This window comes from Pseudomonas sp. TZ252, from assembly GCF_056110345.1.
In genome coordinates, this window is record NZ_CM148566.1 from 3,013,795 (window position 1) to 3,067,797 (window position 54,003).

Here is a 54,003-nt window from a genome sequence, read left to right on the forward strand (position 1 = left end):
TGCCGGTATCGTCGCGGTTGAACTGGCCGAGGAAGGTCAGCCTGGTGTTGTCGTCGATGTTCCAGGTCAGGTTCGGGGCGATGTTGTAGCGCTTGTCGTCGATATGGTCGACCTGGGTGTTGCTGTCGCGCACCACGCCGGAGACGCGGTAGAGAAAGCGTCCCTCGTCGTCGAGCGGGCCGGTGCTGTCGAAGCTGACCTGCTTGTGGTTGTAGTTGCCGACCTCGGCCTTCACCTCGTGACTGGCGACGTTCTGCGGACGCAGGCTGACCATGTCGAGCATGCCGCCCGGCGGGGTCTGGCCGTAGACCGAGGAGGCCGGGCCGCGCAACAGGGCGACACGCTCCAGGTTCCAGGTTTCCAGCTTCGGGTTGTTGTAGACGCCGACCGCCATCGGCAGGCCGTCGAGGAACTGGGTCGGCTTGAAGCCGCGCACCTTCAACCAGTCGGAGCGGGTGTCGCTGCCGAAGCTGCTGGCGACGACGCCGGGCATGTAGCGCACCGCGTCGTCGAGGTTGTGCACGGCGCGGTCGGTCATCTGCTGGCGGGTCGCCACCGAGATCGAGCGCGGGGTCTCGAGGATCGGCGTATCGGTCTTGGTGCCGGTCATGCTGCGCTTGGCCACGTAGCCGCTGGTCGGCCCCAGTGGGTCTTCCTCGGCGCCGCTGACCGTCATCGCCTGCAGCGACAGGGTGTCTTCCGGCACCTTGCGCAGGCTGTAGGTGCCGCCGGCATTTTCCACCAGTTCCAGGCCGCTGCCCTTGAGCGCTTCGCGCAATGCGCCGGGCGCGTCGAAGCGACCTTGCACGGCGTGGGCGCTGCGTCCTTCGGCGAGCGCCGGGTCCAGGGTGAGGACCAGGCCGGCCTGGGCCGCGATGCGGTTCAGGGTGCCTGCCAGCGGCCCGGCGGCGATGCGGTAGTCGCGCACGCTGGCCTGTTCGGCCGGGGCGGCGTGGAGGAAGGGTGCGGGAACGGCGAGGGCGATGGCTAGGGCGAGCAGGCCGGGACGGAACGTCGGGCGGGGCATGTGCGGGGCTCCTGGATGGAAACGAGTCTCAATGCCTCCTTGCCGGACGAATCGGAAAAAGTGATAGGGACGGCGGGAAAAATTTTTCGCCGGCCCGTTCGGTTCAGCGTGGCACCACTTCGAACCACCAGGCGTTGTGCCTTACGCTGCGCACCGGCAGGCTCGGCTCCAAAGCCTGAAGGGCGAGGCGGGTGTCCTTCAGCGGGAAACTGCCGGTGACGCGCAGGTCGGCGATGCTCGGGTCGACCCGCAGCAGCGCCGGCGAATAGCGCCCCAGTTCCGCCACCAGGTCGGCCAGCCGGGCGTTCTCTACCACCAGCATGCCTTGTGCCCAGGCGCCGGCCAGGGCCGGGGCCGCTTCGCTGGCCTGCAGGCCTTGCGGCAGGATCAGCACCTGCTGGCCTTCCTTGATCACACGCTCTTCGCTGAGCGTTTCCGCGCGCGCGGCCACCGCCGACTGCAACACGGTGAGGCGCGTGCCGGGTTCCTCGCGGCGCACCAGGAAGCGCGTGCCGAGGGCGCGCATGTCGCCATCGGCGCTGCTGACCACGAAGGGGCGCGGGTCGCCATGGGCGGTTTCCACCAGGATCTCGCCGGCCAGTAGCACGACCTGGCGGCGTTCGCCGTCGAAGCGGACGTCGATGGCGCTGCGGCTGTTCAGGCGCACATGGGTGGCATCCGGGAGGGTCAGCTCGCGCTGCTCGCCGGTGGCGCTGTAGGCATCGGCCAGCAGGTAGCGGACCGGGACGTAGCGGTTGGCCACGCCGAGCCCGACGCCCAGCGCCAGCACTAGCCCCAGGGCGCTGCCGCCGAGCCGGCGCAGGCGGCGCTTGAAGCGTGCGTTGCCGGACAGCAGGGCGTTGCGTGCCGGCCCGTTGGCGGCTCTCGCCAGGTGCCGGTCGAGGCCGCCGAGCTGTTCCCAGGCGCGTTCGTGTTCGGGATGCGCCGCGTACCAGCGGTGGAAGGCGCGGTGATCGTCGGGATGGGCTTCGCCGGAGTCGAGCAGCAATTGCCAGGCGATGGCTTCGTCGAGCACCCGCGCGCGTACCGGCGAATGACGATCGTCGGCGCTCACCGGGGCTCTCCGTAGAGGGCGATGTAGCACTGGCGCAGACCCTGGGCCAGGTATTGGCGCACGCGCGGCACCGAGACTCCGAGACGCTCGGCGATCTCCGCGTGGGGCATGCCGTCCAGGCGGCTATAGAGAAACGCGCTACGCGCCTTCAGCGACAGCGTGCCAAGCAGGCGATCGATCTCGCGGAGGTCCTCGAGAATCAGGTACTGCTCTTCGGCCGAAGGCTGCTCCGCTTCCGGAATCAGCGCCAGTTCGGCGAGATAGGCCTGCTCAAGGGCGGCGCGGCGGAAGTGGTCGATCATCAGACCGCGCGCCACCTTCGCCAGGAACGCGCGCGGTTCGCGCAGGCCGGGCAGCTCCGGGCGGCCGAGGAGGCGAACGAAGGTGTCCTGGCTGAGGTCTTCGGCGCGCTGGCGGCAGCCGAGGTTGCGGTTCAGCCAGGCAAGCAGCCAGCCGCGGTGGTCCCGGTACAGGCTACCCACGAATTCGCTGTTGCTGACGTCACCCGCCGACACGACCGCTCCCCATCCCGAAACGGGATTGAATGGAAAAACGAGAATTATTCGCAAATGATCGCAAAGTGCGACTATCCCTGCAATTGGCGTCCGTCGGGAAGCCACTTGAGTCGTCCCGCTGGTTTGCCGGAGGATCGGTGTTCCCATAACAAGAACAGGAGTCTCGCCGTGGCCGAACCTTTGCTGATCATCGGTTCCTATCTGTCCCCCTATGTGCGCAAGGTGCTGGTGCTGCTGGAACTGAAAGGCATCGCCTACCGCATCGACCCCATCGTGCCGTTCTTCGGCGACGAGGCCTTCGAGCGCCTCAGTCCGTTGCGCCAGATTCCGGTGCTGGTGGACGGTGACTTCGTCCTCAACGATTCCAGCGTGATCTGCCAGTACCTGGAGGAGCGCTACCCGCAGCCGAGCCTGTATCCCGCCGACATCGGCCAGCGCGCCCAGGCCCGCTGGCTGGAGGAGTACGCCGATTCGCGGCTGGGCCAGGTGATCATCTGGCAGTTGTTCCACCAGTTGGTGATCAACCGCGGCATCTGGCAGCGCGAACCCGACCAGGCGATCCTGCAACGCACCTACGACGAAGACCTGCCGTCGATCTGCAATTACCTGGAAGGGCGGATCCCGCCGAGCGGCTGGCTGTGCGGCGAGCTGTCCATCGCCGATGTCGCCGTCGCCTGCCTGTTCCGCAATGCCCAGTTGGCGCGCTACCAGGTCGACGGCGAGCGCTGGCCGCGCCTGGCGCGCCTGTTGGCTGACGCTTTCGCCCTGCCGGCCTTCCAGCATCTGGCGCGTTTCGAGAAGGCCACCGCGCAGACCCCGGTCGCCGAACAGCGCCAGGCGCTGCGCGAGGCCGGCGCGCCGCTCAGCGCGACCAGCCACGCCCGCGAGCGGCCGGTGCGCGGTCCGATGAGCCGCTGAGAGGGAGTGCGGGCGGCGCCCAGGGCGCCGTCCTGATGAAGCGCCATTCAGCGCCTCGATAAGACCTTCGCGGCGCTGGTGGATTCAGCGTCCGGGCATATTTTATATAGACCAGTCTATATAAAACGGAGGCCGCACCGTGATGAACGTCCCCGAAGGGTTCCAGCCGCTGTTCCGCAGCAGTCCGTTGCTCGACCTGCTCGGTCCTTTCTTCTGCCGGCAGGACGCCCAGCGCCAGTTGGTGGTGGCGCTGCGCATCGACGAAAAGCACTGCAACCACGGTGGCACCGCCCACGGCGGCCTGCTCTCGACCCTGGCCGACGTTGGCCTCGGCTACGCCATGGCGTTCTCCCGCGAACCGCCGCAGCCGATGGTCACCGTCGGCCTGCGCCTGGACTTCTGCGGGGTCGCGCGGGTCGGCGACTGGCTGGAGGTGCATACCCGGGTCGACAAGCTCGGCCAGCGCATGGCCTTCGCCTCGGCCCGGCTGCACAGCGGCGAGCGCCTGGTGGCCAGCGCCAGCGGCGTGTTTCATCTGCCCTGAGGCTCGGGCATGCTTGCCCGGTCGTCTGCCGTGAGTTGGGGAGTCAGGTTTGCCGAAGAAGTCCAATGCCGCCGAACGGATCGTCCATGCCACCGCCTCGCTGCTGGCCAGCCGCGGGTATTTCGGCACCGGGCTGAGCGACATCATCGCTCGCGCCGAGGCGCCGAAAGGCTCGCTCTATCACTATTTCCCCGAGGGCAAGCCGCAGATCGCCAGCGCCGCGATCGGCTTCGTCGCCGACGAGGTGGCGTCCTTCCTCGACCGCGCCGGGACCCAGGCCCCCCATGCGCGCAACGTCCTCCGCCAGTTCACCGCGACCCTGCGTGGCTGGCTGGAGCATTCGCGTTTCGAAGAGGCCTGCCCGGTGCTTTCCACCAGCCTGAGCATCGACGCCGAGCTGGCCCCGGTGCACGCTGAATGCCGCCGGGCGCTCCGCGCCTGGCACGCCAGCATCGAGCGTGCGTTGCGCGCCGACGGACTGGCGGAAAAGCTCGCCGCCTCGCGTGCCTGGCTGATCCTCGCGGCGCTGGAGGGGGCGGTCGCGGTGGCCCGCGTCGAGCGGTCGTTCCAGGCGCTGGATGCGATCGAGGAAGAATTGCAGGCGCTACTGCCGGCCTAGGCGGGTGTCGCGCCCAGGCCGGCCAGGTATCCGTCAGTGCTGCACGCTGTCCACCGCGATCGCTTCGCCGGAAACTTCGCGGTAGGCCGTGCGGCGCTTGGCCAGGGCGTAGTGGATCAGGCCGGCCAGGCCGGCGCCGAAGAACCAGGAGAACGGCGATAGCTCGGCGAATGCCGGCAACAATGCCAGCAGGGTGGAGATGATCGCCGCCGGGACGAACGCGGCGATGGCCCGCGGGTTCACCCCTCGCGCGTAGTGATAGGCGCCGGCGCGGCTTTCGGTGTACAGCTCCGGCAGGTTCACTCGGCCTTTCCGCACCAGGTAGTAGTCGACCATGATGATCCCGTACAGCGGGCCGAGCAGCGCGCCGAGGCCGCCGAGGAAGTAGAGGATCACCCCGGGGCTGTTGTACAGGTGCCAGGGCAGGATCAGCACCGCGATGGTCGCGCTGATCAGCCCGGCGCGGCGGAAGTTCAGCAGGTTCGGCGCCAGGTTGGTGAGTACGTAGGCCGGGGCGACGAAGTTGGCCATGATGTTCACCGCCACGGTGACGATCAGCAGCGCCAGGCTGGCCAGCACCAGGAAGAGGGTGTCGGGGATCGCGGCGACGATGTCGGTGGGGCTCTGGATGAGCTGGCCGTCGATCCTGAACTGGGCGCCGGCGAGGACCACCGCGAACAGGCCGAACAGCAGGATGTTCACCGGCAGCCCCCAGAAGTTGCCGACGCTGATGGTGCGGCGGTCCGGGCAGCCGCGGGCGAAGTCGCAGAAGTTCAGGATCATGGTGCCGTACAGGGTCACCCAGAACGCCGCACCGCCGAAGATCTTCAACCACATCTGCGAACCGCTCATGGGTTCGCCGCTGGACCAGGCGATGGAGGCGCCGGCGCGCAGGTACATCCAGGCGGCGAGGGCGGCGACGGTGAGCAGGATCACCGGTCCGGCGAAGGATTCGTAGCGACGCACCATCTCCATGCCGTAGGCGAAGATCAGCAGTTGCACGCACCAGATGGCGACGAAGGTCGCCCAGCCCAGGCTCGACAGGCCGAGGATGGCGTCCTGGTCGTAGGCTGCGAGCCCCGGCCAGATCGCCGTCAGCAGCACGCGCAGGACGATGGAGGCGAGATAGGTCTGGATGCCGAACCAGGCGATGGCGATCACCGCGCGGATCAGCGCGGGGAGTTGCGCGCCGTGGATGCCGAAGGCGATGCGGCACATCACCGGGTAGGGCAGCCCGGTCTTCTGGCCCATGTAGCCGGACAGGTTCATCAGTCCGTAGACCATTAGCGCGCCCAGGGCCAGCGCGGCGAGGATCTGCGCACCGCTCATGCCGAGGGCGAAGAGGCCGATGGCGAAGGAGTAGTTGGCGATGTTGTGCACGTCGTTGGTCCACAGCGCGAACAGGCTGTAGCGTCCCCAGCGGCGCCCTTCGGCCTTGGTCGGGGCGAGATCGGCGCTGTACAGGCGCGGGCTCAGCGGCGGCAGTTCGGGGCCGGCGTGATGGCTGGCGCGTGGCAGGCAGTCGAGACTGGCCGGAGTGCCCAGGTCGAGCAGTGAGGCGGAGAACTCCGCGCTCCGCTGACCGGCGCGCGGCAGGCTGTCGAGGCTTTCCAGGGTGCCGAGGTCGAGCAGCGAGGGAGAAAACTCGCGGGGCGAGGCGGGCGGCTTCGGGGTGCTGGACATGGCGGTCTCCTCCGGCAGTCGGAAGAACTCGGCGCGAGGTCGGGTTCGTCTGTTGTTTTTGTATACAAGAATTTCGAAGATTTAAGCCAGTTATGTGCCAACCGATCCTCGACCGAATTTTCCGCGCTCTGCGGAAACCGGCCTTTCGGCGGCAAGCCCCTGAAACCGCTTGGGAAAAAGCTGTCGCTTCGATCAGGTAAGAATTTCGAACCGATTCATAGGCTTATGCGGACGGACGAGGGAGAGGGGAAAAAAGCGGGACGCCAGGAGGCCGCATTGGGAAAATTGTGCACAATAATTGTGCCCAGTGTTACCGCCGCGCCCGTCGACGGTGCGCGGCGCGAAGCTCAGCCCGTCCGGGAAATATCCAGGCCCTTCAACTGCCCGATCATCCACGTATGGGCGTCACGCCCGACATGCTGGACGTGGCTGTAGAGCCGCAGCACGTAGGGCGGAATGTCGAACGGCGCGGGATACAGGGCGAGGCCGGCGGCTTCCGCCAGGGCCCGTGCGGCATGTCGCGGAGCGGTGAGCAGGAAATCGGTGGAGCCTGCCAGGAACAGCGCCGCCAGCACCGTCGGCAGTTGCACCGCCACTTCGCGACGCAGGCCGGAGCGGGCCAGCAGCCGGTCGATCACCCCGCTGTCCTCGTTCCACGGCGTCACCACCGCATGCCGTTCGGCCAGGTAGCCCTCCAGCGTCGGCGCCCCGGCGAGGCGCGGGTGGTCGCGCCGCGCTACCACCACGTAGCGGTCGGCGAACCAGTCATGGGCCTGGATGCCTTCGGGCAGGCGCTCGTGTTCCTCGTCGTAGCCGAGGGCGAAATCGATCCGCCCGCTGGCCAGGGCCTCCACCGACAGCTTGCGTTCCGCATTGACCAGGCGCAGGCGCACTCCGGGCGCGCTGTGCTGCAGGCGGTTCATCAGCGGCGGAAGCAGGGCGAAGGCGGTGTAGTCGGTGGCGGCGAAGACGAAGGTGCGCTGGCTCTGTCCCGGTACGAACGGCCGCCACTCTTCCAGCCCCTCGCTGAGGGCGCGCAGAGCGGCGGCCACCGCAGCGGCCAGGTGCTCGGCACGCTGGGTCGGCTGCATGCGGTTGCCCTGGCGCAGGAACAGCTCGTCGTCCAGCCCCTGGCGCAGGCGCCCCAGCGCATGGCTGAAGGCCGAGGCGCTGATCGCCAGTTCGCTGGCTGCGGTGCCGACGTTGCGGTGGCGATACAGGGCGTCGAAGACAAGCAGGAGGTTGAGATCGAGGCGGCGCAGCAGGGGATGCATGTTATTCAGTTGCCGATGAGAAGAATGCACTTCATGCATCTTAGCAGTCGCACTAGGATGGCCGGATCCCCCACCGGAAGGTTGCCCATGACTCTCGAAATCCGTCCCGCCGTACCGGCCGACGCCGAACAGATCCTTGCCTTCATCATCGAACTGGCCGACTACGAGCGCGCCCGCCACGAGGTGGTCACCGATGTCGAAGGCATCCGCCGCAGCCTGTTCGCCGAAGGCTCGCCGACCCGCGCGCTGATGTGCCTGAGCGAGGGCCGGCCGATCGGCTATGCGGTGTATTTCTACAGCTACTCGACCTGGCTGGGGCGCAACGGCATCTACCTCGAAGACCTCTACGTCACCCCGGAATACCGTGGCGTCGGCGCCGGTCGCCGGCTGCTCCGCGAGTTGGCCCGCGAGGCCGTGGCCAACGACTGCGGACGCCTGGAGTGGAGCGTGCTGGACTGGAACCAGCCGGCCATCGACTTCTACCGCTCCATCGGCGCGCTGCCGCAGGACGAGTGGGTGCGCTATCGCCTGGATGGCGAGGCGTTGCGCAAGATGGCGGAGTAGCTGGCGGCAAGCCGACGTTGATGCCGGGGGAGTGTGTGGGGGTAGGGCGAATAGCGCCTGGCGATATCCGCCAGTTTCTCACCGAGGACGCCTGGCGCCTGCCGAGTCATCGCCACCGGTATCCATGCCGCTCTCCCGTAGCGCTGTAGCGTTGTCCCGCAGGAACGCCCACAGGCGTTCCGCTACCGGGCCCTGCGCGCGATCGCGCCGGCGCGCCGCCACCACCTCTTCGCTGCGTCCTGGCAGATGCGGCCCGGCCAGTGCGAGCAGGCGGCCGTCGGCCAGTTCCTCGTCTACCAGGAAGTCCGGCAGGTGCCCCCAGCCGAGGCCCTGGAGGATCACCTCTTTCTTCGTTCGCTGGTCCGGCACGCTGCACTGTCGCGCGCCGGCGAGCATGAAATAGTCCGTCGGCGGAGAATGGCGGGCGCTGTCGCGCATCACACACTGGGCGAAGGGGCGCAGTTGCTCCGGGCGCACCGGTCGCGGCGGAGGATCGCCGAGCAGGCCCGGCGCGATGACCGGGACCAGCCCGACCCTGCACAGGTCGAGCCATTCCAGGCGTGGGTCGGACTTGTCCACGCGATGCAGGATCAGGTCGGCCTCGCCGTCCAGCAGGCGCTCCAGCGGGCCGCTGACGGTTTCGAACAGCAATTGCAGGCGGGTCTGCGGCTGGCTGCCGAAGAACCCTGCGAGCAGCGCCAGGGCCGGGCGCGGCGGGCAGAGGTCGCCCAGTACCACGCGCAGCTCGCTTTCCTCGCCCTGGGCCAGGTGCGCGGCGTGGCCACGCAGCCCTTCCAGTTCGTAGAGCAGGGCCTGGGCACGCTGGTGGAAGGAGCGACCGGCGGCGGTCAGGCCGACCCGGTAGCCGCCCCGTTCCAGCAGCACCAGGCCGAGCTGGCGCTCCAGCCGGGCAACGGCGGCGAACACCGCCGGATGGGAGCGGTGCAGGCGCTGTGCGGCGGCCTGGAAGCCGCCGGCGTCGACCACCGCGTCGAAGCATTGGAGGTCGTGGAGGGTGAAGTCGTGCATGTCAGCTTCCCTGACAGAGTCGTTCCATTCTTTGTAGTTTTTCCCAGGGACCGTCGCAACTAGCCTGGCGTGCATGGCAATCACCCTGACCCCGGAGGCTCCCATGGGCAACCTGTCTTTTCTCGCTACCAGCGACGGCGCCAGCCTCGCCTATCGCCTGGATGGTGCGGCAGAGAAACCGCTGCTGGCGCTCTCCAACTCCATCGGCACCACCCTGCACATGTGGGATGCGCAACTCCCGGCACTGACCCGGCACTTCCGCGTCCTGCGCTACGACGCCCGCGGCCATGGCGCCTCCAGCGTGCCGCCGGGGCCCTACACCCTGGCCCGGCTGGGCGAGGACGTACTGGAGCTGCTCGACGCGCTGGAGGTACGGCGCGCGCATTTCCTCGGCCTGTCCCTGGGCGGGATCGTCGGCCAGTGGCTGGCGCTGCATGCGCCGCAGCGGATCGAGCGGCTGGTGCTGGCCAACACCTCGGCCTGGCTCGGCCCGGCGGCGCAGTGGGACGAGCGCATCGCCGCGGTGCTGCAGGCCGAGGACATGAGCGAGACCGCCGCGGGCTTCCTCGGCAACTGGTTTCCGCCGGCGCTGCTGGAGCGCGCCGAGCCCGTCGTCGAGCGCTTCCGGGCGATGCTCATGGCCACCAACCGGCACGGCCTGGCCGGCTCCTTCGCGGCGGTGCGCGATACCGACCTGCGCGCGCAACTGGCGCGGATCGAGCGGCCGACCCTGGTGATCGCAGGGGCGTACGACACGGTCACCGCCGCCAGCCACGGCGAGCTGATCGCCGCGTCGATTGCCGGGGCCAGGCTGGTTACGCTGCCGGCGGTGCATCTGTCGAACGTCGAGTTCCCGCAGGCGTTCGAAGGCGCGGTGCTGAGCTTTCTCGGCGCAGACTGATTACGCTATCGTCGCGCCTTTTCCCTCGGCGCAGGAGCCGACATGAACGAGCCGGGCAGTTTCATCTGGACGTGGTACGGGCAGGATGAGCATCGATGGGTCCTGCTCAGCGCAGAGGCGTTCCTGGCGCTCGATTTCCTGGCCCTTGACGGTGCCATGCAGAGAGAGACCATCGGCAGTTGCCCGGGCTGCTCTACCTGGTCGGAGAAGGTCGTGCCGTTGCACGAGTGGCTCGAAGGCTGTCCGGGTCGCCAGGCCGGGAGTTTTCGCGATGCCTTGAGGCGTGTCTGGGCGCTGTGCAACGAGCTGCCCGAGGAAGCGCTGGGCTGCTTCGACTTCGACATCTATGCCCACCCCGGATGGCAGGCGGTACGTCGAGAGGCCCGGGAGGCGCTGCGGCAGAACGGTTGGGACAGCATCCGTAGCCACGCCGAGGAGCTGCGCGACGACTGTTGGGAGCGTGTGCATGGCTACCCGAAGAAATGAAAAAGCCGCCCCTCGGGGCGGCTTTTCGTTGCGCTGCGGCGAACGGCCTATAGCCCGTTCTTCGCCTTGAACTCACGGCGGCGGCGATGCAGGACCGGCTCGGTATAGCCGTTCGGCTGCCGGGTGCCTTCCACCACCAGCTCCAGGGCGGCCTGGAACGCGACGTTGTCGTCGAAGTTCGGCGCCATCGGCCGGTAGGACGGGTCGCTGGCGTTCTGCCGGTCGACCACCACGGCCATGCGCTTGAGGCTCTCGACCACCTGCTCCTGGCTGATCACGCCGTGGCGCAGCCAGTTGGCCAGCAGTTGGCTGGAGATGCGCAGGGTGGCGCGGTCTTCCATCAGACCGACGTCGTTGATGTCCGGCACCTTGGAGCAGCCGACGCCCTGGTCGATCCAGCGGACGACATAGCCGAGGATGCCCTGGGCGTTGTTGTCCACCTCGTTCTTGATCTCTTCCGCGGTCCAGTTGGTGTTCGGCGCCAGCGGAATGGTCAGGATGTCGTCCACCGAGGCCGGGGTGCGCTTGGCCAGCTCGGCCTGGCGGGCGAACACGTCGACCTTGTGGTAATGCAGGGCGTGCAGGGTCGCGGCGGTCGGCGACGGGACCCAGGCGGTGTTGGCGCCGGCCAGCGGATGGCCGATCTTCTGCTCGAGCATGGCGGCCATCAGGTCGGGCATGGCCCACATGCCCTTGCCGATCTGCGCCTTGCCTTGCAGGCCGGTGGCCAGGCCGACGTCGACGTTGTTGTTCTCGTAGGCGCCGATCCACTTCTCCGACTTCATGGCGCCCTTGCGCACCACGGCGCCGGCTTCCATGGAGGTGTGGATCTCGTCGCCGGTGCGGTCGAGGAAGCCGGTGTTGATGAACACCACGCGATCCTTGGCCGCCTTGATGCAGGCCTTCAGGTTCACGGTGGTGCGGCGCTCCTCGTCCATGATGCCGACCTTCAGGGTGTTGCGCGGCAGGCCGAGGACGTCCTCGACGCGGCCGAACAGCTCGTTGGTGAAGGCGGCTTCTTCCGGACCGTGCATCTTCGGCTTGACGATATACACGCTGCCGGTGCGGCTGTTCTTGCGGCTGGTGTTGCCGTTCAGGTCATGAATGGCGATCAGGCTGGTGAACAGACCGTCCTGGATGCCTTCCGGCACTTCGTTGCCGTCCTTGTCGAGGATCGCATCGTTGGTCATCAGGTGGCCGACGTTGCGCACGAACAGCAGCGAGCGGCCGTGCAGGGTCAGTTCGGAACCGTCGGCCCTGGTGTAGACGCGGTCCGGGTTCATGGTGCGGGTGAAGGTGCTGCCGCCCTTGCTGACTTCCTCGGCCAGGTCGCCTTTCATCAGGCCCAGCCAGTTGCGGTAGATCACTACCTTGTCGTCGGCGTCGACCGCGGCGACCGAGTCCTCGCAGTCCATGATGGTGGTGAGGGCGGCTTCCATCAGCACGTCCTTCACGCCTGCGGCATCGGTCTGGCCGACCGGGCTGCTCGGGTCGATCTGGATTTCGAAGTGCAGGCCGTTGTGCTTGAGCAGTACCGCTTGCGGCTTGGCGGCGTCGCCCTGGAAGGCAAGGAACTGGCCAGCATTCTTCAGGCCGGTTTCGCTGCCGTTCTTCAGCGCGACGACCAGCGCGCCGTTCTTCACGCTGTAGGAAGTGGCGTCGACATGGGAGCCGGACTCCAGCGGCGCGGCCTCGTCGAGGAAGGCGCGAGCGAAGGCGATGACCTTGTCGCCGCGAACCTTGTTGTAGCCCTTGCCTTTCTCGGCGCCGCCTTCTTCGCTGATCACGTCGGTGCCGTAGAGTGCGTCGTACAGCGAGCCCCAGCGGGCGTTGGAGGCGTTGAGGGCGAAGCGCGCATTCATCACCGGCACCACCAGCTGCGGGCCGGCCATGCGGGCGATCTCGTCGTCGACGTTCTGGGTGCCGGCCTGGAAGTCTTCCGCCTCGGGCAGCAGGTAGCCGATTTCCTCGAGGAAGGCCTTGTAGGCAGCTGCGTCGTGGGCCTGGCCGGCGCGAGCCTGGTGCCAGCCGTCGATCTTGGCCTGGAGTTCGTCGCGCTTGGCGAGCAGGGCTTTATTCTTCGGCGCCAGGTCGTTGATCACGGCCTCCGCACCGGTCCAGAACGTGTCGGCAGAGACGCCGGTTCCGGGGATGGCTTCGTTGTTCACGAAGTCGAACAGGACTTTGGCGACCTGCAGGCCACCGACTTGAACGCGTTCAGTCATTGTTTGCCTCACTCTGCTCTAGACCAGCTCTGGACCCGGGCCGCACGGCCTTGTAGTCCGAGCCGCGGCATACTACATGATGCCGCGGGAAAAATCAGTGGTTACGCGTCGCGTTACGACTGGATGACGCTTCACGGTCACGTTGGCCAGGCTCAATGTTCGCAAAAAAACTGTACTTTGTTCCAGATAAATCTAAAAACAGTACACGATTTATCGCGAGCCCAACTGCGGCGCGGCGTCGCAGGATGTTTCACTGCGCTGCGAGCGCCTTGCCTATACTCCCGGAATCGCCCCAGGAGCCTCGCCATGCCCGTCCATGCCGCATCCCTCGCCGATCTCGCCGACCTGGTTCCGCTGTTTTCCGCCTACCTCGACTTCTACGAAGTGCCGGCGCCGGAAGAGCAGGTCCGCGCATTCCTCGCCGAGCGCCTGCGCCAGGGCGATTCGACCCTGTTCCTGGCCAGGGATGCCGAGGCGCGGGCGCTGGGCTTCGTCCAACTCTATCCGCTGTTCGCCTCCCTTGCGCTACGACCTTCGTGGCTGCTCAGCGATCTCTACGTCCGTCCGGAGGCGCGCCGCCAGGGCGTCGGCGAGGCCCTGATGAACCAGGCCCGGGGTTTCGCCGAAAGCATGGGCGCCTGCGGCCTGCAACTGGAGACGGCGAAGACCAACCACGCCGGGCAGTCGCTCTACGAGCGCCTCGGCTATGTCCGTAACGAACAGTTCTACACTTACTGGCTGCAGCTCTGAACTCCCATTCGTCCCAGCAGGAGGCAAGCTCATGGATCACCTGGTCCTGACCGTGATCGCCACCGACCATCCCGGCCTGGTCGAGCGCATCGCCCAATGCATCGCCTCCCACGGCGGCAACTGGCTGGAAAGCCGCATGTCGCGGATGGCCGGGCAGTTCGCCGGGATACTGCGGGTGGCCGTGCCGGCGGAAGGCTACGACGAACTGGTGGAAGGGCTACAGGGCCTGTCCAGCCACGGTATCCGCGTGCTCCTGGCGGAAAGCGGGATCGAGCCGGTATGCAACTGGAAGCCTATCCACCTCGACCTGGTGGGCAACGACCGCCCCGGTATCGTGCGTGACATCACCCGGCTGCTGGCCGAGCACGGGGTGAACCTGGAGAGCCTGTCCACCGAAGTGCGCCCGGCGCCGATGAGCAGCGAACCGCTGTTCCATGCCGATGCGCTGCTGGCGGTGCCGCTGACCCTGTCGCTGGACACCCTGCGCGAGCGACTGGAAGACCTGGCCGACGACCTGATGGTGGAGTTGGTGCTGGACGCGTCCTGAAGTTGTTCAGGAAAGCCGGGGACGGGCCTGTGGAAAAGCCTTGGGTGAAACCCTGAAGCCCAGGCGCCGCGAGGCTTGGAGGTCGTAGCGCGTTTTTTGACCAGCTGCGTTGCGGTTATTCCCAAACCAGGTGGACCAGCCTGTGGGTATTCTGTGTGGATAACCTTGCAGGCCTTTATCCATGGGCGATACAAGGGTTTGATCGTTTTCTGAGCAGCCTCTCTTGCGCTTTTGCTTGTGGATTAACCTTCGCCGCTATCGTTGCCCCTGTGCACAAATAACGTGGAGCAGTCTGTGGGTAAGCCGGGGAAAAATCCATGCAGGCCTTTATTCATCGGTATTACAGGTATCCGTACGTTTTTTGATCGATGGCTTTTCCGGTTCATCCACAGTTGCTCACAAAAGCCTTGGGCAGATTTGTGGATAAGCCTTGTGTATATCGTTGTAACCCTTGGTAAGCCTTGCATGCAGCGGTATGCTCAAAGACTGATCAGGCGCTTTGCAGGGCCTCTTCCGAAGAGTTATCCACGTGCCTGCGGAGAGGAGAAGGCAGGTATATGCACAAAGTGCGTGCATGATCCTGTGGAAAAGCCTGGGGTGGATCGCTGAGCGTCAGTATTGGCGGGGGATAGGAAGGAGTGCGTGTTTTTTCGCCAGGCTTGCGGAGTTCCGCAAGCCTGGGGATAACGTCAGCCCGGCTGGGGAAGGCGGCGCAGGCTGCGCCAGGCGTCGAAGCTGTAGACGGCCAGGGCGAGCCAGATGAAAGCGAAGGCGGTCAGGCGGCTGGAGTCCAGATGCTCGCCGAACAGCAGGATCGCCTGTAGCAGGACCAGCGTCGGCGCCAGGTATTGCAGGAAGCCCAGGGTGGCGTAGGGCAGGTGCCTTGCCGCAGCGTTGAAGCAGACCAGCGGAACCAGCGTCACCGGGCCCGCGGCGACCACCCACAGGGCTTCCGGGGTGCTCCAGAAAGCCGTTTCGCTGGTCGGCCCGTCGGCGAAAAACAGCAACCAGACCAGCGCCAGCGGCAGCAGCAGCCAGGTTTCCACCACCAGTCCGGGCAGCGCGGCGACCGGCGCCTTTTTGCGGATCAGGCCGTAGAAGCCGAAGGTCAGGGCCAGCACCAGCGACACCCAGGGCAGGCTGCCGAGTTGCCAGACCTGCTGCGCCACGCCCAGCGAAGCCAGGGCCACCGCCAGCCATTGCAGGGGACGCAGGCGTTCCTTGAGCAGCAACATGCCGAGCATCACGTTGATCAGCGGATTGATGTAGTAGCCCAGGCTGGCTTCCAGCATGTGGCCGTTGTTCACCGCCCAGACATAGGTCATCCAGTTGCTGGCGATCAGCAGTCCGCTGGCGGCCAGCACGACGAAGCGCTGCGGATTCTGGCGCAGCTCGCGCCACCAGCCCGGGTGCTTCCAGAACAGCAGCAGGACGGCGCCGAACAGGGCCGACCAGACCGCGCGCTGGACGATGATTTCCACCGCGGGAATGCGTTCGAGCAGTTTGAAGTAGAGCGGGAACAGTCCCCAGATCACATAAGCCGTCAGGCCGAGGACATAGCCCCGACGGAGGTTGGCGGTCGCCATGGAGAATCCTTGAAACGTCAGGCAGGTAAGAATGGCCGTGCACGGTATGCACGCGCGGATGACCTGTGAATTCTAGTAGGGGGGTGGCGAGCTTGTCTGCGCACAGTTCCCGCGGAAAAGCACCGGCACACTTGCCGTTCCCTCGCCTGCCACGCGGCGGGACGGATAGCGCCGCGCGCCATTCGCCCCGTCCGCAGGAGGCTCAGAACAGCCGCAGCGGTTCCTCGTCCAGCGCCGCCAGTTGTTCGCGCAGCACCAGCACCTGCTCGCCCCAGTAACGTTCGCTGCCGAACCAGGGGAAGCTCGGCGGGAACGCCGGGTCGTCCCAGCGCCGCGCGAGCCAGGCGCTGTAGTGCATCAGGCGGAGGCTGCGCAGGCCTTCGAGCAGCGGTAGCTGGCGCGGGTCGAAGTCGTGGAACTCGTTGTAGCCGTCGACCAGTTCGGCAATCTGCGCCAGGCGTTCGTGGCGCTCGCCGGCGAGCATCATCCACAGGTCCTGGAGGGCCGGGCCCATGCGGCAGTCGTCGAGATCGACCATGTGGTAGACCTCGTCGCGGCACAGCAGGTTGCCCGGATGGCAGTCGCCGTGCAGGCGGATCGGCTGGTAGGGCACCTCGGCGAACAGGGCGTCGAGGCGTTTCAGCAGGTCGCGGGCGACCGACTCATAGGCCGGCAGCAGGCTCCTGGGGATGAAATTGCCTTCCAGCAGGGTGGCCAGCGAGGCGTGGCCGAAGTTATCCACAGCGAGCGCCTCGCGGTGCTCGAACGGCCGCGTGGCGCCGACCGCGTGCAGGCGGCCGAGCAACTGGCCGAGGCGGTAGAGCTGGTCAAGATTGCCCGGCTCGGGCGCGCGCCCGCCGCGCCGCGGGAACAGGGCGAAGCGGAAGCCGGAGAATGCGAACAGGCTTTCGCCGTCGCGCGACAGCGGCGCCACCACCGGCACCTCGCATTCCGCCAGCTCGGCGGAGAAGGCGTGCTCCTCGCGGATCGCCGCGTCGCTCCAGCGGTCCGGTCGGTAGAACTTGGCGATCAGCGGCTCGCCGTCCTCGATGCCGACCTGGTACACGCGGTTTTCGTAGCTGTTGAGCGCCAGCACCCGTGCGTCGCTGAGATAGCCGAGGCTTTCCACGGCATCCAGGACGAGGTCGGGGGTCAGTTGGTCGAAGGGATGGGACATGACGGGGCATCCAAGGCTCGAAAGACCCCTAGTGTACGCAAGCCGGCGCGGGCCGGCAGGTTCACAGCGGCGTGCCGAGCAGGACCTGGGCTGGATCGAAGGAGGCGATCACCTTCTGGCCCTTCTTCAGCCCCAGGCTGGCCAGGCGTTCGCCGGACAGCAGCGCGCAGAGGGTAAGACCGCTGCCCAGGGCGATGCGCACCTCGCTGGGACCGGCCTTGGCCGCGAGGATTTCCTCCAGGGTGCCGTGCAACTGGTTCGGCTGGTCCTCGCGCGGTTCCAGCCCGACGTCCAGCCAGCCGGCCTTGATCAGCGCCAGTACCGGGCGGCCGCGACCGAGTTCGAGTTGCTCGGTGCTGGCGCGGGTGATCAGCGCCTCGATGCGTTGCTGGCCTGGCAGCTCGATGGCGATGCGGTCGTGGAAGCCTTCGCCATGGATCGACAGGACCCGCCCGTGCAATTGGTTGCGTGCGCTGGTGCGGAGCATCAGGCGGCCGATCAGGTTAAGGTCCTCGGCGTCTTCCGCGGCCTGCAACACCTGCGCTTGCAAGGCTTCCAGGCGCCGGTAGAGAGCCAGCAGGCGTTCGCCCTCGGCGGTCAGCCGGGCGCCGCCGCCGCCCTTGCCGCCGACGCTACGCTCGACCAGCGGACGCTCGGCCAGGTTGTTCAGTTCGTCGATGGCGTCCCAGGCGCCCTTGTAGCTGATGCCCACGGCCTTCGCCGCACGGGTGATGGAGCCCAGTTCGGCGATCTGCGCGAGCAGGGCGATGCGTTGCGGGCGACGGGTGACGTGCTGGGCGAGAGTGGAGAGTGCGGACATGGAGGCTTCGCTATGAGCGGACGTATACGGCGAAGGCTCCAACAGCCATGGGCAAAACGCAAGGGCGTCACTCGGCGGCCTGGTAGAGACCGTAGCCGGCGGCGGCGCCGGCCAGGTCCCAGGCGAGGTCCTTCCAGCTCCAGCCGCTGCCGGCGGAACGGCTGTCGTAGAACTCCTTGCCGACGCCGAAGGCGAGCGAGAAGCTCAGGCCGAAGCGTGCCTGGCGAGCGCCGCGCAGGCCGCGGTCGTGGGCCATCTGCATGCCCGCCGCGGCAAGGGCCGCGGAACTGGCGAAATGCAGGGCCTTGTCTTCGCCCAGCCAGTCGTCTTCGGCGAAATGGCTGCAACCGCCGAGCAACAGGCAGGCCGCGACCAGCAGTGCGCGCATGGATCCTCTCCCGTATCGGTTGCGAGGCAGTTTAGCCCAGCTCAGCCGGGCTTCGGCGTGCGCGCCAGGCAGTAGACGTCGACCCGCGCGGCGCCCGCCCGGCGCAACAGGCGGGAAAGGTGCTCGGTGGTGGCCCCGGTGGTGAGCACGTCGTCCACCAGTGCCAGGTGCAGCCCGCGAACATCGCTGGCGGGCGCCAGGGCGAAGGCGTGGCGCAGGTTGCGCCGCCGCACCGTCGCGTCCAGCCCCTGCTGGGCCGGAGTATCCAGCACTCGCCGCAGGCTGTGCGGATCGCAGTGCAGGTCCAGCTCGCCAGCCAGTCGCTCGGCGAGCTGTTGCGCCTGGTTGAAGCCGCGACGACGTTCGCGCCGAGGCGCCAGCGGGACCGGCAGCAGGCGTGCCGGGCGCGGCAGGCCTTCGGCGTAGCGTTGCCGCAGGTGTTCCGCCAGCAACTCGCCGAGCAGCCGCCCCAGCGGCCAGGCCGCCTGGTGCTTGAAGCGGTTGATCAGGCTGTCGAGCGGAAAGGCGTAGCGCCAGGGCGCGATCGCCTGTTCATAGGCCGGCGGGCGGCGCAGGCACTCGCCGCACACCTGGCCGTCCAGCGGCAGGGGCAGGGCGCAGCGCCGGCACTGCTGGCGCGACCAGGGCAGGTCGGCGGCACAGGCGCGGCACAGCGGGCGGGGCGGCTGGTCGCTGCGGGCGGCGCAGAGCAGGCAGGCCGGCGGCGGCAAAAGCCAGCGCGTGAGAGGACGAAGCGGGAACGACATGGCGGGACTTCCTGGCGGATGTCGCACCATGCAACCGCAGGCGCGCGCCGCCGACCAGCCGTTGCCAGCGGGTTCGGAACTCGCCTGTGGATAACCGAAACCTTCCTTCGCTCCTTGCGGAAACGGCCGACACGTGGATCAGTGGATGAGCCAGCTCATGACGATCAGGCCGAGCACCGTCCAGATCACCCCGCCGACTATCGAGCGGCGCATGAAGGCGCGTATACCGCTGTAGAGCAGCAACAGGCCGAGCACCAGGAAGACGAAGCTGAACAGCGATGCGTCCATGCCGATGGCCCTGGCCAGGCCGTGGAGGAAGTCGTCCATGGCGCCCCAGATGCCGCCCAGCAGGCCGGAGAGCAGGTCCACCACGAAGCGGATCGCCCTGCCCAGCATCTCGCCCAGTCCGTCGAAAAAGCCTTCTGTACCCATGAGTGTCCTGTCCTGAGTGTTCCCAGCGTTGGATCAGAGATTAGCCGCCGGGTTCAGCGCCGGCTGCTGCTTTGCTGCGGAGCGAGGAACGACTGGCGGAAGTATTCGCGGAACGCGCGCATCCCGGCGCTCGCTTCGGTGTCGCGGCGCCAGGCCAGGCCGACGCTCATCGACGGCACCGGGTCGACCAGCGATAGCGTCTCGATGCGTTTGCCTTCCAGCGACCAGGGCCGGTACACCAGGTCGGAGAGGATGGCCACGCCGGAGCCGTTGGCGACCATGCTGCGCACCGCTTCCACCGAACTGGTATGGAGGATCACCTGTGGCCGGTGGCCGCTCTGTTGCCAGTAGCGCAGCGCGCTCTGCCCGGCCTCGTCGACGGTGAGCATGATGTAGGGCTCGCCGGCCACGTCGGCAAGGCCCAGGTCGGCCTTCTCGCCCAGCGGATGGCGGCTGGGCAGCCACAACCGGCGCTCGGAGTTGAACAGGGTTTCGGCGGCGATCCCGGGCTCGGTGAGATTGCCGGTGAGCAGCACGGCGATGTCGTAGCGACCGTCGAGGAGGCCGCGCTCGATGCTGGCGCGCTCGTCCTCGAACAGTTGCAGCTCCAGTTCCGGGTACCACTGCGCCAGGCGTTGCAGGTGGTGGGGGAGGAAATAGCCCATCACGGTATAGCTGGCGGCGACCTTCAGGGTGCCTTCGACCCGGGTGTCCGGTTGCGGGCTGTTGAGCGCGTCGTCGACGCTGCGCTGGATCGAATAGGCGTGGTTGAGGAAGTGCCGGCCGCTGTCGGTCAGGTTCATGCCCTGGGCCGTGCGGGTGAACAGGGCGACGCCGAGCATGCCCTCCAGTTCCTGGATCGCGCTGGTCACCGCCGACTGCGAGATGTTCAGGTGGATGGCGGCCTGGGATATCTGGCCGAACTCGGCGGTGGCGATGAAGTAGCGAACCTGGCGGAGGGTCAGGGCCATGGGGAGCATCCGGAGGAGGTATCTGTTTTTCAGAAACCAGTCTATCGAATAATAAATCTACCCAATACCTTTTCCGGCTTTTACCGTGGCTCCATCCAACAACAAGACAGATGAGGCCTGCGGGCAATGACTGAAGTCGACCTCAATTCCGACATGGGCGAAGGCTTCGGCCCATGGACCATCGGCGATGGCGTGGACGCGGCGATCATGCCGCTGATCAGCAGCGCCAACATCGCCACCGGTTTCCATGCCGGCGACCCGAGCAGCATGCGCCGCACCGTGGAGATGGCCGCCGAGCATGGCGTGGCCATCGGCGCCCATCCGGGCTTCCGCGACCTGGTCGGCTTCGGGCGTCGGCACATCGCCGCGCCGGCCATCGAGCTGGTCAACGACATGCTCTACCAGCTTGGCGCACTGCGCGAATTCGCCCGGCTGCAGGGCCTGTCGCTGCAACACGTCAAGCCCCACGGCGCGCTCTACATGCACCTGGCGCGGGACGAGGTCGCCGCGCGCCTGTTCGTCGAGACCCTGCAACGCCTGGAACCGGAACTGCTGCTCTATTGCATGCCCGGTTCGGCCACCTGGCGCATCGGCCGGGAACTGGGCCAGCCGCTGGTGCGCGAGTTCTACGCCGACCGCGACTACGACCGCAGCGGCTCCATCGTCTTCACCCGGCGGGTCGCCGCCCTCGATCCGCAGCAGGTCGCCGACAAGGTCCTGCGCGCCTGCCGCGAGGGCAAGGTGCGCACCGTCGAGGGCGAGGACCTCGACATCGCCTTCGACTCGGTGTGCATCCACAGCGATACCCCCGGTGCCCTGGAGCTGGTCGCCAGCACCCGTGCGCGCCTGGAGGGCGCCGGCATCCGCATCAAGGCGCCGCGTTGAGCGCCGCTCGCCTCGGCGAGCCTCGCGACAAGCTTTTCTGCCATTTCCTACAACGTTCGAATAATGAGGATTCGTCATGGCCGAACATAACGTGCAGTCCCCCTTGCCCGGCACCTTCTATCGCAAGGCCAGCCCCGACGCGCCGCCCTACGCGGAGGTCGGGCAGGCGGTCGAGGCCGGCAGCGTGATCGGGCTGATCGAGGTGATGAAGCAGTTTTCCGAAGTGCAGGCCGGGCAGGCCGGCATACTCCAGGCGTTCCACGTGGAAGATGGCGAGGCCATCGAGCCGGGCCAGGTGCTGGCGGTGATCGCCAGCGCTATCTGAGGAGGATGCCATGCACAAGCGACTGAACAAGCTGCTGGTGGCCAATCGCGGCGAGATCGCCGTGCGCATCATCCGCGCCGCGCAGGCACTGGGCATTCCCACGGTAGCGGTGTGCAGCGAGGCGGATCGCGATTCGCTGGCCGCGCGGCTGGCCGATGAGGTACGCCTGATCGGCCCTGCGCGGGCCGACCGGAGCTACCTGGATATCGAGGCGATTCTCATGGCGGCGCGGGAAACCGGTGCCGACTCGATCCATCCCGGCTACGGTTTCCTCTCCGAGAACCCCGCCTTCGCCGAAGCGGTGCAGGCGGCCGGCCTGGTCTTCGTCGGTCCGGAGGCGCAGACCATCCGCCGCATGGGCGACAAGGCCGAGGCGCGGCGTACCGCGATGGCCGCCGGGGTGCCGGTGGTGCCGGGCTCGCCCGGCGAGCTGGGCGACCTCGACGCGGCGCTGGCTTGCGCCGAAGAGGTCGGCTATCCGCTGCTGGTCAAGGCCTCCGCCGGCGGCGGCGGGCGTGGCATCCGTATCGCCCACGACGCCGACGAACTGCGTCGGGAATTCCCCATCGCCCAGCGCGAGGCGCAGGCCGCCTTCGGTTCGCCGGCGGTGTACCTGGAGCGCTTCATCCGCCAGGCACGGCACATCGAAGTGCAGATCCTCGGCGATGGCGAGCGCGCGGTGCATCTGTTCGAACGCGAATGCTCGCTGCAGCGGCGGCGCCAGAAGGTCTTCGAGGAGGCACCTTCGGCGGCGCTGGACGGCGCGCAGCGCCAGGCCCTCTGCGAGAGCGCGGTGCGCCTGGCGCAGAGTCTCGGCTATCGTGGCGCGGGCACCCTGGAATACCTGTTCGACGCGCACAGCGGCGAGTTCTTCTTCATCGAGATGAACACCCGTATCCAGGTCGAGCATCCGGTCAGCGAGATGGTCACCGGCATCGACCTGGTCCAGGCCATGCTGCGCATCGCCGCCGGCGAGGCGCTGCCCTGGCGCCAGGAGGACATTCGCCTGAACGGCGCGGCGCTGGAGATGCGGATCAACGCCGAAGACCCGGCGCGCAATTTCTTCCCCAGCCCCGGCACCGTGGAGCGCCTGGAATGGCCGCAGGGCGAGGGCGTGCGAGTGGACAGCCACCTGTATCCCGGCTACCGGGTGCCGCCGTACTACGATTCGTTGCTGGCCAAGCTGATCGTCCATGGTCGCGACCGCGACGAAGCGTTCGCCCGCGCGCGCCAGGCGCTGGAGCGCACCGTGCTGGCCGGCATGGCCACTACCCTGCCGCTGCACCGCTGGCTGCTCGCCGATGCGCGGGTACAGGCCGCGCAGTTCGATACCGCTACCCTGGAAACCTGGCTCGCCGAGCGGACCGCCGCCGCGCAGGAGGTTTGAGATGCATGCCAACATCCGCTACAGCTTCGGCGGAGACGAGCACCTGTTCGCCGAGGTCGCCGAGTCCATGTCGCTGGAAGCCTTCTTCCGCGGCATGGCGATCACCCGCGCCATCGAGACCCTGCAATTGCCCGGGGTGCTCGACGTATGCCTGGCCAACGCCTCGTTCCAGGTCCGCTTCGACCCCGACCGGCTGGCCCCGCAGGCGCTGCTGGAGACCGTACGCGGCCTGGAGGTCGAGGCGGTCGCCGCGCGCAGCATCGAGACGCGTATCGTCGAAGTGCCGGTGTTGTACAACGATCCCTGGACCCACGAGACCCTGATGCGCTTCCGCGACCGGCACCAGGACCCGGACTCCACCGACCTCGAGTACGCCGCGCGGATCAACGGCTACGCCGACGTGCAGGCGTTCATCCAGGCGCACAGCGGCACGCCGTGGTTCGTCTCGATGGTCGGTTTCGTCGCCGGCCTGCCGTTCATGTACCAGATGGTCGAGCGCGAACGGCAGTTGCAGGTGCCCAAGTACCTGCGTCCGCGCATCGACACGCCGAAGCTGACCCTCGGCCACGGCGGTTGCTTCGGCTGCATCTATTCGGTGCGCGGTGCCGGCGGCTATCAGATGTTCGGCGTGACTCCGGCGCCGATCTTCGATCCCCGCCAGGGCCTGCCCTATCTCGAGGAATCGATGGTGTTCTTCCGCGCTGGCGACATCGTCCAGTTCCGCCCCATCGAGCGGACCGAATACGAGCGCATGGCGGCCGAAGTCGAAGCGGGCACATTCGACCTGCGCATCCGCCCGGTGAGTTTCGATCTCGACGCGTTCCTCGCCGATCCGCGAGGCTGCACGCAACATCTGCAGGAGGTGCTGTATGTCGATTAAGGTGCTCAAGCCCGGCCTCGCCACCTCGGTGCAGGACGCCGGCCGCGAAGGCCACTATCACCTGGGCATCCCGCCGTCCGGCGCGCTCGACCAGTATGCCCTGCGCGCTGCCAACCTGCTGGTGGGCAACGCACCGACCGCCGCCGTGCTGGAGTGCGCGCTGCTGGGGCCGCAGCTGGAGTTCCAGCGCGACGCCCTGGTGGCCGTGTGCGGGGCGCGCATGACGCCTCGCCTGGAGGGCGCGGAGATGCCGCTGGATACTTCCTTCCGGGTTCGCGCCGGCCAGGTCCTGGGGTTCGATTTCATCCGTGCCGGCGCCCGTGGCTATCTCGCCATCGACGGCGGCATCGCGGTACCCGAGGTGCTGGGCAGTCGTTCGACCTACGGTCTGGGGGCGATCGGTGGCTTGCAGGGACGACGGCTGGCGGAGGGCGACCTGCTGCCCCTGGGGCCTGCCTCGCCCTCTGCCGTGGAGGGCTTGGCGCTGCCGCGTTCGCTGCAGGTGGAGGTCGGCGGCGAGGTGAGCTTGCGGGTGGTTCCCGGACTCTACGTCCATCGCCTGACCCCCGACGCGGTCGAGCGTTTCTTCGCCGAGACCTGGACCGTCGGCTCGGAGGCGGACCGCACCGGCTACCGCTTCAAGGGCGGCACGGCGCTCCGGTTCGAGCCGCGCGAACAGCCATTCGGCGCAGGCTCGGACCCGTCCAACATCGTCGACGCCTGCTATCCCATCGGCTCGATCCAGGTACCGGGCGGGCTCGAACCCATCGTCCTGCATCGCGATGCGGTGTCCGGTGGGGGATATGCCACGCTGGGCACGGTGATCAGCCCCGACCTGAACCGGCTGGCGCAGATGCAACCGAACCAGAAGGCGCGTTTCGTCGCCGTCAGCCTGGAGGAAGGTCTCGAGGCGCGTCGCCGTTACAACTGGCAAGTGCAACGACTCCAGCACTTCTTCCTGCGCTGAGTCGTCGATACCGGGCCGCTTCGGTCTGCGAAGCGGCCCCGGGCGGTCACTTGTAGTAGACCTCTATCGCGGCGGTGGCGTTGAAGGGGCCTGGCGTTGGAGTGCCCGTCATCCACCTCACCTGGGCGAGGAAGTTTCTTATGACCACCAATTGGTTCTGGCTATTGGGCACCAGTACGAACTCCTTGCCGATATCGATGATGCTGCGGTCTTCCTGCTTGAGAAGTCGGATTCCCACGGACTTGTTGTTGTTATCCAAAAGAGTGTCCGAACCCCACAGGGAGGTGCTGCCGGAGGGGAGGAACATCGCGTTCAGGCCATAGGCGCTGCTGCAGTTCTTATTGGCGGTGACGCTGAACGGAAGTTCCTTGAGGATCTGGTCCCGGCTGGCGAAATAGGCCTGCAGGCTTTGGAAGTCGACGGTTTTCGGAGAAAGGCTGATTGTGGACGCGCAGGCGACGTAGCGAAGGTTATTCAAGCCGTGGAGGGTCATGCGGAAGTTGTACCCCCCTATGTTATTGATAGCGCTCTCGCCATCGAACTGGAAAATCGGGTAGGCGTTTACCCCTGTGATAGGACCTTCCTTACCGGTACTGGGACCTGCCCGCTTGGAGAGAAAGAAGTTGAAGTTGACGGTCATCTTCTTCGCCCTGCCTTCGCAACCTCGTCCCGTCCAGCAACCATCGAAGTGCATGCCGATCTCCTTTCGGCACTTGTCGAGTGTCGAGCAGCGCAGGTCTTCGCCGTTCAGGTTGATGCCCACCTCCAGGTCCGAACCCAGCGCGCCCTGACCGGTTGGACTCAGGTAGAAATAGACCTGCTCTGGCCCCCAGTCGCGATCCTGGAAGCAAGTGATCGATATGGAGTAGTTCGGAGACCGCCAGAGTACGGTGTCCTTGGGGAGGACCGATGGAACAGCGATGCTCGTATCGATGTAGACATAATCTTCGGTTTGCTTGTTGTCCGATTTCCAGCACATCAAGGCGAAGCTTTTCTGCGACAGGACGAGCAGCATTGCGACAAGCATGTAACGGATGAAGGCATTCATGGGGTTCTTCTGCAGGTTGTTAATCGATTCTTGTTTTTGCAGAGCATGCCGCGCCTGTTGCAGGTGCGGCCTAGCGGTCACTTGTAATAGACCTCTATCGCGGCGGTGGCGTTGAACGGGCCTAGAATGGGTCTGCTCGTCATCCACCTCAGTTGGGCGAGAAAGTTCTTCGTCACCGTCGTCTGGGTTGGGGCGTAGGGAATGAACTCGAACTCCTTACCGATACTGATGACGCTGCGATCCTCATTGAGGAGCCTGATGCCCACTGTTGGATTGTCCTTGGCCAGCAACGTATCCGTGCTCGACAGGGTGGTATTGCTGGCGGGAATGAACATAGCGTTCAGGCCATAGGCGCTGTTGCAGCTCTTATTGGCGGTGATGCTGAAGGGAAGTTCTTTGATGACCAGATTCTGTGCGGCAAATTGCGATTGCAGTATCTGGAAGTTGAGGGTTTTTGGAGAAATGCTTAGCGTGGAGGTGCAGGCGACGTAGCGGAGGTTGTTCATGCCAAGGGCATACATACGTAGGTTCCGGCCCCCCAGGTTGTTGATGCCTCCCACTCCATCGAACTGGAACAGTGCGTAGGAGTTTACGCCCGTGATGGGACCTTCCTTGCCGGGAGTGGGGGCGGCGAGTTTGGAGAGGAAGATCTGGAAACGGACCTGCTTGGTCTGAGCCATGCCTTCGCATCCCCCCCGTCCTCCTGTCCAGCAACCATCGAAATGCATGCCTATCTTCTGCCGGCAGCCGGGGAGCGAGGAACAACGGAGGTCCTCGCCGTTCAGGTTGATGCCCACCTCCAGGTCCGAGCCCAATGCGCCCTGGCCGTCCGGACTGAGATAGAAATAGACGTCCTCAGGTCCGGTGTTTTCGCGCTCCTGGTAACACCTGACGGAGAAATCGTAGGTTGGAGAGCGCCAGAGCACGGTGTCCTTGGGCAGAGCCGAAGGCACGGCGATGCTCGTGTCGATGTTGACATAGTCGATCGTTGCCTTGTTGTCCGCTCTTTCGCAGGTCAGCGCATAACCTTTCTGCGCCAACGCAACCAGCATTCCCACAAGTAGTGTTCGGGTAATTGCATTCATGGTGTATTCCGGGCCTCATGGGTGTTTGGCGTTGGTCTCTACGCCTGATTTCAATGCGCCGTGATAAGGGTGGAGGTTCCCTCCGTCGCTGACGATCGCGTAACGCACTTTGTCGGGATGGCAGGCGGCGATGTCGAACTGGTGATTGGAGAAGGGCGCCAGCATCAGGTGTTCGATGGCTTCGCCGCAGCTCCGCTCCGATGCGTCGAGGAACTCCAACTGGCTGAAAGTGATGTGGTAGGGCGAAGGATTGTGTGCCTTCGGATTGCCGCTGGTGCCGAGCGTCCACGTCACGCCCTCGTTCGCCTGCTCGACGGTGGCTTCCAGGGGCGGCCGATAGAACAGCTTGAAGCGATGGCGTAGGGCGATCTGCAGGGTCTCGGGAGTACTGGGCGCGTGCGGCACGTCCAGCACGCTCAACAGCAGGTAGGTCTCGCGGTCGGTGGGCAGGCCCTGGCCCTGGTAGAGCACCTCCACCTTGGCCCGCTGGCCGGCGCCCAGGCGGAGCAGCGGCCTGGACACGGCGAAGGGCAGCGCCTGCCCCTTGCCGTCGGTACCCCAATCCAGGGAGATTTCCGCCAGGGCCGGCTCCTTGCCCTCGTTGACCAGCGTGATCGGCAGGCGCTTGCCTTTCATCACGAAACGGTTCTGGCCGTCGAACGAGAGATCGGCATGGGCGGACATGCACAGCCAGGCGAATATCGATGCAAGAACCATCCGAAGCCAACTTCGGACCTGGAAGAGGCGCTTTCCATTCATATTCCTGAATGTGCCCGAATGAAACCCGTATCGTGTTTTGGAAAGTGGTTGGTCGGAAGGGTCGAATATATTTTTCGTTATACTTCCGCTGCGCTTTGAATGGCTATATTTAGGGTGGTTGGTTGCGTTCATGGTTCAAGTCTGGATAACTTGTTTTCGTTGCGCACCGCTAGGGTGGCAAGAGATTCAATGTTTCTCCATGTTAGAAACCTGCCAGGGAATATATAAATAAGATATTTCCTATTTCTTGTAGGAAATATCCTAAGCATTACTTGTAGTTTTCCGAGGTAGTTGCGCCGTTTCTTCTAGGGAGCCGAATGCCACATAGAGGACGAGGCCGATTGGAGCAGTCGATGACTACTGGCTTCTACATGAATGATCAAATATTGATCAGATGTAGTCCTGTGTCCTGGGTTGGGTTGACAGCGTCATACAGCCACTTATGATGCCCTTGAGCCTGACCCCCGGCGTGCCGGGGCTCCCCGACAAAAGGCGCCATACAAGCGTCGAAGGAATCTTCCCCATGAGTGCAACCGCTTCCGTCGCCACCCGTCACGACTGGTCCCTCGCCGAAGTCCGTGCCCTGTTCGAGCAACCGTTCAACGACCTGCTGTTCCAGGCGCAGACGGTGCATCGCGCGCACTTCGACCCGAACCGCGTGCAGGTCTCGACGCTGCTGTCGATCAAGACCGGCGCCTGCCCCGAGGACTGCAAGTACTGCCCGCAGTCCGGCCACTACAACACCGGCCTGGACAAGGAGAAGCTGATGGAGGTGCAGAAGGTCCTCGAGGCGGCGGCCGAGGCCAAGGCCATCGGTTCGACCCGCTTCTGCATGGGCGCTGCCTGGAAGCACCCGTCGGCCAAGGACATGCCCTACGTCCTGGAGATGGTCAAGGGCGTGAAGAAGCTCGGCCTGGAGACCTGCATGACCCTCGGTCGCCTGACCCAGGAACAGACCCAGGCGCTGGCGGACGCCGGCCTCGACTACTACAACCACAACCTGGATACCTCGCCGGAGTTCTACGGCAACATCATCACCACCCGCACCTACAGCGAGCGCCTGCAGACCCTGGCCTACGTGCGCGAGGCGGGGATGAAGATCTGCTCCGGCGGCATCCTCGGCATGGGCGAGTCGGTGGACGACCGCGCCGGCCTGCTGATCCAACTGGCGAACCTGCCGGAGCACCCGGAGTCGGTGCCGATCAACATGCTGGTGAAGGTCAAGGGCACGCCCCTGGCGGAAGAGAAGGACGTCGATCCCTTCGACTTCATCCGCACCCTGGCGGTGGCCCGGATCATGATGCCGAAGTCCCACGTGCGCCTGTCCGCCGGCCGCGAGCAGATGAACGAGCAGATGCAGGCGCTGGCCTTCATGGCCGGGGCCAACTCGATCTTCTACGGCGAAAAGCTGCTGACCACGAAGAACCCGCAGGCCGAAAAGGACATGCAGTTGTTCGCCCGTCTCGGCATCAAGCCGGAAGAGCGCGAAGAGCACGCCGACGAAGTGCACCAGGCCGCCATCGAGCAGGCGTTGGTGGAACAACGCGAATCGAAGCTGTTCTATAACGCCGCTTCCGCCTGACCATACTGGAAGGGAGGGCGCCGCCGTCCCTTCGTTGCAGCCGCTGATGTCGGCCCTGCGTGGACGGGTGCGCCTGCGTCCGTCCAGCAACACGAGCGACCTGCCATGTCCTTCGATCTCGCTTCCCGCCTCGCCAGCCGGCGCGCGGAAGACCTCTACCGCCAGCGGCCGCTGCTGGAGTCGGCCCAGGGCCCGGACGTCGTGGTCGACGGCCAGCCGCTGCTGGCCTTCTGTTCCAACGACTACCTCGGCCTGGCCAACCATCCCGAGGTGATCGCCGCGCTGCGCGCCGGCGCCGAGCGCTGGGGCGTGGGCGGTGGCGCCTCGCACCTGGTGGTCGGCCACAGCGGCCCGCACCACGAACTGGAGCTGGCCCTCGCCGAATTCACCGGGCGGCCGCGCGCGCTGCTGTTCTCCACCGGCTACATGGCCAATCTCGGCGCGGTGACCGCGCTGGTCGGCAAGGGCGACACGGTGCTGGAGGACCGCCTCAACCACGCTTCGCTGCTGGATGCCGGATTGCTCTCCGGCGCGCGTTTCTCGCGCTACCTGCACAACGACCCGGCAAGCCTCGCCGCGCGCCTGGACAAGGCCGAGGGCAATACCCTGGTGGTCACCGACGGGGTCTTCAGCATGGACGGCAATCTCGCCGACCTGCCGGCCCTGGCCGCCGTCGCGCAGGCCCGCGGCGCCTGGCTGATGGTCGACGACGCGCATGGCTTCGGCCCGCTGGGCGCCAGCGGCGGCGGGATCGTCGAACACTTCGGCCTCGGCCAGGAGCAGGTGCCGGTGCTGATCGGCACCCTCGGCAAGGGTTTCGGTACCGCCGGCGCCTTCGTAGCGGGCAGCGAGGAACTGATCGAGACCCTGATCCAGTACGCCCGGCCCTACATCTACACCACCAGCCAGCCGCCAGCGGTGGCCTGCGCCACCCTGAAGAGCCTGGAGCTGCTGCGCCGCGAAAGCTGGCGGCGGCAACACCTGGCGGCGCTGATCGCCCGTTTCCGCCATGGCGCCGAGGCGCTTGGCCTGACCCTGATGGACAGCTTCACGCCGATCCAGCCGATCCTGGTCGGCGGCAGCCGCCAGGCCGTGGCCCTGGCCGGCATGCTTCGAGCCCGTGGCATCATGGTCGGCGCGATCCGCCCGCCAACCGTGCCGGCCAACAGCGCGCGGCTGCGCGTCACGCTGTCCGCCGCGCACAGCGAAGCGCAGGTCGACCGCTTGCTCGAAGCCCTCGGCGAAAGCTGGCGACAGCTGTCGTCTAGCCTTCTGGCAGAGATCGAAGCCGAGGAGGGAGACGATGCGTGACCACTTGATCCTGTTGCCGGGCTGGGGCCTGGGTAGCGCACCGCTGGAGCCGCTGCGCGACGCGCTGCACGAGCGCGAGCCGCACCTGAACGTGTTGATCGAGCCGCTGCCGTCGCTGGACGACGCCGCCGACTGGCTCGACGAACTCGACGATAACCTGCCGCGCGATAGCTGGCTGGCCGGCTGGTCGCTGGGAGGCATGCTCGCCGGCGAACTGGCGGCGCGCCGCGGCGACGATTGCCGGGGACTGCTGACCCTGGCCAGCAATCCGTGCTTCCGCGTGCGCGAGGACTGGCCGAACGCGATGCCGGCGGAAACCTTCGAGGACTTCTTCGAGGCTTTCCTGCTCGAACCGCACCTGACCCGCAAGCGTTTCACCCTGCTGGTCAGCCAGGGTGCGCGCGACCCTCGGACCCTGGCGCGGCAACTGCAGGTGGCGCTGCCGCAGCTGGAGCGCGAGGCGCTGGTCGCCGGCCTGCAGTTGCTCGGCCAACTGGATACCCGGGCCGCCCTGGAAAACTTCCGCGGGCCGCAATTGCACCTGTTCGCCGAAGCCGATGCGCTGGTGCCGCTGGCCGCCGCCGAGGCCCTGCTCGAGTGGCTGCCGGACGTCGAGGTCTCGACCCTGGCGGCCAGTCACGGCCTGCCGCTGGAATGCCCGGACGAGGTGGCCGGCGCAATCCTGAGATTCCTTCGCGAGGGTGACGATGCCTGACGATTCCTCGCCGCTGCTGGCGCCCCATGGCGTTGCCGCGCTGCCCGACAAGCGCCAGGTCGCCGCGTCGTTTTCCCGCGCGGCGGCCAGCTACGACGCGGTGGCCGAACTCCAGCGCGGCGTCGGTGAGAGCCTGCTGTCGGCATTGCCGGAAGGCTTCTCGCCGCGCCGCTGGGTCGATCTCGGCTGCGGCACCGGTTATTTCAGCCGGGCCCTGGAACGACGCTTCGGTGCGGCCGAGGGCCTGGCCGTGGATATCGCCGAAGGCATGCTGCGGCATGCCCGCGCGCGCGGCGGCGCCAGCCATTTCATTGGCGGCGACGCCGAGAGGCTGCCGTTGCGCGACGGCAGTTGCGACCTGCTGTTCTCCAGCCTGGCCATCCAGTGGTGCGCCGACCTCCCGGCGGTCCTGGCCGAGGCGCGGCGGGTCCTGCGGCCGGGCGGCGTGCTGGCGTTCAGCAGCCTGTGCGTCGGTACCCTGGGCGAGTTGCGCGACAGTTGGCGGGTGGTGGACGGCTTCGTCCACGTCAATCGCTTCCGCGCCTTCGCCGACTACCTGCAACACGCGGCCGGCAGCGGCCTGCTGCCGCTGACCCTGCGCCACGAGGACCGGCTCCTGCATTTCCCCGACCTGCGCAGCCTGACCCACGAACTCAAGGCGCTGGGCGCGCACAACCTCAACCCCGGGCGGCCCGACGGCCTGACCGGGCGCCAGCGCATCCGCGCGCTGGTCGCCGCCTACGAGCGTTTCCGCCAGCCCGAGGGGCTGCCCGCTACCTACCGCGTCGTCTTCGGCGTGCTGCGCAAGGATTCCTGAACCATGCCGGCGTTCTTCGTCACCGGTACCGACACCGAGATCGGCAAGACCACCATCGCCGCCGGCCTGCTCCACGCGGCCCGGAGTGCCGGCCTGAGCACCGCCGCGGCGAAGCCGGTGGCCTCCGGCTGCGAGCCCACGGCGCAAGGCCTGCGCAATGGCGACGCGTTGGTGTTGCTCGGCCAGTGCTCGCTGGCGCTGGCCTACGAGCAGGTCAACCCGCTGGCCTTCGCACCGGCCATCGCCCCGCACCTGGCGGCGCGCGAGGCTGGCGTCGAACTGAGTGCCGCACGCTTGCACGAGGCGGTGCGCGAGGTGCTGGCGCTACAGGCCGACTTCACCCTGGTGGAGGGCGCCGGCGGATGGCGCGTGCCGTTGCTGGGCCGCGAGAACCTGTCCGACCTGGCGCGCCTGCTGGCGCTGCCGGTGGTGCTGGTGGTCGGCGTGCGCCTGGGCTGTATCAACCATGCGCTGCTCAGCGCCGAGGCGATCCTGGGCGACGGCCTGGCGCTGGCCGGCTGGGTGGCCAACGTCGTCGACCCGGCTACCTCGCGCCTGGAAGAGAACCTGGCGACCCTCGCCGAACGCCTGCCGGCGCCCTGCCTGGGTCGGGTACCGCGCCTGGAGGAAGCAACTCCCGCGGCCGTGGCCGCACACCTCGACCTGCGGCCCCTGGGTATCGGGCTATAAACAGCGGGCCGTCCATAACCAACGGGCGGTACCCAGCGCCGGCCAAGTCTGCTTGAATAGAAGCCACTTGCTATCGCAGTGGCGCATGCGCGTCCCCAGGAGTAGAGGGTGGAAATTTCCGGCAACGCTTTCGTCAGTGGCCTCAACGCGGTGCAGTCGGGCAGCGCCCGCGTCGCCCAGGCCGGCAGCGAGATCGCCCGCAATACCGTGGAGGCCCGTTCGGCCCAGGCCGAGCAGATGGTCGAACTGACCCGCGGCAAGCTCGAGGCGCAGAGCGGCGCCCGGGTCATCGAGGTAGCCGACGAGACCCTCGGTACCCTGATCGATACCCACGCCTGACTTCCTGGCGGCCGGCAGCGGCCGCCCCGACCCTTCCTTTTCCGACTGTCACCCGGCGGCCCCTGAAGCCTGCCGGGCGCTTCGCCATGGGCTTTACTGAGAGAGACGAAAGTGCTTTGGAAGGACGTGGCTGCCAGTGATTTCGGGCATGACCGAGCGGTCGGTTCGGATGCTTGACAAGGGATTGGCGTAAACGTATGTTTCAAACGCCTGTTTGAGAGCCGGGACGCATGAGTGCGTCCGGCAAGGCGACCGGGAGCGATCCCGCACTGCGACCGCAGACTCTGGACATCCGTCCGGTCGCCGATTAACCAGAACCCTTCGTAGAGGTTGACTGCTATGCCTGATTACAAGGCCCCCTTGCGTGATATCCGTTTCGTTCGCGACGAGCTGCTGGGCTACGAAGCGCACTACCAGAGCCTGCCGGGCGCCGAAGACGCGACTCCCGACATGGTCAACGCCATCCTCGAGGAAGGTGCGAAGTTCTGCGAACAGGTGATCGCTCCGCTGAACCGCGTCGGCGACCTGGAAGGCTGCACCTGGAGCGCCGACGGCGTGAAGACCCCGACCGGCTTCAAGGAGGCCTACCAGCAGTTCGTCGAAGGCGGCTGGCCGAGCCTGGCCCATGACGTCGAGCACGGCGGCCAGGGTCTGCCGGAATCCCTCGGCCTGGCCATCAGCGAGATGGTCGGCCAGGCCAACTGGTCCTGGGGCATGTACCCGGGCCTGTCCCACGGCGCCATGAACACCCTGCATGCCCACGGCACCGCCGAGCAGCAGGCAACCTACCTGACCAAGCTGGTCTCCGGCGAGTGGACCGGCACCATGTGCCTGACCGAGCCACACTGCGGCACCGACCTGGGCATGCTGCGCACCAAGGCCGAGCCGCAGGCCGACGGTAGCTACAAGGTCACCGGCACCAAGATCTTCATCTCCGCCGGCGAGCACGACATGGCCGACAACATCGTCCATATCGTCCTGGCCCGCCTGCCCGACGCCCCGCAGGGCACCAAGGGCATCTCGCTGTTCATCGTGCCGAAGTTCCTGCCCAACGCCGAAGGCAACGCCGGCGAGCGCAACGCGGTTTCCTGCGGTTCCATCGAGCACAAGATGGGCATCCACGGCAACGCCACCTGCGTGATGAACTTCGACGCCGCCACCGGCTTCCTGATCGGCCCGCCGAACAAGGGCCTGAACTGCATGTTCACCTTCATGAACACCGCTCGCCTGGGTACCGCGCTGCAAGGCCTGGCCCATGCCGAAGTCGGTTTCCAGGGCGGCATCGCCTATGCTCGCGAGCGTCTGCAGATGCGCTCGCTGACCGGTCCGAAGGCGCCCGAGAAGCCCGCCGACCCGATCATCGTGCATCCTGACGTGCGCCGCATGCTGCTGACCATGAAGGCCTTCGCCGAAGGCAACCGCGCGATGCTGTATTTCGCCGCCAAGCAGGTCGACATCGTCCAGCGCAGCCAGGACGAAGAGCAGAAGAAAGCCGCCGACTCGATGCTGGCCTTCCTCACGCCGATCGCCAAGGCGTTCATGACCGAAGTCGGCTTCGAGTCCGCCAACCACGGCGTGCAGATCTTCGGCGGCCACGGTTTCATCGCCGAGCACGGCATGGAGCAGAACGTCCGCGACAGCCGCATCTCGATGCTGTACGAAGGCACTACCGGCGTTCAGGCCCTCGACCTGCTGGGTCGCAAGGTGCTGATGACCCAGGGCGAGGCGCTGAAGGGCTTCACCAAGATCGTGCACAAGTTCTGCCAGGCCAACGAAGCCAACGAAGCCGTCAAGGAATTCGTCGCTCCGCTGGCACAGCTGAACAAGGAGTGGGGCGACCTGACCATGAAGGTCGGCATGGCCGCCATGAAGGATCGCGAGGAAGTCGGCGCCGCTTCGGTGGACTACCTGATGTACTCCGGCTACGCCTGCCTGGCCTACTTCTGGGCCGACATGGCGCGCCTGGCCGCCGAGAAGCTGGCCGCCGGCACCGGCGAGGAAGCCTTCTACAAGGCCAAGCTGCAGACCGCGCGCTTCTACTTCCAGCGCATCCTGCCGCGTACCCGCGCCCACGTCGCCGCCATGCTGTCCGGCGCCAACAACCTGATGGAGATGGCCGAGGAAGATTTCGCCCTCGGTTACTGATGGCACGGGCCGCTGGCGGCCCGTTCCCCAGGTGAGAAAGAGCCCGCCCTTCGGCGGGCTTTTTCATGCCTGCGATCCGCTGCATCCTGGCCTTCCGACCTCGGGGTTATGGCGTTGCATTCAGCGTCCGCAGCGTGATTGTAGGCGCCCGCCCGGCGCAGTAGCTTCGAGGGATTCGCGCCTGTGGGGCGCCCCTGCCGAGGAGAACAGAGATGCCGGAATACAAGGCTCCGCTGCGCGACATGCGCTTCCTGATCGATGAGGTATTCGACTTCCATGGGCGCTACCAGGCGCTCGGCGCCAGCGACGCGACCCCGGACATGGTGGCGGCGATCCTCGATGAAGGGTCGAAATTCTGCGAACAGGTTCTGGCGCCGCTGAACCGCTCCGGCGACGAAGAGGGCTGCCACTTCGACAACGGCGTGGTGACCACGCCCAAGGGTTTCAAGGAAGCCTATGCACAGTACGTCGAGGGTGGCTGGAACGGTGTCGCCAGCGATCCCGCGTACGGCGGCCAGGGCCTGCCGCACTCGCTGGGTCTGCTGCTCAGCGAGATGATCGGCGCCAGCAATGTCTCCTGGGGCATGTACCCGGGCCTGACCCGCGGCGCCATGTCGGCGATCCACGCCCACGGCAGCCAGGCGCAGAAGGACCTCTACCTGGCGCGGATGACCGCCGGCACCTGGACCGGCACCATGTGCCTGACCGAGCCGCACTGCGGCACCGACCTGGGCATCATCAAGACCCGCGCGGTGCCGAACGCCGACGGCAGCCATGCGATCAGCGGGACGAAGATCTTCATCTCCGCCGGCGAGCACGACCTGAGCGAGAACATCGTCCACCTGGTGCTGGCCAAGCTTCCCGATGCGCCGGCCGGGACCAAGGGTATCTCGCTGTTCATCGTGCCGAAGTTCCTACCCGACGCCGAAGGTAACGTGGGTGCGCGCAATGCGGTCTCCTGTGGCTCCATCGAGCACAAGATGGGGATCAAGGCCTCGGCCACCTGTGTGATGAACTTCGACGGCGCCACCGGCTACCTGATCGGCGAGCCGAACAAGGGCCTGCACTGCATGTTCACCATGATGAACCACGCCCGTCTGGGCACCGGCATGCAGGGCCTGTGCCTTGGCGAGACCAGTTACCAGGGCGCCGTGCGCTACGCCCGGGAGCGCTTGCAGATGCGCTCGCTGACGGGGCCGAAGGCGCCGGACAAGCCGGCCGACCCGATCATCGTGCACCCCGACGTACGGCGCATGCTGCTGACCATGAAGGCGTTCAACGAAGGCAACCGCGCGCTGGCCTACTTCACCGCCCAGTTGCTCGACACCGAGCACCTGTCGCAGGACGCCGCCGAGCGCGAGCGGGCCGCCGACCTGCTGGCCTTCCTGACACCGATCTGCAAGGCCTTCATGACCGAGACCGGGCAGGAGGTGACCAACCTCGGCATGCAGGTCTACGGCGGCCACGGCTACATCCGCGAGTGGGGCATGGAGCAGTTGGTCCGCGATTGCCGCATCGCACAGATCTACGAAGGCACCAACGGCATCCAGGCCCTCGACCTGCTTGGCCGCAAGGTACTGGGCAGCCAGGGCAAGCTGTTGCGCGGTTTCACCAAACTGGTCCACCAGTTGTGCCAGGCCCAGGCCGAGCATCCGCAACTGAAGGGACAGGTCGCGCAACTGGCGGCGCTGAACGCGCAGTGGGGCGAACTGACCCAGCAGGTGGGCCTGGCGGCGATGAAGAATGCCGACGAAGTGGGCGCCGCCTCGGTGGACTACCTGATGTTCTCCGGCTACGTGACCCTGGCCTATTTCTGGTTGCGCATCGCCCTGGTGGCGCGCGAGAAGCTGGATGCCGGCAGCGGCGAGGCCGCGTTCTACGAAGCCAAGCTGGCCACCGCCGACTTCTACTTCAGTCGCCTGCTGCCGCGCACCGCGGCGCACGCCGCGGCGATCCAGGCCGGCGCGGCGGGCCTGATGAGCCTGTCGGCGGAGCAGTTTTCGCTCTAGCGGCTGCCGGGGCAGGGGCGCGGCGCTTCTTCCCCCCGGTTTCTCCCCCACCCGCCGGGCCCGTCGAACTCCCGGCGAACTCGCTCGAGCCCGCGAAAAGCGGGCTTTTTCATGCCTGTCGCATAGAAGACCGATATAGACTTAATGGTCACGACGTGACGCTACAAGTCCGAAATGTTGGTGGTGTAGACTCGGCCGCGGCACGCCTTTCGTGTCTCCATTTTGTTGCCGCTGGCCCCCGGCCGGCGATCGGTACGATCGAGGATTCCCCCACATGGCTGATTACAAAGCTCCGCTGCGCGACATGCGCTTCGTCCTCAATGAGGTGTTCGAGGTCTCCCGGCTCTGGGCGCAACTGCCGGCGCTGGCCGAAGTGGTCGACGCCGAGACCGCCGCGGCGATCCTCGAAGAGGCCGGCAAGGTCACCGCCGGTACCATCGCCCCGCTGAACCGTCCGGGTGACGAGGAAGGCTGCCAGTGGAACGCTGGCGCGGTGAGCACCCCGGCCGGCTTCCCCGAGGCCTACCGGACCTACGCCGAAGGCGGCTGGGTCGGCGTCGGCGGCGATCCGGCCTACGGCGGCATGGGGATGCCCAAGGTGATCTCGGCGCAGGTCGAGGAACTGGTCAACTCGGCCAACCTGTCGTTCGGCCTGTACCCGATGCTGACCGCCGGCGCCTGCCTGGCGCTCAATGCCCATGCCAGCGACGAACTGAAGGACAAGTACCTGCCGAACATGTACGCCGGCACCTGGGCCGGTTCCATGTGTCTGACCGAGCCGCATGCCGGCACCGACCTGGGCATCATCCGCACCAGGGCCGAGCCGCAGGCCGACGGTTCCTACAAGATCAGCGGGACCAAGATCTTCATCACCGGCGGCGAGCATGACCTGACCGAGAACATCATCCACCTGGTGCTGGCCAAGCTGCCCGACGCCCCGGCCGGGCCGAAGGGCATCTCGCTGTTCCTGGTGCCGAAGGTGCTGGTCAACGCCGACGGCTCGCTGGGCGAGAAGAACAGCCTGGGTTGCGGCTCCATCGAGCACAAGATGGGGATCAAGGCCTCGGCCACCTGCGTGATGAACTTCGACGGCGCCACCGGTTGGCTGGTGGGCGAGGTCAACAAGGGCCTGGCGGCGATGTTCACCATGATGAACTACGAGCGCCTTGGCGTCGGCATCCAGGGCCTGGCCACCGGCGAGCGCTCCTACCAGAGCGCCATCGAGTATGCCCGCGAGCGTATCCAGAGCCGCGCGCCGACCGGCCCGGTGGCCAAGGACAAGGCCGCCGACCCGATCATCGTGCACCCCGACGTGCGTCGCATGCTGCTCACCATGAAGGCGCTGAACGAAGGCGGCCGCGCCTTCTCCAGCTACGTCGCGATGCAGCTGGACACCGCCAAGTACAGCGAAGACGCGGTCACCCGCAAGCGCGCGGAAGAGCTGGTGGCGCTGCTGACCCCGGTGGCCAAGGCATTCCTCACCGACATGGGGCTGGAAACCACCATCCATGGCCAGCAGATCTTCGGTGGCCACGGCTTCATCCGCGAATGGGGCCAGGAGCAACTGGTGCGCGACTGTCGCATCACGCAGATCTACGAAGGCACCAATGGCATTCAGGCGCTCGACCTGGTGGGGCGCAAGGTGATCGGCAGCGGCGGCGCCTTCTCCCGTCACTTCACCGACGAGATCAAGGCCTTCGTCGCTTCCGCCGACGAGGCCCTGGGCGAGTTCAGCAAGCCGCTGGCGGCCGCCGTGGAGAACCTGGAAGAGCTGACCGCCTGGCTGCTCGACCGCGCCAAGGGCAATCCCAACGAGATCGGCGCGGCGTCGGTCGAATACCTGCATGTGTTCGGCTACACCGCCTATGCCTACATGTGGGCATTGATGGCGCGCACCGCGCTGGCCAAGCAGGGCGAGGACGACTTCTACGCCAGCAAGCTGGGTACCGCGCGCTTCTACTTCGCCCGCCTGCTGCCGCGCATCCATTCCCTGAGCGCCTCCGTGCGCGCCGGCAGCGAGTCGCTGTACCTGCTGGACGCCGAGCAGTTCTGAGGCCTGGCGCCTGAGACGGAAAGCCCCGCGATGCGGGGCTTTTTTCTGGGCGCCGGGGGCTCGGCGCGCGGGACGGGTGGGGGGGATATCCGCTTGCGGCTATCCGCCATTCCCAGGGTTTTCTCGGGGCCGTGATGGGACAGGGTGATCGGCGGATAACGCCGTTGGCGTTATGCGCCCTACGGCTCCTCGCGCAGGGTGGGCGGTAGGGCGAATAACCGCTTGCGGTTATCCGCCATTCCCGTGGTTTTTCTCGTGCCGTGAGGGGACAGGGTTGTCGCGGTCCGTCGCGGAGGATACGGGGATATCCGTTGATGGCGTCTCGACCGCCTCAGTGCGAGGTTCCCTCCGCATAGCCGATCTTGTTGCCGACGTTGTACTTGCCCGACGGCTTGTTCATCGGCAGTCGCTTCACTTCCTCCAGGCTGTGCGCGTCGTAGACCACCAGCGCGCCGTCGCGGTCCCAGACGCTGAGCAGGGCGTAGCGGCCGTCGCGGGTGAACTCGACGTGGCCGGCGACCTTGCCCGGGCTGGGGCGCAGGCGATGGGCGATTTCCAGGGTCTGCTTGTCGATCAGCAGGATCTCGTCGTGTTTCTTGCCAAGGAAGGTATCGGTCCAGGCGTAGGGCGAGTCGGCATGGCTGCGCATGAAGAAGCCGGGGCCGTCGGTGACGATTTCCTTCAACGGCTTCCAGTTTTGCAGGTCGATCACCGAGATCACCCCGCGGCTGATGTTCGGCGTAGCGAACACCCAGCGCCCGTCGCGCTTCCAGTAGATGCCCGAGCCGAGGTGCGGCATGCCCGACAGCGGGATCGAGGCGACCCGCGCGCCGCTGTCCAGCTCGATCACCTCGCCGCCCCTGGCCTGCCGCGAGCTGCCCAGCAGGTAGCGGTAGTCGGGGCTGAAGGAGAAGTCGTCGAGGTAGTCGGCCACCGCCAACCGTTTCGGCGCGACCGGCTTGCCGTTGGCATAGGGCAGCTCCCACAGCTCGTGGACGTCCTTCAGGGCGACCACGAAGCTGTGTCGCGGCGGTGCCGTGTATACCGCGCTGACCCGCGAGGCCTGGCCCTGGGCGTCGGCCGCCGGGATGACCTGCACCAGGGACAGGTCGCGGGCGTCCAGCAGCACCAGGTTGCCGGGCAGGTAGTTGCCCACCAGGACCCAGCGCCCGTCGTCGCTGACCGCCAGGTTGCGCGTGTTGAGGCCGGCGCGGACCTCGGCGACCACCTTCAGGTTGTACAGGTCGTAGAGGGTTACCCAGCCGTCGCGCGAGGCGAAGTACACCAGGCGCCCGTCCGGGGAGAACTTCGGACCTCCGTGCAGGGCGTAGCGCGAGGGGAAGCGGGCGATGGGCTCGAAGCGATCGCCGTCGAGGATGGTCACGTGGTGGTCGCCGGACTCCACCACCACGAACAGGTTCAGCGGGTCGGCCTCGAAGCGGGGCCTGGACGGCAGGGTGGCGAGGGGATGCGGCTGAACCTGGCTGGCCCGGATGTCCTCGGCGGTCCACTGCGGTTCGCGCGGCGGCGCCTGGTAGAGATAGGCGACCAGGGCGTCCGCCGCGGCGTCGTCCAATTGACCGGCAAAGCCGGCCATCTGGGTTGCCGGGCGACCGTGCAGGATCACCTCGCGGGCCTGCGCCGGCTTCAGCCGCGAAAGGCTTTCCGGGAGCAGGGTCGGGCCGCTGCCGCCGAGCCGTCCGGCGCCGTGGCAGGCCTGGCAGTGCTGGCGGTAGAGCGCTTCCCCCGGCGCTTCGCCGGCCTGTGCGAGGGCGCCGAGGAGCAGGCCGAGGGCGAGGCCGATCAGGCGCATGCGACGGCCTCGCGGCTGACCGGCGAGCCGGCGCCCAGGTATGACGGATGCGCCATCGCGCGCTCGGCGAAGAGCGCGACCACCTGGCCGACGACGATCAGCGTCGGCGGCTTCAACTGGTAGCGTCGCGCCAGCGCCGGCAGCTCGGCAAGGGCGCCGCGGGTCACCTGCTGGCCCGCCTGGGTGCCCTGGCTGACCAGCGCCGCCGGGGTGTCGCTGGCGAGGCCGTGCTCGACCAGGCGCGCGGCGATCTCGGCGAGGTTGCCCAGGCCCATGTAGAACACCAGGGTCTGCTTGCCACGCGCCAGGCCGGCCCAGTCGAGGTCGAGGCGGCCGTCGTTCTGCAGGTGGCCGGTGACGAAGGTGCAGGACTGGGCGAGGTCGCGGTGGGTCAGCGGGATGCCGGCGTAGGTACTGCAACCGGAGGCGGCGGTGACGCCGGGGACCACCTGGCAGTCGACGCCGGCTTCGAGCAGGCGCTCCAGCTCCTCGGCGCCGCGACCGAAGATGAACGGGTCGCCGCCTTTCAGGCGGACCACCCGGCGTTGCTGCCGGGCCAGGCGCACCAGCAGCTCGTTGATTTCTTCCTGCGGCAGGCTGTGGTGGCCGCAGCGCTTGCCGACGTAGATGCGCTGGCAGCTTTCCGGCAGAAGGGCGATCAGCTCGCGGGCGACCAGGCGGTCGTAGACCACCACCTCGGCCTGTTGCAGCAGGGCCCAGGCGCGCAGGGTGAGCAGGCCCGGATCGCCGGGGCCGGCGCCGACCAGGGCGACGCTGCCAGCAGGGAAATCGACATCGAGGAGGGACGGCGGAATCACGGTAGTGTTCATGAGGCTTTCCTTAGACGGCGTGCAGCGCGATGCGCTCGAGGCCGATTTCCTGATCGCTGAGGTAGCAGCCGGGGTCTTCGCCCCAGAGTTCTCCGCCGGCCCAGGCGCGGGTGCGGGTGTTGCCGTTGCAGATGTCCAGCCAGCGGCATTGGCTGCAGCGCCCGACCACCGGTCGCGGGCGCTGGCGCAGTTGCAGGAGCAGCGGGTCGGGGCGCTCGAACCAGAAGTCGGCGAAGCGCTGATGGCGGATGTTGCCGACGCTGTGGTGCCACCAGTAGCTGTCCGGATGCACCTCGCCGGTGTTGTCGATGTTGGCGATGCCCTCGCCCGAGGCGTTGCCGCCCCAGTCCAGCAGCAGCTCGCAGAGACGCGCCAGTTGCTGCGGGCGGCGGCGCTTGAGCCAGTCGAGGAGAAGGATCGCGTCGGCGTCGTTGTTGCCGGTGACGAAGTCGCTGTCGCGCCCCTGCCGGATGTCCTCGTCGGCCCGTTCGAAGAGCAGCGCGAGGGCCTCGCGGGTGCGCCGGTGGTGGGCGTCGAGGGCGCGGCTGCGGCGGCCGCGGCCACTGTAGTTGAGGTGCGAGAGGTAGAACTTCTGCACGTCGAGTTCGCGCATCAGGTCGAGCAGTGCCGGTAGTTGCGCGGCGTTCTCCTCGGTCAGGGTGGTGCGCATGCCGACGCGGATATCCGCCTCGCGGCACAGGCGCATGGCCGCCAGCGCGGCGTCGAAGCTGCCCTGCTTCTGGCGGAAGCGGTCGTGGGTCTCGCGCAGGCCGTCGAGGCTGATGCCGACGTAGTCGAAGCGGGCCTCGGCGACGCGCTGGATGTTGCCTTCGTCGATCAGCGTACCGTTGCTCGACAGCGCCACGAACATCCCGGCCTGGCGCGCATGGGCGGCGATCTCGAAGAGGTCCGGGTGCATCAGCGGCTCGCCGCCGGAGAGGATCAGCACGCGCACTCCGGCGGCGCGCAGGTCGTCGATGCCGCGAAGGATTTCCGCGGTCTCCAGCTCGCCACGGAAGTCGCTGTCGGCGGAGGTGGAGTAACAGTGCTTGCAGGTCAGGTTGCAGCGCCGCAGCAGGTTCCAGATCACCACCGGGGCGCGCCTGCCGCCGGCGCGGCGCGGCGCCGGCGCGTCCTCGGCGAGGCTGCGCAGGTAATGGCTGATCCTCAGCATGGACGTTCCTCCTTCTGCGCCAGGCGCAGGCCGGTCTTCTTCAGGATGCGGCTGCTCACCAGCATCTCGTCGGCGCGACAGTCCTCGCCGAGCAGCAGGCGGATCTGCTGGCGGTAGCCTTCGATCTCCGCTTCGCTGCGGCCGTGGACCATGGCGAACAGGTTGTAGCGCCACTGCGGCAGATGGCGCGGGCGCCGGTAGCAATGGCTGACGAAGGACTGCCCGCCGACCAGCCGGCCGAGGCGTTCGATGCGTTCGTCGGCGACGTCCCAGACGGTCATGCCGTTGTGCCGGTAGCCAAGGCGATAGTGGTTGGGCACCGCGGCGATGCGCCGGATCACCCCGGCGTCGCGCAGGCGCTTCAGCAGCGCCAGGGTCTCCGCTTCGCTCAGCCGCAGTTGCGCGGCGATCCACGCCCAAGGGTCGGCGACCAGCGGCAGGCCGGCCTGGGTCAGCTCGATCAGGCGGCGGGCGAGCAGGGCGTCAGAGGGGGAAATGCAGGCCGACATGGTAGGTCGCCTCCTTGGGCAGGTCGAGTACCGCCAGCCCGCTCTCGCGCTCCAGCCGTGCGAGGGTCTCGGCGACCTCCGCCGGGCTGTCGCAGGCGACCACCAGCCACATGTTCAGGGCGTGCTCGCGACGGTAGTTGTGGGCGACCTGCGGCCAGCCGGCGAGCAGCGCGGCGATCTCTTCGAAACGCGCCTCCGGCACGCTCATGGCGGCCAGGGTGAAGGCACCGCCGAGGGGCTCGATATCGAACAGCGGACCGAAGCGGGTCAGGGTGCCGTCGTCGAGCAGGTCGTCCAGGCGGCGCAGGATGTCTTCCTCGCGGCAATCCAGCTCGGCGGCGAGCAGCGCGTAGGGATGCGGCTCCAGCGGCAGGCCGTGTTGCAGGCGGTTCAGCAGGCGCCGGTCGAACTCATCCATGGCGGCGCTCCAGGTCGGCCGGCGGCGCGGTGTAGCGGCCGCCGCACTGCTTGTAGGCGCGCAGGCTGAACAGCCAGCGGTGCGGTGTCTGGCGCAGGGCGTGGCGCTCCAGCAGGGCCTCGATCTGGCGTTCCACTTCGCCGCGCTCGCGGCCGTGGATCATGCAAAACAGGTTGTATGGCCACATCGGCAGGCGACGCGGGCGGCGGTAACAGAGCGAGACGATCGTTTCGTGGGCGAGGGCGCGGCCGACGGCGTCGACCTCCGCGTCGGCGACGTCCAGCACCAGCATGGCGTTGGCGGTATAGCCCAGGGCGCGGTGGTGGAGGATCACTCCGAAGCGGCGGAACAGGCCGTCTTCGTCCCAGCGGCGGACCTGTTCCAGCACTTCGTCTTCGCCGGCGCCGATGCGTTCGGCGAGCACCCGGTAGGGCCGGCTGGCCAGCGGCAGGCCCTGTTCCAGCAGGTAGCGCAGGTGTTGCCGCTGCGGCGCGGCGAGGGGTTCGACGGGGTTCATCGGCTGGCCTCCAGGGGAAACGCGAGGTCGATGCAGTAGGCTTCCTGCATCGGCAGGTCGAGGGGTTGCAGGCCGGTGTCGGCGGCGATCTCCGCCAGTACCCGGTCGAGTTGCGCGCGGTCGCCGGCGGTGAGCACGAACCACAGGTTGTAGCGGTGTTCGCGCTGGTAGTTGTGGTTGACCTCGGCGTACTGGCTGATGCGCTCGGCGACCCGTTGCAGACGCTCCTCGGGCACCGCCAGGGCAGCCAGGGTGCTGGCCCCGGCGCGTTGGTGGCGGAGCACCGGGCCGACCCGCGACAACGCGCCGTCGGCTTCCAGGCGACGCAGCCGTTCGAGCACCTCGGCTTCGCTGCAACCCAGGGTCTCGGCCATCCGCCGATAGGGTTCCGCGCAGATCGGCAGGCCTTTCTGGTAGCGGGCGAGGAGGCGGCGGGAGAGGTCGTCCATGGTGCCTCCTAGAGTCCGATGTGCTGGGCGCGGTGGCTGAAGAAGATGCCGCTCGGGCTGCGGGCCGGAAGGCTGCCGATGCGCTTCAGGCGGTACGGGTCCCAGACCTGCAACTGGTCGGCGTCGCGCACCGAGATCCAGACCTGGTCGCCGCGCCCGCTGAATTCCATGTGCAGTACGCCGGGGCCAGGGCGCAGGGTTTCGATCACTTCGTGGGTCTCGCTGTCGATGACCTGCACCTTGTCGTTGTCCGGGTAGGCGAAGTTGACCCAGATCTGCCGGTCGTCCGGTCGAGTCATGACGAACACCGGCTGGCCGGCGACGTCGATGGCGTCGGTCTGCTTCCAGTCGCGCGCGTCGAGCACCAGCACCTGGTGATGGCCGACCGCCGGGACGAAGGCCTGGTCGCTGGCGATGGTCCAGCCCTCCAGGTGCGGCATCTTGTACACCGGCAGCTTGCGTTGGCCGCGGCCGTAGTCGCCGAGTACGCGCCTGACGCCGCGCTCCGGGTGCCAGAGGTCGAGCTGGGCCATGCCGTCCTCGCCGAACAGCCCGGCCATGTAGTAGCGCCCGTCGGGGCTGATGAGGGCGTCGTAGGGTTGCTTGCCGATATCGCGGAAGCGGGTCAGGTGCGGCGTGTCGCCCTGGCTGAAGTCGGCGATCCAGATCTCGCCGCTGTCGAACAGGCTGAACACGAAGCGCTGCCCGGGCGCGTCGACCAGGCCGACCACCCGGGAGTTCCTGTCCTGGCCGGGGAGGCGGGTGGCGGGAATCTCGGCGACCAGCTCCAGGGTGCGGCTGTCGAACACCTTGACCCCGCCCGGCTCGTAGTTGGATACCGCGACCAGCCGACCGTCCTGGCTGATCGCTCCGCCGATGCTGTTGCCGCCCTGGATCAGGCGCTTGTCGATGCGCTGGGCCAGCAGGTCGAGCTTGGTCAGGCCGCCGTCGCGACCGAATACGTAGGCGTAGCGCTGGTCGCGGGAGAACACCAGGGAGGCGTGGGACAGGTCGCCGAGGCCTTCGACCCGCGCCAGCGAGGTCTTCGCCGTGCCGTCGAGGATCTGCACGCTGCCGTCGGCGCGTTCGATCAGCACGCCGAGGTCGCCGCTGCCGCGCAAGGGCGGCTGCTGGCTACAGCCGGCGAGCAGGGCGAGGAAAAGCGGCGCGAGGGGACGCAGGTTCATGGGGCGATCTCTCCTTCGATCAGGCGGTCCACCAGCCAGCCGGCGTCGTCTTCGCTGAGCAGGCCGGCCCAGGGGGGCATCGGGGTTTGCGGACGGCCCATGAGCACGGTGGCGACCAGCGATTCGCGCGGCTTGCCGCGCAGGGCCTCGGGGGTCAGCGCCGGGCCGAGGCCGCCGGTCAGGCGCAGGCCGTGGCAGGAGCCGCAGTCCTGCAACAGCAGGTGACGCAACTGGGCCTGGCGACGGGCATCGGGATGCTCGTCGGCCAGGCCCGGAAGAGGACAGGCGAACGTCAGCGCGAGGGCCAGCCACAAGGCGTGGCTGGCGGCGCGCCGGAAGTCCGGAGGGGCGTTCATTTCTGCGACAGGACCCACTTCGCTAGGGTCTGCGCCTCGTCGTCGCTGACCGCGTTCGGCGGCATCGGGATCGGGCCCCAGACGCCCTGGCTGCCGTTCTTGATCCGCTGCGCGAGTTCCGCTTCGGCGCCGGCCTGGCCGGCGAACTTGGCGGCGACGTCCTTGTAGGCCGGGCCGACCATCTTGGTGTCGATGGCATGGCAGGCCACGCAGCCCTTGTTCTTGAACAGCACTTCGGGGTCTTCGGCCCAGGCGCCCTGGGCGAGCAGGGTGCCGGTGGCGAGCAGCGAAAGCAGTGCGTACGGTTTCATCACGGTTCCTCGTAGGGGGGAGCGTGCGGGGCGTGCCCCGCACGCGGGTCTCAGTACACGTCGTGCTGGGTGTTGTAGACGTTGAACTTGCCGGTCGGGGTGATCAGCCGCGGGTCCTTGACCACGGCCTTGAGCTTCAGGGTCTTGTCGTCCACCACCACCAGCGCGGAGCTGTCGTTCTTGCCGTTCCACACCGAGAACCAGACTTCATCGCCGCGCTTGTTGTACTCGGGCTGCACCACCCGCTTGGCGCCTTCGCCGAGATCGGCCCATTCGGCGATCGGCAGCACCTGGTACTTGGCGTCGAGGTTCTTCAGGTCGAACACCGCGACGCTCTGGCTGATCCTGGCGTCGGGGTTGAAGGTGGTGTCGACGTAGAGGTGCGAGGACTTCGGATGGGTCTTGATGAACAGCGAGCCGCCGCCCTGGCCCTGTAGTTCGGCGACTTTCTTCCAGGCGTACTGCGGATGGTTCTTCGGATCGGTGCCGATCAGCGAGATGCTGCCGTCGCCCAGGTGGCTGGTGCTCCACACCGGGCCGTACTTGGGATGCACGAAGTTGGCGCCACGCCCCGGGTGCGGGGTCTTGCCGACGTCGACCAGGGCCGACAGGCGACGGTCCTTGGAGTCGATCACGGCAACCTTGTTGGAGTTGTTGGCGGCGGTCATGAAGTAGCGGTGGCTGCTGTCCCAGCCGCCGTCGTGGAGGAACGGCGCCGCACCGATGCTGGTGATGGTGAGGTTGTCGATATCCTTGTAGTTGACCAGCAGGACCTTGCCGGTCTCCTTCACGTTGACGATGAACTCGGGGTGCTCGTGGGAGGCGATGATCGCCGCCACGCGCGGTTCCGGGTGGTAGGTCTGGGTGTCTACGGTCATGCCGCGGGTGGAGACGATCTGCTTCGGCTCCAGGGTCTCGCCGTCCATGATCGCGAACTGCGGCGGCCAGTAGGCGCCGGCGATGGTGTAGCGGTCCTCGTAGCCCTTGAACTTGGAGCTTTCCACCGAGCGCGCCTCGATGCCGATCTTGATCTCGGCGACCTTGGTCGGCTCCTTGGCCCACAGGTCGATCATGTCGATCCGCGCGTCGCGGCCGATCACCAGCAGGTAGCGGCCGGAAGCGGACATCCGCGAGATATGCACGGCATAGCCGGTATCGATGACCTTGACGATCTTCTTGCTGTCGCCGTCGACCAGGGCGATCTGCCCGGCGTCGCGCAGGGTCACCGAGAACAGGTTGGGCAGGTCGAGGTCGTTGAGCTGTTTCTTCGGCCGGTCCTCCGGCTTCACCAGCACCTTCCACGATTCGCGCATCTCCGGCATGCCCCACTCCGGCGGTTGCGGCGGGGTGTGCTGGATGTACTTGGCCATCAGGGTGATCTGTTCCTTGCTCAGCTCGCCGGAGCTGCCCCAGTTCGGCATGCCCAGCGGGGTGCCGTAGGTGATCAGCGCTTCCAGGTATTGCTGGCCGCGTTGCTGGGTGATGTCCGGGGTCAGCGGCTTGCCGGTGGCGCCCTTGCGCAGGACGCCGTGGCAACCGGCGCAGCGTTGGAAGTAGATCTGCTTGGCCTCGTTGAACTCGCTTTCACTCATGTCGGGGGCACCGTTGGTGCGCACCACGTGAGCGGGATCGACGGCGGAAGCGGCACCCTGGTATTGCTCGGCGGCTTTCATGTCGTCCTTGGCGTGAGCGGTGGCCAGGCCCAGCAGCGTCAGCGAGGCGAGCAAGGTGCCCGCCAGTGGCTTGCCAAATGGCATGGTCTATCTCCTCAGGAGCCCTGCGAGGCGCTCCCTTAGCAGTGTTTTGGGGGTGGCTGCGTCGGGAACTCCCGGGAATTCATGGCGCGAAAGGATCATAGAAAGCAGGGTCTTTACCCTTGCTTGACCGGAATCAAGATTGCGTTGCTTTGCGCTTGTGGCACCTTCCAACTGTGAATAGCGTGCGGTCCTAATCCCTAGCGCAGGAGTAGGACATGCGGGACGCGACACCCTTCTACGAGGCCACCGGCCATGAGATCGAAGTCTTCGAGCGCGCCTGGCGGCACGGCCTGCCGGTATTGCTCAAGGGCCCCACCGGTTGCGGCAAGACCCGCTTCGTCCAGTACATGGCGCGGCGCCTGGAACTGCCGCTGTACAGCGTCGCCTGCCACGACGACCTGGGCGCCGCCGACCTGCTCGGCCGCCATCTGATCGGCGCCGACGGCACCTGGTGGCAGGACGGCCCGCTGACCCGCGCGGTGCGCGAAGGCGGTATCTGCTACCTGGACGAAGTGGTGGAGGCGCGCCAGGACACCACGGTCGCCATCCACCCGCTGGCCGACGACCGCCGCGAGCTGTACCTGGAGCGCACCGGCGAGACGTTGCAGGCGCCGCCTTCGTTCATGCTGGTGGTGTCCTACAACCCCGGCTACCAGAACCTGCTCAAGGGCCTGAAGCCCAGCACCCGGCAGCGTTTCGTCGCGTTGCGCTTCGACTACCCGGCGGCGCAGCAGGAGGCACGCATCCTGGTCGGCGAGAGCGGTTGTGCCGAGGCCCTGGCGCAGCGCCTGGTGCAGTTGGGCCAGGCGCTGCGGCGGCTGGAGCAGCACGACCTGGAGGAAGTCGCCTCGACCCGCCTGCTGATCTTCGCCGCGCGCCTCATCGGCGACGGCATGGACCCGCGCGAGGCGTGCCGGGTGGCGCTGGCCGAACCGCTCTCGGACGACCCGGCGACGGTGGCGGCGCTGATGGACATCGTCGATCTCCATGTCGCCTGATACCGTCGAGCGGCGCCTGCCCGGCGACCTGGCGATGTGGTTCTTCATCCTCGCCGAACTCAGCGTGTTCAGCCTGCTGCTGCTGGCGTTCGCCGGCGCCCAGGCCTGGCAGCCGGAGCTGTTCCGTGCCGGCCGGGAGCAACTGGATAGCCGCTGGGGCCTGTTGCTGACCGTGGCCCTGCTCAGCTCCGGCTGGCTCGCCGCGCTGGCGGTGCATGCGGTGCGCCGCGGACGGCCGCGCCAGGCGAGCGGCTGGTTGCTGGCGGCGCTGCTGCTGGCGCTGGTCTACGTCGGCCTGAAGCTGCACGAGTACGGGCGGCTCGCCGATCTCGGCCTGGACATCGAGCACGACACTTTCTTCACCCTCTACTGGTGCCTGACCGGCTTCCATTTCCTCCACGTCCTGCTCGGCCTGCTGATCCTCGGCTGGCTGGCGCAGGCCTGCTGGCGCCGGTGTTATACGCCGCAGGCTTGCTCGGGACTGGAGTCGGGAGTGCTCTACTGGCACATGGTCGACCTGGTCTGGGTGCTGCTGTTCCCGCTGGTCTACGTCCTGCAATGAGGTGCCGATGCGAACCCTGACCCTCTGCTGGCTGGCGTTGCTGGCGCTGGCCGTGACCGGTGTGCTGCTGGGCGGCGCCGGCGACTCTCCCTGGCTGCTGGCGGCGGTGCTGGCCTGCGCGGTGGCCAAGGGTTGGCTGATCGGCGAGCGCTTCATGGAGCTGGCCCATGCCCCGGCGCTATGGCGCCGCCTGCTGCTGGCCTGGCCGCTGCTGATGGCCCTGGCGGTGGGCGCTGCGCTGTACCTGGCGCGGATGAATAACTGAGTAAATCGTTCGGGAATCTTGATTGCCATCAAGCGGGTTCGCCGCCACCGCTTCCTAGAATCGCCGCACCACCCATTCCAGGAGGCCGCATGTCCGAGACCTTTACCAAAGGCATGGCCAGGAACATCTATTTCGGCGGGAGTGTGTTCTTCATCCTGCTGTTCCTGGCCCTGACCTACCACACCGAGAAGACCCTGCCCGAGCGCACCAACGAGGCCGCGATGAGCGCCGCGGTGGTGCGCGGCAAGCTGGTCTGGGAACAGAACAACTGCGTCGGCTGCCACACCCTGCTCGGCGAGGGCGCCTACTTCGCGCCGGAGCTGGGCAACGTGGTCGGACGCCGTGGCGGCGAGGAGGGCTTCAACACCTTCCTCCAGGCCTGGATGAAGATCCAGCCGCTGAACGTGCCGGGCCGCCGCGCCATGCCGCAGTTCCATCTCAGCGAGGGCCAGGTCGACGACCTGGCCGAGTTCCTCAAGTGGAGCTCGAAGATCGATACCAACCAATGGCCGCCGAACAAGGAGGGTTGATGATGTCGCCCAATGGCTCCCTGAAATTCGCCTCGCAGGCGGTCGCCAAACCCTACTTCGTGTTCGCCCTGATCCTCTTCGTCGGGCAGATCCTGTTCGGCCTGATCATGGGCCTGCAGTACGTGGTCGGCGACTTCCTGTTCCCGGCGATCCCCTTCAACGTCGCGCGCATGGTGCACACCAACCTGCTGATCGTCTGGCTGCTGTTCGGCTTCATGGGCGCTGCCTACTACCTGGTGCCGGAGGAGAGCGACTGCGAGCTGTACAGCCCGAAGCTGGCCTGGATCCTGTTCTGGGTATTCGCCGCCGCCGGCGTGCTGACCATCCTCGGCTACCTGCTGGTGCCCTACGCCGGCCTGGCCAGGCTCACCGGCAACGAACTGTGGCCGACCATGGGCCGCGAGTTCCTCGAACAGCCGACCATCAGCAAGGCGGGCATCGTGATCGTCGCCCTGGGCTTCCTGTTCAACGTCGGCATGACCGTGCTGCGCGGGCGCAAGACCGCCATCAGCATGGTCCTGATGACCGGCCTGATCGGCCTCGCCCTGCTGTTCCTGTTCTCCTTCTACAACCCGGAAAACCTCACCCGCGACAAGTTCTACTGGTGGTGGGTGGTGCACCTGTGGGTGGAAGGCGTGTGGGAACTGATCATGGGTGCGATCCTCGCCTTCGTGCTGGTGAAGATCACCGGGGTCGACCGCGAGGTGATCGAGAAGTGGCTCTACGTGATCATCGCCATGGCGCTGATCAGCGGCATCATCGGCACCGGCCACCACTACTTCTGGATCGGCGTGCCCGGCTACTGGCTGTGGCTCGGCTCGGTATTCTCGGCGCTGGAGCCGCTGCCGTTCTTCGCCATGGTGCTGTTCGCCTTCAACACCATCAACCGCCGCCGCCGCGACTATCCGAACCGCGCGGTCGCGCTGTGGGCCATGGGCACCACAGTGATGGCCTTCCTCGGCGCGGGAGTGTGGGGCTTCATGCATACCCTGGCGCCGGTCAACTACTACACCCACGGCACCCAGCTCACCGCCGCCCACGGCCACATGGCCTTCTATGGCGCCTACGCGATGATCGTGATGACCATCATCTCCTACGCCATGCCGCGCCTGCGCGGGATCGGCGAGGCGATGGACAACCGCTCGCAGGTCCTGGAGATGTGGGGCTTCTGGCTGATGACCGTGGCGATGGTGTTCATCACCCTGTTCCTCTCCGCGGCCGGGGTGCTGCAGGTCTGGCTGCAACGGATGCCGGCGGACGGCGCGGCGATGACCTTCATGGCCACCCAGGACCAGCTGGCGATCTTCTACTGGCTGCGCGAAGGCGCCGGGGTGGTGTTCCTCATCGGCCTGGTCGCCTACCTGCTGAGCTTCCGGCGCGGCAAGGCGGCCGCCTGAGATGGCCTTCGCCGTCGAGCTGGAGGAATGGGTCGGCGCCCACTGGCACCGCTTCATCACCCGCCATGCCAGCGGCGAGTTCGAGGCGGCGCGGGTGACCCTGGAGAGCATGCGGCGTCCGCTCGGCATGCTCTTCCGGGCGCTCGGCGGCGCACCGGGGGTAGCCCTCGAGGCGACCCCGGCGCGCCGCCTGCTGCTACGCCGCACCTGGTTGCAGCGGGTCGCCGGGACCTGCGAGCAGGCCCCGGTGTCCTGGTTCAACGGCGACAGCCTGCGCCTGCCGGAATCCCTCGCGGTCTATCCGCAGGCCGAGCTGAACCGCGAACTGTATCGCTGGCTGGCGCTGCTGGCGGCCAGCGCCGGGCCGCTGCGGCACTGGGCCCAGGACAACCAGCGCTGGGCGCGGCAGTTGCTCGATGCCTATCCGGCGCTGCGCCCGCGCTACGCCCGGCTGGTCGCCGCGCATCTGCGCCAGCGCCCGTCGCTGGACGATTGCCCGGCGGCAGACGCCGAACTGGAAATCGCCCTGCGCCGCGCGCTTGCCGAGCCGGGCAGCGTCGAGCGCTTCCCGCGAGTCGAGCGGGCGCCCTGGCCGGTGCCGCTGTGGCTGTATCCCGGCGAGCGCTGGACGCCTTCCGCCAGCGCGGAGGACGGCGAGGAAGCGGCCGCCGGCGCCGGCAAGCGCCAGGTCGCCCGCAGCGGAGCGCGCAAGCGCGCCGAGCGCGTCGAGGAGCGCGACAGCGAGCGCAACCTGCTGCTGTTCCGCCTGGAAAGCCTGCTCAGTTGGTCGGAGCACCTGGCCCTGGACCGCTGTAGCGACGACGAGGACGACCCGGACGGCGCGCGCGTCGCCGAAGACCTCGACTACCTGTCGCTGTCGCGCCAGCGCACGCAGAAGGGCGGCGGCCTGCGCCTGGATCTCGACCTGCCGGCCGCCGACTACGATGACCTGCCGCTCGGCCCCGGGCTGAAGCTGCCCGAGTGGGACTATCGGCAGCAGCGCCTGCTGAGCGACCACGTGCTGCTGCAACCGATGCGGCCGCGCGGCGCGACCAGCGGCAGCCTGCCGGCGCACCTGGAGAAGACCGCGCTGCATCTGCGCCGCCAGTTCGCCTGCCTGCGCGACGGCCGCCAACGCCTGCGCCAGCAGCCGCAAGGCGACGAGATCGATCTCGATGCCTGGCTCGACTTCCAGGTCGAGCGGCGGCGCGGCGGTTCCACCCAGCCAGGCCTGTTCCTCGAACAGCGGCCGCGCCGGCGCGACCTCGCCTGCCTGTTGCTGGCGGACCTGTCGATGTCCACCGAAGCCTACCTCGACGACCAGCGGCGAGTGATCGACAGCATCGTCGACAGCCTGCTGCTGTTCGGCGAGGCGTTGCAGGCACTGGGCGACCCCTTCGCGCTGTACGGGTTTTCCTCGGTGCGCCGGCAGCAGGTGCGCTGGCAGGTGCTGAAGGACTTCGACGAAGGCTACGGCGGCGAGGTCCGCGGTCGCGTGCTGGCGCTCTCGCCGGGCTACTACACGCGGATGGGCGCGGCGATCCGCCGGGCCAGCCAGGTGCTCGGCGGGCAGCCGCAGAAGCGTCGCCTGCTGTTGCTGTTGAGCGACGGCAAGCCCAACGACCTGGACCGCTA

56 protein-coding genes (2 of these 56 cut by a window edge) are annotated in these 54,003 nt (G+C 67.1%); 28 read left to right on the plus strand and 28 right to left on the minus strand.

Annotated elements, in window-relative coordinates:
• From fiuA to ACYAF3_RS13845, 3 genes are all read right to left on the minus strand, one after another.
• Positions 1-1,027 carry the 5' end (the start) of a TonB-dependent ferrichrome receptor FiuA gene (gene fiuA / locus ACYAF3_RS13835; protein ID WP_033956674.1) on the minus strand. Its footprint begins 1,367 nt before the window's first position, so only the first 1,027 of its 2,394 coding nucleotides appear in the window; it begins with the start codon at positions 1,025-1,027; its stop codon lies off the left edge, out of view.
• A 103-nt stretch (positions 1,028-1,130) separates the two neighbouring features.
• On the minus strand, positions 1,131-2,102 hold the full coding sequence (locus ACYAF3_RS13840) for a FecR domain-containing protein (RefSeq protein ID WP_003105235.1): 972 nt from the start codon (positions 2,100-2,102) through the stop codon (positions 1,131-1,133).
• Positions 2,099-2,617 (minus strand): RNA polymerase sigma factor, encoded by a 519-nt coding sequence (locus tag ACYAF3_RS13845; protein ID WP_058158179.1) that lies wholly within the window; start codon positions 2,615-2,617, stop codon positions 2,099-2,101. Before ACYAF3_RS13845 ends, ACYAF3_RS13840 begins: the two co-directional genes overlap by 4 nt.
• A 168-nt stretch (positions 2,618-2,785) precedes the next feature.
• On the opposite strand from ACYAF3_RS13845, the gene ACYAF3_RS13850 reads away from it, so the two are divergent.
• The 3 genes from ACYAF3_RS13850 (at position 2,786) to ACYAF3_RS13860 (ending at position 4,698) form a co-directional block, all read left to right on the plus strand.
• On the plus strand, positions 2,786-3,535 hold the full coding sequence (locus tag ACYAF3_RS13850) for a glutathione S-transferase family protein (RefSeq protein WP_003121781.1): 750 nt from the start codon (positions 2,786-2,788) through the stop codon (positions 3,533-3,535).
• 139 nt (positions 3,536-3,674) lie between these two features.
• Positions 3,675-4,079, plus strand: coding sequence for a PaaI family thioesterase (locus tag ACYAF3_RS13855; protein WP_003118845.1), 405 nt, complete (start codon positions 3,675-3,677; stop codon positions 4,077-4,079).
• Positions 4,080-4,128: 49 nt separating this feature from the next.
• Positions 4,129-4,698: a TetR/AcrR family transcriptional regulator gene (locus ACYAF3_RS13860; RefSeq protein WP_003084771.1), complete on the plus strand. Its 570-nt coding sequence runs from the start codon at positions 4,129-4,131 to the stop codon at positions 4,696-4,698.
• Between the two features lie 33 nt (positions 4,699-4,731).
• On the opposite strand, the gene ACYAF3_RS13865 is transcribed toward ACYAF3_RS13860, so the two are convergent.
• Both ACYAF3_RS13865 and ACYAF3_RS13870 read right to left on the minus strand, forming a co-directional pair.
• Positions 4,732-6,381: an NCS1 family nucleobase:cation symporter-1 gene (locus ACYAF3_RS13865; RefSeq protein ID WP_073663949.1), complete on the minus strand. Its 1,650-nt coding sequence runs from the start codon at positions 6,379-6,381 to the stop codon at positions 4,732-4,734.
• Positions 6,382-6,728: 347 nt separating this feature from the next.
• Positions 6,729-7,655 carry a LysR substrate-binding domain-containing protein gene (locus tag ACYAF3_RS13870; RefSeq protein WP_033956671.1) on the minus strand — a complete coding sequence of 309 codons (927 nt, stop codon included), beginning with the start codon at positions 7,653-7,655 and terminating at the stop codon, positions 6,729-6,731.
• Between the two features lie 87 nt (positions 7,656-7,742).
• On the opposite strand from ACYAF3_RS13870, the gene ACYAF3_RS13875 reads away from it, so the two are divergent.
• Positions 7,743-8,219, plus strand: a complete 477-nt coding sequence (locus ACYAF3_RS13875) for a GNAT family N-acetyltransferase (RefSeq protein WP_003084777.1) — start codon at positions 7,743-7,745, stop codon at positions 8,217-8,219.
• Between the two features lie 78 nt (positions 8,220-8,297).
• On the opposite strand, the gene ACYAF3_RS13880 is transcribed toward ACYAF3_RS13875, so the two are convergent.
• Positions 8,298-9,248, minus strand: a complete 951-nt coding sequence (locus tag ACYAF3_RS13880) for a LysR family transcriptional regulator (protein WP_003160882.1) — start codon at positions 9,246-9,248, stop codon at positions 8,298-8,300.
• A gap of 103 nt (positions 9,249-9,351) precedes the next feature.
• Between ACYAF3_RS13880 and pcaD the strand changes: the two genes are divergently transcribed.
• Together pcaD and ACYAF3_RS13890 are read left to right on the plus strand one after the other, a co-directional pair.
• Complete coding sequence (gene pcaD / locus ACYAF3_RS13885; protein ID WP_003105224.1) at positions 9,352-10,149, plus strand: 3-oxoadipate enol-lactonase; 798 nt, start codon at positions 9,352-9,354, stop codon at positions 10,147-10,149.
• 42 nt (positions 10,150-10,191) lie between these two features.
• Positions 10,192-10,635 carry a hypothetical protein gene (locus ACYAF3_RS13890; RefSeq protein WP_003160881.1) on the plus strand — a complete coding sequence of 148 codons (444 nt, stop codon included), beginning with the start codon at positions 10,192-10,194 and terminating at the stop codon, positions 10,633-10,635.
• Positions 10,636-10,682: 47 nt separating this feature from the next.
• Here ACYAF3_RS13890 and ACYAF3_RS13895 read toward each other — a convergent pair whose 3' ends face one another.
• Positions 10,683-12,860: a malate synthase G gene (locus tag ACYAF3_RS13895; protein ID WP_003105217.1), complete on the minus strand. Its 2,178-nt coding sequence runs from the start codon at positions 12,858-12,860 to the stop codon at positions 10,683-10,685.
• A 306-nt stretch (positions 12,861-13,166) separates the two neighbouring features.
• Between ACYAF3_RS13895 and ACYAF3_RS13900 the strand changes: the two genes are divergently transcribed.
• Together ACYAF3_RS13900 and ACYAF3_RS13905 are read left to right on the plus strand one after the other, a co-directional pair.
• Complete coding sequence (locus tag ACYAF3_RS13900) at positions 13,167-13,610, plus strand: GNAT family N-acetyltransferase (RefSeq protein ID WP_003160880.1); 444 nt, start codon at positions 13,167-13,169, stop codon at positions 13,608-13,610.
• 31 nt (positions 13,611-13,641) lie between these two features.
• Positions 13,642-14,157 carry a glycine cleavage system transcriptional repressor gene (locus ACYAF3_RS13905; RefSeq protein WP_003084789.1) on the plus strand — a complete coding sequence of 172 codons (516 nt, stop codon included), beginning with the start codon at positions 13,642-13,644 and terminating at the stop codon, positions 14,155-14,157.
• A gap of 689 nt (positions 14,158-14,846) precedes the next feature.
• On the opposite strand, the gene rarD is transcribed toward ACYAF3_RS13905, so the two are convergent.
• The 7 genes from rarD to ACYAF3_RS13940 all read right to left on the minus strand — a co-directional run bounded on the left by rarD (position 14,847) and on the right by ACYAF3_RS13940 (position 20,307).
• On the minus strand, positions 14,847-15,743 hold the full coding sequence (gene rarD, locus ACYAF3_RS13910; protein WP_003103301.1) for an EamA family transporter RarD: 897 nt from the start codon (positions 15,741-15,743) through the stop codon (positions 14,847-14,849).
• Positions 15,744-15,945: 202 nt separating this feature from the next.
• Positions 15,946-16,920 carry a serine/threonine protein kinase gene (locus ACYAF3_RS13915; RefSeq protein WP_003084794.1) on the minus strand — a complete coding sequence of 325 codons (975 nt, stop codon included), beginning with the start codon at positions 16,918-16,920 and terminating at the stop codon, positions 15,946-15,948.
• A gap of 61 nt (positions 16,921-16,981) precedes the next feature.
• Entirely contained in the window at positions 16,982-17,740 is a 759-nt protein-coding gene (locus tag ACYAF3_RS13920) for a TOBE domain-containing protein (protein ID WP_003084796.1), read from the minus strand.
• Positions 17,741-17,807: 67 nt separating this feature from the next.
• Positions 17,808-18,128, minus strand: coding sequence for a YfiM family lipoprotein (locus tag ACYAF3_RS13925; protein ID WP_003103307.1), 321 nt, complete (start codon positions 18,126-18,128; stop codon positions 17,808-17,810).
• 41 nt (positions 18,129-18,169) lie between these two features.
• On the minus strand, positions 18,170-18,895 hold the full coding sequence (locus ACYAF3_RS13930; RefSeq protein WP_012613519.1) for a ComF family protein: 726 nt from the start codon (positions 18,893-18,895) through the stop codon (positions 18,170-18,172).
• Between the two features lie 138 nt (positions 18,896-19,033).
• The gene (locus tag ACYAF3_RS13935) at positions 19,034-19,327 is read right to left on the minus strand and encodes a hypothetical protein (RefSeq protein ID WP_003084806.1); all 294 of its coding nucleotides are present in this window, start codon (positions 19,325-19,327) and stop codon (positions 19,034-19,036) included.
• A 53-nt stretch (positions 19,328-19,380) separates the two neighbouring features.
• Positions 19,381-20,307, minus strand: coding sequence for a LysR family transcriptional regulator (locus ACYAF3_RS13940; RefSeq protein WP_003118849.1), 927 nt, complete (start codon positions 20,305-20,307; stop codon positions 19,381-19,383).
• A gap of 117 nt (positions 20,308-20,424) precedes the next feature.
• On the opposite strand from ACYAF3_RS13940, the gene ACYAF3_RS13945 reads away from it, so the two are divergent.
• From ACYAF3_RS13945 to ACYAF3_RS13965, 5 genes are all read left to right on the plus strand, one after another.
• Positions 20,425-21,183 carry a 5-oxoprolinase subunit PxpA gene (locus ACYAF3_RS13945; RefSeq protein WP_003103315.1) on the plus strand — a complete coding sequence of 253 codons (759 nt, stop codon included), beginning with the start codon at positions 20,425-20,427 and terminating at the stop codon, positions 21,181-21,183.
• 76 nt (positions 21,184-21,259) lie between these two features.
• Positions 21,260-21,508 (plus strand): acetyl-CoA carboxylase, encoded by a 249-nt coding sequence (locus ACYAF3_RS13950; protein WP_016561527.1) that lies wholly within the window; start codon positions 21,260-21,262, stop codon positions 21,506-21,508.
• 10 nt (positions 21,509-21,518) lie between these two features.
• Positions 21,519-22,895, plus strand: a complete 1,377-nt coding sequence (locus ACYAF3_RS13955; protein WP_003113254.1) for an acetyl-CoA carboxylase biotin carboxylase subunit — start codon at positions 21,519-21,521, stop codon at positions 22,893-22,895.
• 1 nt (position 22,896) lies between these two features.
• A complete protein-coding gene (locus ACYAF3_RS13960) occupies positions 22,897-23,775 on the plus strand; it encodes a 5-oxoprolinase subunit B family protein (protein WP_003103323.1) in 879 nt (292 codons plus the stop codon).
• Positions 23,765-24,742 carry a 5-oxoprolinase subunit C family protein gene (locus ACYAF3_RS13965; protein ID WP_003084819.1) on the plus strand — a complete coding sequence of 326 codons (978 nt, stop codon included), beginning with the start codon at positions 23,765-23,767 and terminating at the stop codon, positions 24,740-24,742. Before ACYAF3_RS13960 ends, ACYAF3_RS13965 begins: the two co-directional genes overlap by 11 nt.
• A 46-nt stretch (positions 24,743-24,788) precedes the next feature.
• Here the strand turns inward: ACYAF3_RS13965 and ACYAF3_RS13970 are convergent, their stop codons facing one another.
• From ACYAF3_RS13970 to ACYAF3_RS13980, 3 genes are all read right to left on the minus strand, one after another.
• A complete protein-coding gene (locus tag ACYAF3_RS13970; protein ID WP_003113251.1) occupies positions 24,789-25,790 on the minus strand; it encodes a fimbrial protein in 1,002 nt (333 codons plus the stop codon).
• 77 nt (positions 25,791-25,867) lie between these two features.
• Positions 25,868-26,875 (minus strand): fimbrial protein, encoded by a 1,008-nt coding sequence (locus tag ACYAF3_RS13975; RefSeq protein WP_003118851.1) that lies wholly within the window; start codon positions 26,873-26,875, stop codon positions 25,868-25,870.
• A gap of 15 nt (positions 26,876-26,890) precedes the next feature.
• On the minus strand, positions 26,891-27,592 hold the full coding sequence (locus tag ACYAF3_RS13980; protein ID WP_003118852.1) for a fimbrial biogenesis chaperone: 702 nt from the start codon (positions 27,590-27,592) through the stop codon (positions 26,891-26,893).
• A 565-nt stretch (positions 27,593-28,157) separates the two neighbouring features.
• Here ACYAF3_RS13980 and bioB point away from each other — a divergent pair.
• The 9 genes from bioB to ACYAF3_RS14025 all read left to right on the plus strand — a co-directional run bounded on the left by bioB (position 28,158) and on the right by ACYAF3_RS14025 (position 39,295).
• Complete coding sequence (gene bioB, locus ACYAF3_RS13985) at positions 28,158-29,216, plus strand: biotin synthase BioB (RefSeq protein ID WP_003103330.1); 1,059 nt, start codon at positions 28,158-28,160, stop codon at positions 29,214-29,216.
• Between the two features lie 105 nt (positions 29,217-29,321).
• A complete protein-coding gene (gene bioF, locus ACYAF3_RS13990) occupies positions 29,322-30,527 on the plus strand; it encodes an 8-amino-7-oxononanoate synthase (RefSeq protein WP_003084826.1) in 1,206 nt (401 codons plus the stop codon).
• A complete protein-coding gene (locus tag ACYAF3_RS13995; protein ID WP_003103332.1) occupies positions 30,520-31,242 on the plus strand; it encodes an alpha/beta fold hydrolase in 723 nt (240 codons plus the stop codon). The genes bioF and ACYAF3_RS13995 overlap by 8 nt, the downstream gene beginning before the upstream one ends.
• On the plus strand, positions 31,235-32,059 hold the full coding sequence (gene bioC / locus ACYAF3_RS14000) for a malonyl-ACP O-methyltransferase BioC (protein ID WP_003113247.1): 825 nt from the start codon (positions 31,235-31,237) through the stop codon (positions 32,057-32,059). The genes ACYAF3_RS13995 and bioC overlap by 8 nt, the downstream gene beginning before the upstream one ends.
• A 3-nt stretch (positions 32,060-32,062) precedes the next feature.
• The gene (gene bioD, locus ACYAF3_RS14005; RefSeq protein WP_003103336.1) at positions 32,063-32,749 is read left to right on the plus strand and encodes a dethiobiotin synthase; all 687 of its coding nucleotides are present in this window, start codon (positions 32,063-32,065) and stop codon (positions 32,747-32,749) included.
• 108 nt (positions 32,750-32,857) lie between these two features.
• Positions 32,858-33,088 (plus strand): hypothetical protein, encoded by a 231-nt coding sequence (locus tag ACYAF3_RS14010; RefSeq protein ID WP_003113246.1) that lies wholly within the window; start codon positions 32,858-32,860, stop codon positions 33,086-33,088.
• A 339-nt stretch (positions 33,089-33,427) separates the two neighbouring features.
• Positions 33,428-35,233, plus strand: a complete 1,806-nt coding sequence (locus ACYAF3_RS14015; RefSeq protein ID WP_003084842.1) for a phenylacyl-CoA dehydrogenase — start codon at positions 33,428-33,430, stop codon at positions 35,231-35,233.
• A 212-nt stretch (positions 35,234-35,445) separates the two neighbouring features.
• Entirely contained in the window at positions 35,446-37,242 is a 1,797-nt protein-coding gene (locus tag ACYAF3_RS14020) for an acyl-CoA dehydrogenase C-terminal domain-containing protein (protein WP_003103343.1), read from the plus strand.
• A gap of 274 nt (positions 37,243-37,516) precedes the next feature.
• Entirely contained in the window at positions 37,517-39,295 is a 1,779-nt protein-coding gene (locus ACYAF3_RS14025) for an acyl-CoA dehydrogenase C-terminal domain-containing protein (RefSeq protein ID WP_015502251.1), read from the plus strand.
• A 331-nt stretch (positions 39,296-39,626) separates the two neighbouring features.
• On the opposite strand, the gene nirN is transcribed toward ACYAF3_RS14025, so the two are convergent.
• Genes nirN through nirS form a run of 11 tightly spaced genes read right to left on the minus strand, consistent with a single transcriptional unit; the run spans position 39,627 to position 48,616 of the window.
• Positions 39,627-41,108 (minus strand): dihydro-heme d1 dehydrogenase, encoded by a 1,482-nt coding sequence (nirN, locus tag ACYAF3_RS14030; RefSeq protein ID WP_003121798.1) that lies wholly within the window; start codon positions 41,106-41,108, stop codon positions 39,627-39,629.
• On the minus strand, positions 41,099-41,938 hold the full coding sequence (gene cobA / locus ACYAF3_RS14035) for a uroporphyrinogen-III C-methyltransferase (protein ID WP_003113243.1): 840 nt from the start codon (positions 41,936-41,938) through the stop codon (positions 41,099-41,101). Before cobA ends, nirN begins: the two co-directional genes overlap by 10 nt.
• A 10-nt stretch (positions 41,939-41,948) precedes the next feature.
• Positions 41,949-43,112 carry a heme d1 biosynthesis radical SAM protein NirJ gene (gene nirJ / locus ACYAF3_RS14040; protein ID WP_003084852.1) on the minus strand — a complete coding sequence of 388 codons (1,164 nt, stop codon included), beginning with the start codon at positions 43,110-43,112 and terminating at the stop codon, positions 41,949-41,951.
• Positions 43,106-43,621 carry a siroheme decarboxylase subunit beta gene (gene ahbB, locus ACYAF3_RS14045; protein ID WP_023090273.1) on the minus strand — a complete coding sequence of 172 codons (516 nt, stop codon included), beginning with the start codon at positions 43,619-43,621 and terminating at the stop codon, positions 43,106-43,108. Before ahbB (ACYAF3_RS14045) ends, nirJ begins: the two co-directional genes overlap by 7 nt.
• A complete protein-coding gene (locus tag ACYAF3_RS14050) occupies positions 43,596-44,039 on the minus strand; it encodes an Lrp/AsnC family transcriptional regulator (RefSeq protein ID WP_003084860.1) in 444 nt (147 codons plus the stop codon). Before ACYAF3_RS14050 ends, ahbB (ACYAF3_RS14045) begins: the two co-directional genes overlap by 26 nt.
• Positions 44,032-44,556 (minus strand): siroheme decarboxylase subunit beta, encoded by a 525-nt coding sequence (ahbB, locus tag ACYAF3_RS14055; RefSeq protein ID WP_003111534.1) that lies wholly within the window; start codon positions 44,554-44,556, stop codon positions 44,032-44,034. Before ahbB (ACYAF3_RS14055) ends, ACYAF3_RS14050 begins: the two co-directional genes overlap by 8 nt.
• Entirely contained in the window at positions 44,553-45,005 is a 453-nt protein-coding gene (locus ACYAF3_RS14060; protein WP_003084864.1) for an AsnC family transcriptional regulator, read from the minus strand. Before ACYAF3_RS14060 ends, ahbB (ACYAF3_RS14055) begins: the two co-directional genes overlap by 4 nt.
• Before the next feature lie 8 nt (positions 45,006-45,013).
• A complete protein-coding gene (gene nirF, locus ACYAF3_RS14065) occupies positions 45,014-46,192 on the minus strand; it encodes a heme d1 biosynthesis protein NirF (RefSeq protein ID WP_003084866.1) in 1,179 nt (392 codons plus the stop codon).
• Entirely contained in the window at positions 46,189-46,548 is a 360-nt protein-coding gene (gene nirC / locus ACYAF3_RS14070; protein ID WP_003084870.1) for a cytochrome c55X, read from the minus strand. The genes nirF and nirC overlap by 4 nt, the downstream gene beginning before the upstream one ends.
• Entirely contained in the window at positions 46,545-46,859 is a 315-nt protein-coding gene (nirM, locus tag ACYAF3_RS14075; protein WP_003084872.1) for a cytochrome C-551, read from the minus strand. The genes nirC and nirM overlap by 4 nt, the downstream gene beginning before the upstream one ends.
• A gap of 50 nt (positions 46,860-46,909) precedes the next feature.
• Positions 46,910-48,616: a nitrite reductase gene (gene nirS / locus ACYAF3_RS14080; RefSeq protein ID WP_015649731.1), complete on the minus strand. Its 1,707-nt coding sequence runs from the start codon at positions 48,614-48,616 to the stop codon at positions 46,910-46,912.
• A gap of 215 nt (positions 48,617-48,831) precedes the next feature.
• Between nirS and nirQ the strand changes: the two genes are divergently transcribed.
• The 6 genes from nirQ to ACYAF3_RS14110 all read left to right on the plus strand — a co-directional run.
• Positions 48,832-49,614: a transcriptional regulator NirQ gene (gene nirQ / locus ACYAF3_RS14085; protein WP_003084875.1), complete on the plus strand. Its 783-nt coding sequence runs from the start codon at positions 48,832-48,834 to the stop codon at positions 49,612-49,614.
• Positions 49,615-49,648: 34 nt separating this feature from the next.
• A complete protein-coding gene (locus ACYAF3_RS14090) occupies positions 49,649-50,176 on the plus strand; it encodes a cytochrome c oxidase subunit 3 (RefSeq protein ID WP_003118864.1) in 528 nt (175 codons plus the stop codon).
• Positions 50,177-50,183: 7 nt separating this feature from the next.
• The gene (locus tag ACYAF3_RS14095; RefSeq protein WP_003113239.1) at positions 50,184-50,441 is read left to right on the plus strand and encodes a cytochrome C oxidase subunit IV family protein; all 258 of its coding nucleotides are present in this window, start codon (positions 50,184-50,186) and stop codon (positions 50,439-50,441) included.
• 89 nt (positions 50,442-50,530) lie between these two features.
• Positions 50,531-50,971, plus strand: a complete 441-nt coding sequence (norC, locus tag ACYAF3_RS14100; protein WP_003084881.1) for a nitric oxide reductase subunit NorC — start codon at positions 50,531-50,533, stop codon at positions 50,969-50,971.
• Positions 50,971-52,368, plus strand: a complete 1,398-nt coding sequence (norB, locus tag ACYAF3_RS14105) for a nitric-oxide reductase subunit NorB (protein ID WP_003084883.1) — start codon at positions 50,971-50,973, stop codon at positions 52,366-52,368. The genes norC and norB overlap by 1 nt, the downstream gene beginning before the upstream one ends.
• 1 nt (position 52,369) lies before the next feature.
• Positions 52,370-54,003, plus strand: the 5' portion of a protein-coding gene (locus ACYAF3_RS14110) for a nitric oxide reductase activation protein NorD (protein WP_116349910.1). It continues 205 nt past the right edge of the window; the window shows 1,634 of its 1,839 coding nt (coding positions 1-1,634); the start codon lies at positions 52,370-52,372; its stop codon lies beyond the right edge, outside the window.

Bases quoted from the DNA above. Each gene is read 5' to 3' on its own strand.
- ACYAF3_RS13865 (WP_073663949.1), bottom strand. From the start codon at position 6,381: ATGTCCAGCACCCCGAAGCCGCCCGCCTCGCCCCGCGAGTTTTCTCCC.
- ACYAF3_RS13870 (WP_033956671.1), bottom strand. From the start codon at position 7,655: ATGCATCCCCTGCTGCGCCGCCTCGATCTCAACCTCCTGCTTGTCTTC.
- ACYAF3_RS13875 (WP_003084777.1), top strand. From the start codon at position 7,743: ATGACTCTCGAAATCCGTCCCGCCGTACCGGCCGACGCCGAACAGATC.
- ACYAF3_RS13880 (WP_003160882.1), bottom strand. From the start codon at position 9,248: ATGCACGACTTCACCCTCCACGACCTCCAATGCTTCGACGCGGTGGTC.
- pcaD (WP_003105224.1), top strand. From the start codon at position 9,352: ATGGGCAACCTGTCTTTTCTCGCTACCAGCGACGGCGCCAGCCTCGCC.
- ACYAF3_RS13890 (WP_003160881.1), top strand. From the start codon at position 10,192: ATGAACGAGCCGGGCAGTTTCATCTGGACGTGGTACGGGCAGGATGAG.
- ACYAF3_RS13895 (WP_003105217.1), bottom strand. From the start codon at position 12,860: ATGACTGAACGCGTTCAAGTCGGTGGCCTGCAGGTCGCCAAAGTCCTG.
- ACYAF3_RS13900 (WP_003160880.1), top strand. From the start codon at position 13,167: ATGCCCGTCCATGCCGCATCCCTCGCCGATCTCGCCGACCTGGTTCCG.
- ACYAF3_RS13905 (WP_003084789.1), top strand. From the start codon at position 13,642: ATGGATCACCTGGTCCTGACCGTGATCGCCACCGACCATCCCGGCCTG.
- rarD (WP_003103301.1), bottom strand. From the start codon at position 15,743: ATGGCGACCGCCAACCTCCGTCGGGGCTATGTCCTCGGCCTGACGGCT.
- ACYAF3_RS13915 (WP_003084794.1), bottom strand. From the start codon at position 16,920: ATGTCCCATCCCTTCGACCAACTGACCCCCGACCTCGTCCTGGATGCC.
- ACYAF3_RS13920 (WP_003084796.1), bottom strand. From the start codon at position 17,740: ATGTCCGCACTCTCCACTCTCGCCCAGCACGTCACCCGTCGCCCGCAA.
- ACYAF3_RS13925 (WP_003103307.1), bottom strand. From the start codon at position 18,128: ATGCGCGCACTGCTGGTCGCGGCCTGCCTGTTGCTCGGCGGTTGCAGC.
- ACYAF3_RS13930 (WP_012613519.1), bottom strand. From the start codon at position 18,895: ATGTCGTTCCCGCTTCGTCCTCTCACGCGCTGGCTTTTGCCGCCGCCG.
- ACYAF3_RS13935 (WP_003084806.1), bottom strand. From the start codon at position 19,327: ATGGGTACAGAAGGCTTTTTCGACGGACTGGGCGAGATGCTGGGCAGG.
- ACYAF3_RS13940 (WP_003118849.1), bottom strand. From the start codon at position 20,307: ATGCTCCCCATGGCCCTGACCCTCCGCCAGGTTCGCTACTTCATCGCC.
- ACYAF3_RS13945 (WP_003103315.1), top strand. From the start codon at position 20,425: ATGACTGAAGTCGACCTCAATTCCGACATGGGCGAAGGCTTCGGCCCA.
- ACYAF3_RS13950 (WP_016561527.1), top strand. From the start codon at position 21,260: ATGGCCGAACATAACGTGCAGTCCCCCTTGCCCGGCACCTTCTATCGC.
- ACYAF3_RS13955 (WP_003113254.1), top strand. From the start codon at position 21,519: ATGCACAAGCGACTGAACAAGCTGCTGGTGGCCAATCGCGGCGAGATC.
- ACYAF3_RS13960 (WP_003103323.1), top strand. From the start codon at position 22,897: ATGCATGCCAACATCCGCTACAGCTTCGGCGGAGACGAGCACCTGTTC.
- ACYAF3_RS13965 (WP_003084819.1), top strand. From the start codon at position 23,765: ATGTCGATTAAGGTGCTCAAGCCCGGCCTCGCCACCTCGGTGCAGGAC.
- ACYAF3_RS13970 (WP_003113251.1), bottom strand. From the start codon at position 25,790: ATGAATGCCTTCATCCGTTACATGCTTGTCGCAATGCTGCTCGTCCTG.
- ACYAF3_RS13975 (WP_003118851.1), bottom strand. From the start codon at position 26,875: ATGAATGCAATTACCCGAACACTACTTGTGGGAATGCTGGTTGCGTTG.
- ACYAF3_RS13980 (WP_003118852.1), bottom strand. From the start codon at position 27,592: ATGGTTCTTGCATCGATATTCGCCTGGCTGTGCATGTCCGCCCATGCC.
- bioB (WP_003103330.1), top strand. From the start codon at position 28,158: ATGAGTGCAACCGCTTCCGTCGCCACCCGTCACGACTGGTCCCTCGCC.
- bioF (WP_003084826.1), top strand. From the start codon at position 29,322: ATGTCCTTCGATCTCGCTTCCCGCCTCGCCAGCCGGCGCGCGGAAGAC.
- ACYAF3_RS13995 (WP_003103332.1), top strand. From the start codon at position 30,520: ATGCGTGACCACTTGATCCTGTTGCCGGGCTGGGGCCTGGGTAGCGCA.
- bioC (WP_003113247.1), top strand. From the start codon at position 31,235: ATGCCTGACGATTCCTCGCCGCTGCTGGCGCCCCATGGCGTTGCCGCG.
- bioD (WP_003103336.1), top strand. From the start codon at position 32,063: ATGCCGGCGTTCTTCGTCACCGGTACCGACACCGAGATCGGCAAGACC.
- ACYAF3_RS14015 (WP_003084842.1), top strand. From the start codon at position 33,428: ATGCCTGATTACAAGGCCCCCTTGCGTGATATCCGTTTCGTTCGCGAC.
- ACYAF3_RS14020 (WP_003103343.1), top strand. From the start codon at position 35,446: ATGCCGGAATACAAGGCTCCGCTGCGCGACATGCGCTTCCTGATCGAT.
- ACYAF3_RS14025 (WP_015502251.1), top strand. From the start codon at position 37,517: ATGGCTGATTACAAAGCTCCGCTGCGCGACATGCGCTTCGTCCTCAAT.
- nirN (WP_003121798.1), bottom strand. From the start codon at position 41,108: ATGCGCCTGATCGGCCTCGCCCTCGGCCTGCTCCTCGGCGCCCTCGCA.
- cobA (WP_003113243.1), bottom strand. From the start codon at position 41,938: ATGAACACTACCGTGATTCCGCCGTCCCTCCTCGATGTCGATTTCCCT.
- nirJ (WP_003084852.1), bottom strand. From the start codon at position 43,112: ATGCTGAGGATCAGCCATTACCTGCGCAGCCTCGCCGAGGACGCGCCG.
- ahbB (WP_023090273.1), bottom strand. From the start codon at position 43,621: ATGTCGGCCTGCATTTCCCCCTCTGACGCCCTGCTCGCCCGCCGCCTG.
- ACYAF3_RS14050 (WP_003084860.1), bottom strand. From the start codon at position 44,039: ATGGATGAGTTCGACCGGCGCCTGCTGAACCGCCTGCAACACGGCCTG.
- ahbB (WP_003111534.1), bottom strand. From the start codon at position 44,556: ATGAACCCCGTCGAACCCCTCGCCGCGCCGCAGCGGCAACACCTGCGC.
- ACYAF3_RS14060 (WP_003084864.1), bottom strand. From the start codon at position 45,005: ATGGACGACCTCTCCCGCCGCCTCCTCGCCCGCTACCAGAAAGGCCTG.
- nirF (WP_003084866.1), bottom strand. From the start codon at position 46,192: ATGAACCTGCGTCCCCTCGCGCCGCTTTTCCTCGCCCTGCTCGCCGGC.
- nirC (WP_003084870.1), bottom strand. From the start codon at position 46,548: ATGAACGCCCCTCCGGACTTCCGGCGCGCCGCCAGCCACGCCTTGTGG.
- nirM (WP_003084872.1), bottom strand. From the start codon at position 46,859: ATGAAACCGTACGCACTGCTTTCGCTGCTCGCCACCGGCACCCTGCTC.
- nirS (WP_015649731.1), bottom strand. From the start codon at position 48,616: ATGCCATTTGGCAAGCCACTGGCGGGCACCTTGCTCGCCTCGCTGACG.
- nirQ (WP_003084875.1), top strand. From the start codon at position 48,832: ATGCGGGACGCGACACCCTTCTACGAGGCCACCGGCCATGAGATCGAA.
- ACYAF3_RS14090 (WP_003118864.1), top strand. From the start codon at position 49,649: ATGTGGTTCTTCATCCTCGCCGAACTCAGCGTGTTCAGCCTGCTGCTG.
- ACYAF3_RS14095 (WP_003113239.1), top strand. From the start codon at position 50,184: ATGCGAACCCTGACCCTCTGCTGGCTGGCGTTGCTGGCGCTGGCCGTG.
- norC (WP_003084881.1), top strand. From the start codon at position 50,531: ATGTCCGAGACCTTTACCAAAGGCATGGCCAGGAACATCTATTTCGGC.
- norB (WP_003084883.1), top strand. From the start codon at position 50,971: ATGATGTCGCCCAATGGCTCCCTGAAATTCGCCTCGCAGGCGGTCGCC.